The following is a 57,006-nucleotide window of genomic DNA, read 5'->3' on the forward strand; positions in this document are numbered from 1 at the left end:
GCCTCGAAGGTATTCAACTGATCTCAGCCCAGGGCCATCATGTCATCGAGCTCGTTCCGCCATTCATTGCGTCGCCTGTGGGGCCAAGACAAGTTCAGCTACGCCATCCGCGTGACCATCGCCCTCACCGGCAGCATGGCCTGGTGCTGGTATCAGAACGAGATGAGCCTGCTCATCCCGTTGTTCCTTGGCATCATCGCCAGCGCCCTGGCCGAGACCGACGATGGCTGGCAGGGCCGACTCAGCGCCCTGCTGGTGACCCTGGGCTGCTTCGCCATCGCCGCGCTGTCGGTCGAGCTGCTGTTCCCCTACCCCTGGATCTTCGCCGTCGCCCTGGCCCTGGCGGCGTTTTCCCTGACCATGCTCGGGGCCCTGGGCGAACGCTACGGGGCAATCGCCTCGGCCACGCTGATCCTGTCGGTCTACACCATGATCGGCGTCGACCAGCGCGGCGGTGAAGTCAGCGACTTCTGGCACGAGCCGTTGCTGCTGGTGGCGGGGGCAGCCTGGTACGGGCTGCTGTCGGTGCTGTGGCAGGCGCTGTTCTCCAACCAACCGGTGCAGCAGAGCCTGGCCAAGCTGTTCTTCGAGCTGGGCACCTACCTCAAGCTCAAGGCCAGCCTGTTCGAGCCGGTGCGCACCCTCGACGTCGAGGCCACGCGCCTGGAGCTGGCCAAGCAGAATGGCAAGGTTGTGGCGGCGCTCAACGCGGCCAAGGAAATCATCCTGCACCGGGTCGGCAACAGCCAACCCAACTCCAAGGTCAGCCGCTACCTCAAGCTGTACTTCCTGGCCCAGGACATCCATGAGCGGGTCAGCGCCTCGCACTACCCCTACAACGCGCTGACCGACGCCTTCTTCCACAGCGACGTGATGTTCCGCTGCCAGCGCCTGCTGCGCAAACAAGGCTCATCCTGCCAGGAACTGGCCCGCTCGATCCGCCTGCGCCAGCCCTTCGTGCTCGCCAGCGGCTACCCCGAGGCCCTGGAAGACCTCAATGCCTCGCTCGAGCACCTGCGCATCCAGAGCAACCCGGCCTGGCGCGGCCTGCTGCGCTCGCTGCGGGCACTGGCCGCCAACCTGGCCACACTCGACCGACTGCTCAGCGCCGCAAGCAACCCGGACAGCCTGGCCGATGCCAGCGACAGCAGCCTGCTCGACCGCTCGCCACGCAACCTCAAGGACGTGTGGAAACGCCTGCGCACCCAGCTGACGCCGACCTCGCTGCTGTTCCGTCATGCCCTGCGCCTGTCGCTGGCGCTGTCGGTGGGCTATGGCATGGTGCACCTGATCCACCCGACCCAGGGCTACTGGATCATCCTCACCACGCTGTTCGTCTGCCAGCCCAACTATGGCGCGACCCGGCGCAAGCTGGTGCAACGGATCTTCGGCACCGCCATCGGCCTGACCGTGGGCTGGGCGCTGTTCGACCTGTTCCCCAACCCGATCATCCAGTCGCTGTTCGCGGTGGTCGCCGGGGTGGTGTTCTTCGTCAACCGCACCACCCGCTACACCCTGGCCACGGCGGCGATCACCCTGATGGTGCTGTTCTGCTTCAACCAGATCGGCGATGGCTACGGCCTGTTCCTGCCACGCCTGTTCGATACCCTGGTGGGCAGCCTGATCGCCATTCTCGCGGTGTTCCTGTTCCTGCCCGACTGGCAGGGCCGGCGACTGAACAAGGTGCTGGCCAACACCCTGGCCTGCGCCAGCGAGTACCTGCGCCAGATCATGCAGCAGTACGCCCACGGCAAGCGCGACGACCTGGCCTATCGCCTGGCCCGGCGCAACGCGCACAACGCCGACGCGGCATTGTCCACCACCTTGGCCAACATGCTGATGGAGCCGGGGCACTTCCGTAAGGAAGCCGATGTCGGCTTCCGCTTCCTGGTGCTGTCACACACCTTGCTCAGCTATCTCTCGGGGCTCGGGGCGCACCGCGACACCGCGCTGCCGGCCGAGGTCCACGAGCAACTGATCGATGGCGCCGGACGGAGCCTGGCCAGCAGCCTAGATGAAATCGCCAATGGTTTGGCGGCGCGCTTGCCGGTGGCGATCCACAGCGATGCCGAAGAAGCCCTGGCCAATGCGCTGGAGCAGATGCCGGATGAGTTGGACGAGCATCAGCGGTTGGTGCAGACGCAACTGGCGCTGATCTGCCGGCAACTGGGACCGTTGCGGACATTAGCGGGGCATCTGATCAAGGAAGGCGAACCCGCCTGATCGCTTCACGATCAGAACCCATGCTGGCGCAGCAGCCGATCATAGCTGCCGTCGGCCTTCATCGTGGCGATGGCCTTCTCGAAACGGGCGACGATCTTCTGGTGCTCAGGGTGCTTGAGGCTGACCAGGATATGCAGGCTGTTCTCGCTCAGCGGCGGGTCGACAAACGCCACCCCCTCCCGTACCGGCTGCGGCTCGCGCTGCAGGTTGTAGCGCGCCACGTACTCATCCTCCACCGCCAGGTTGACCCTGCCGGCCGCCAGCATGCGCACGGCGGACGAGAAGTTGCGTACCAGCACCTTGTTCAGGCGCTCGTCGCTGTCGAATTCAGGGGAATAGGCGTAATCGCGCACCACGGCGATGGTGTAGGGATAGAGGTCGGACTGGCGCGCATAGGCGAACGCCTCGCCTTCACGCTTGAGCAGGCGGATACGGTTGACCAGGTAGGCGTCCGAGAACTGGCCGATCAGGGTACGCTCGTCGTTGTACCAGGCGTTGATCAGTACGTCGTAGCGCCCCTCGCCCACGCCCATCAGCGCCCTGGCCCAGGGTACCTCCTCGAACTCGGTGGCGTAGCCGGCGCGGGTCAGCGCCGTGGTAACGATGCTGGTGGCCAGGCCGCCACCGGGCATGCTGGTGTCGGTAAAAGGCGGCCAGCTGTCGGCCACCAGCCGCAACTTGCCCTGGGCCAGGGCAGGCCCCGCGCACAACAGTCCCAGTAACCCAAGAACGCAAAGCAGTGGCCGCATGCTCAAGTCCTTTCGCAATTGGTAACCCACGCGGTAACGGCGATCTTAACTACTACTGCTCTGGCAGCCTACACAAGGCTGATCATTGTGGCACGCGACGATACTGTCAAATTGCCTCTATTTTGGCCGGGCTGTGGATAATTTCATCGTTCAGCCGCGCAGGCGTTCGAAGACCCACTGGGCAATCTGCGCATCCTGCACCGCGACACCGGTCAAGTCGGCCAGGGTGACCTCGTGCTGATCCTGACGCCCCGCGCCCTGGCCAACCAGCACCGCACCCAGTTCCAGCAAGCGGGAAGGTTCGAGCAACCCCGCCTTGAGCGCGTGGGAAACCTCGCCATAGGCACCGCACTGGGCCTGCGAGTCGACGATGATTCGCGACATCGAAGCGACCAGCGCCGCATCCAGTTCCTGCTTGCCGATGCAGTCCGCGCCTACCGCCGTGATATGGGTGCCGGGACGAATCCACTCGCGCCTGAGCAACGGCTCCCGTGACGGGGTGGTGGTAACGATCAAGTTGGCCGCCTGCGCGACAGCCTGTGGCTGCCCGACCGTCCGCACGCTGAAGCCCAGCGCCCGGGCATGCTCACAGTAGTCCGACAGGCCTTGCTCGCTGCGCCCCCAGACCACCACCTGGCGGCAGTTCGTCAACGGCATCAGGTACTCCAGTTGCAGGCGGGCCTGCAGGCCGGTGCCAAGCACCCCGACGGCCTCGACCTCGCGAGGCGCCAGCAGGCGGGCAACAATGCGCCCGGCCAAGGCTGTGCGCACGGCAGTCAGCCAGCCCTGGTCGGCCAGCCATGCAAGCGGTTCACCGGTGCGGGCCGACAGCACCAGCATCAAGCCGTCATTGCTGGGCAGGCCCTTGCCCGGATTGTCGTAGAAACCACTGGAGACCTTGACCACGAAGGTTTCGCCGCCTTCGAGATAGGCCGACTTGATGCAGCAATCGCCATTGGCCTGGCGGAACTGGAAGGTCTGCACCGGCGGGGCCTGTACCTGTCCCGCGCTGTAAGCCTTGAAACCCTCCACCAGCCGCCGTTCGATCGCGTCAAGGTCGAGGCAGGTCTTGATCGAATGCAGATCGTGGATCTTCATGCGAGGGCCTCCAGGTATTTCTCCAGCTGGATGTTGCGCCCGCACAACACCACCGCCACCTTCTTGCCCTGGTATTGCCCGGCCAGTTGCATCATGCCGGCCAGCGCGACGGCGGCGGCGCCTTCGATGATCCAGCGCTCGCACGCCGCGGCATCACGCATGGCCTGCCTGATCTCGTCCTCGCTGACCAGAACGGTGCGCGTCAGCAGGCGCTGACAGATAGGCAAGGTGACCGCATCCGCCTCCACGCCACCGGCAGTGCCATCGGACAGGGTCGGCAGTTCATCCATCTCGATGATCCGGCCTTGTTCGATGGAGCGTTGCAGGGTCGGCGCGTTGGCCGGCCAGCAACCGATGATCTCCACCGACGGCGCCAGCTTGTGCAGTGCGGTGGCGATGCCGGAGACCATTCCGCCGCCGCCCACCGCGACGAACACCGCGTCCAGGTCCGGCGCCTGCTCGAACAGCTCCATGCCGATGGTCCCCTGCCCGGCGATGACCTCCAGATCGTTGTAAGGTGAGACGAACGGCTTGTTCTGACGCCCAGCCTCTTCGCGAGCCAGTTGCTCCGCTCCCAGCGAATCGACCTCCAGGACCTGCACCTGCGCGCCCAGCAGACGCATCGCCTCGATCTTGGCCGGCGAGGCTTCATCACTGACATACACCGTCACCGGCACGTCCAGCAGTTGACCGGCCAGGGCAAGCCCTTGCCCATGATTGCCCGAGGAAGCAGCGACAACCCCCCTGCTGCGTTGCGCCTCGCCCAGCAGCCGCAGCTTGTTGCTGGCGCCGCGGAACTTGAACGAACCGGTCAGCTGGAGGTGTTCGCACTTGAGATGGACCTCGCAGCCGGTCTTGGCCGAGAGCGCCAGGCTGCGTGCCAGCGGGGTCATCGGCACCTGCGGGCGCAGCGCCTGATGCGCCTGGAGAATGGACTGATACAGCTGCTCGAGCGCCAGATCGTCGATAGGCATGGGGGCGGAATCTCCTCGGAAAGCGACAGGCAGGCGCTGACGCGAAATGGAATAAAAATCCACCGTAGAATATTTTTCCACCAAGCACAAGCCTGGAAACTATGCCTCCCGAGCGAGCTTCACATACTTGTAGACCGTCGCCCTGCCCATGCCGAGGATATTGGCCACATAGTCGTACGTACCACCGCCACGGAAGGCGCCTTCCCCGTGCAGGGCCTCGACCAGCTCGCGCTTGTGCTCCCGGCTGAGCCCCTCGAGGCTCAAGCCATGCTGCCTGAGCCAGGCATGCAGGAAGGTGTTGATGCGCTCCTGCCAGTCATCACGGAACAGCACGTCTGGCTGCGGCAGCAAGCGGCTGGCCTGGAAGAACAGGTCCAGTGCCTGCTTGGCCTGCTCCAGCACCGAGACGTTGAAGTTGATGCACAGCAGCGCCTCGGGAGCCCCGGCTTCATCGACCATCACACTGCTGATCGAACGCACTTTCTGACCGTTCCAGTTGAGTTTCTCGTAGGGCCCCAGCGGCGTCGTGGCGCTGAGCTCGCCCGGCAGATCCTCCAGCGCCGAGTCGTCGCCCAACTGCCGCCTGGAAATATTGTTGGCGATATGCACGACCGTCTGGCTGCGCAGATCGTGAACCACCACTTCGGCATGGGGGAACAACAGGGTCGCGACACCATCGGCCATGGCGGCGTAGTTGCTGAAGCGAGCGTCGATGGCCTTGGCAGACATCCGGAACATCCTGAAAGAGAGGTGTGACGTACAGGTGGTAGTGAAACTCAGGGATAACCCAGCACTTCGCGCAGCTGACGCAGGTGCTGGATGATCCACTGCTTGTCGATCGCCCCCCAGTCGCGGATGCGGTAGTGCCCGGCATGGTTGCGCGCGCCGGCCTGCTGCTCGAACTCGCAGACGATATCCAGGTCGGCCAGGGCGGCGATGGTGTCCTGGGCGGTTCGTCGCGGCATGCCGGTGGCCTCCATCAGCGCCGGCACGCTGGTGGCGGTCTGGCTGTCGATCAGCCAGGCCACGTAGAGGCGGCGGTAGAAGCTGCTGCGGGTCTTGCTCACTTCCGTGGTCATGGGGTGCTTGTCCCTCAGGTGTTGCCCGGCAGCTCCCGATAGGTCAGGTAGACGCGCAGGTCGAATTCCAGTTGATGGTAGTCCGGCTCCATGTGCTGGCAGAGCTGGTAGAAGGCCTTGTTGTGGTCGCGCTCCCTCAGGTGCGCCAGCTCATGCACGACGATCATGCGCAGGAACTGCGGCGCCGCCTCGCGAAACAGCGAGGCGACGCGGATTTCCTTCTTGGCCTTGAGCTTGCCGCCCTGCACCCGCGACACCGCCGTGTTCAGGCCCAACGCCCGGTGGGTGAGGTCCAGGCGGTTGTCGAACAGCACCTTGTCCAGCGGCGGCGCACTGCGCAGGTACTGCTGCTTGATTTCCTGGGCATAGCCGTACAGCGCCTTGTCGCTCTGCACGTCATGACGCTCGGGGTAGCGCTGGCGCAGGTAGTCACCCAGGCGATCGCTGGCGATCATCTGGCGCACCTGTTCCTGCAGGTGCGGCGGGTAGGCTTGCAGGTAGCGTAAGGCGGTCATGGCAGGCGTTCGGAACGGGAAGACGCGAGTTTAGCCAATCACGACGCCCATGGGAAAACCACCGGGAAGTTGCCAGCATCGCTGGCGGTCAGCGGACGGGCGACCAGGAACCCCTGCACGTAGGCGCAGCCGGCGTCCTTGAGCCATTCGGCCTGGGCCCGGGTCTCCACACCCTCGGCAATCACAGTGATGTCGTAGGCCGCGCACAGGCCAATGACGCTGCGCACCAGGGCGATGTCCGCCGCCGAGTCTGGCAGTCGCGCGACCAGATGGCGATCGAGCTTGAGGGTGTCGATAGGCAGGTCGCGCAACATGCGCAACGAGCAGTCGCCGGCACCGAAGTCGTCCAGCGCCACGCGAATGCCCAGCTCGCGCAGGCGATGCACCTGCTTCACCGCCGCGTCGATGTTGTACATCAGCGACGTCTCTGCCACCTCCACCTCCAGCTGGGCGGGCAGCAACTGATGCTTGTCGATCACCTGGGCCAGCTCATCGACCAACCCGGGCATGGTGAACTGGGCGCGACTCAGACTGATGCCCAGCACCAGTTGTGAGCCGAAGCGATCGCTCCAGGCATTGCGTTGGGCAGCGCCCTTGCGATAGATCCAGCTGGCCAGGCGGTTGATCAGGCGCGCCTCTTCCAGCAAGGGAATGAACAGCCCGGGCGGCACATCACCAACGCTCGGATGCTTCCAGCGCAACAGCGCCTCGAAGCCGCGCAACCGGCCATCGGCGAACGCCACCTGGGGCTGATAGACCAGGCTGAAGTCGTTCTGCTCGATGGCGGTGCGCACGCTGTCCTCGAGCATCAATCGCGAGCGGGCACGGCCATTGAGTTCCTGGTCGTAGAAGCGGTACTGCTGGCGGCCGGCCTGCTTGGCCGCATACATCGCGGCATCGGCCGCCCGCAACAGGCCTTCCACGTTGGCGCCGCAGTCGGGGTAGGTGGCGATGCCGATGCTCACCCCCAGGTTGACCTCAAGGCCGTCCACCTGCTGGAAGCTCGACATCCGCTCCAGCAGCTTCTCGGCATAGCGCCCGGCCTGCTCGGGGTACGGCAGGCCATCGAACAGCGCGGTGAACTCGTCGCCGCCCATCCTGGCCAGCAGCGCCTCGCTGCCCAGGCACTCCTTGAGCTGGTCGGCCACCCAGCGCAGGACCTTGTCGCCGGCCTCGTGGCCGAGCAGGTCGTTGATCCGCTTGAAGCCATCCAGGTCCATGTACATCAAGGCCTTGGCCTTGTCCGAGCGCTCGTTGCGCAACAGCGCGCTCTCGGCGGCCTGGTAGAAGCCACGGCGATTGAGCAGCCCGGTCAGCGGGTCGGTCACCGCCTGGTACTCGAGCTGCTGGTGCAGGCTGCGCACCACCGACATGTCCAGCACCGTCACCACCATGGCCTTCTGCTCGGCGGGCAGCGGCGCGCAGGACAGCGCCACCGGTACCGGCTGGCCACCGAGGGTGCGCAGCTGGGCGTCGTGCACGCGGAAGATCTGCCGGCCCAGGTAGGCCTGGTAGAAATCCGACTCGGGCCACAGGTTGGCGCAGGGCAGCTGGATCAGGTCCAGCATGTGCGCGCCCTGCAGCTTGTCCACCGGGGCATCGAGCAGGCGCGAGATGGCCGGGTTGGCAAAGCCGATGCAGCCCGACTCGTCCACCACCAGGATACCCTCGGCGGCGTTCTCCAGGATCGAGGCATTGAAGGCCCGCGCCGACTCCAGCTCGCGGGTCAGGCGTTGCAACATGCGCCGGTTGCGCTGCTGCTCCAGCTGGGCCTGGACCTTGGGCTTTAGAATCTGCGGATCGAAAGGTTTGAACAGGTAGTCCACCGCCCCGCTGGCATAGCCTTTGAGCACTGCGGCATCGGACTGTTCGTTGGCGGTGAGGAAAATGATCGGAGTCAACCGCGTGCGTTGGCTGCCGCGCATCAGGCGGGCCACCTCGAAGCCGTCCATCTCGGGCATCTGCACATCGAGCAGGACCAGATCGACTTCGTGTTCGAGCAGGGTGCTCAGGGCTTCCATCCCTGAACTGGCGGTCAATACCTGCCAATCCTGGCGGGACAGCAAGGCCCGCATGCTGATGAGGTTTTCCGGGTAGTCGTCTACGACCAGCAGCACCGAGCTGCTTTCCGGTGATTGTGAATAAGCGCCATCCATGCTGCTTCTCTTGGTAAGTCCAACTTCGACTTGTGATTGGATCCGATTGTTACTCTAGACTCGGCACCCGAAGACGCAATGCAGGCAGATGGCCATAAGCCATCTGAACCGATGTTAGCCGACTAACGGTATAAGCGGTGGGCAGGCGACGTACGGCCACAAAAAAGCCCGCATCGCTGCGGGCTCCTTTGTTGAACGGTGCCTGATCAGTTGATCTTGGCCGCCAGTTCACCCTTGGCGTAACGCTGGAACATGCCTTCCAGGGAGATCGGCTTGATCTTCGAGGCATTGCCGGCGGTGCCGAAGGCTTCGTAGCGGGCGATGCACACGTCGCGCATGGCCTTGACGGTTTCACCGAAGAACTTGCGTGGGTCGAACTCGCTCGGGTTCTGCGCCATCAGGCGACGCATGGCACCGGTGGAGGCCAGGCGCAGGTCGGTGTCGATGTTGACCTTGCGCACGCCGTACTTGATGCCTTCGACGATCTCTTCGACCGGCACGCCGTAGGTCTCTTTGATGTCGCCACCGTACTGGTTGATGATCGCCAGCCACTCTTGCGGCACCGAGGACGAACCGTGCATCACCAGGTGGGTGTTGGGGATGCGCTTGTGGATTTCCTTGATACGGTCGATCGCCAACACGTCACCGGTAGGCGGCTTGGTGAACTTGTAGGCGCCGTGGCTGGTGCCGATGGCGATGGCCAGGGCGTCCACCTGGGTCTTCTTGACGAAGTCGGCGGCTTCTTCCGGGTCGGTCAGCATCTGGCTGTGGTCCAGCACGCCTTCGGCGCCGATGCCGTCTTCTTCACCAGCCATGCCGGTTTCCAGCGAACCCAGGCAACCCAGCTCGCCTTCCACCGAAACGCCGCAGGCGTGCGCCATGGCAACGGTCTGCTGGGTGACGCGGACATTGTACTCGTATTCGGTCGGGGTCTTGCCGTCTTCACCCAGCGAGCCGTCCATCATCACCGAGCTGAAGCCCAGCTGGATCGAGCGCTGGCACACGTCAGGGCTGGTGCCGTGGTCCTGGTGCATGCACACCGGGATGTGCGGGAACTCTTCGATGGCCGCCAGGATCAGGTGGCGCAGGAAGGGAGCACCGGCGTATTTGCGGGCACCGGCGGAGGCCTGGACGATGACCGGAGAGTCGGTCTTGTCGGCCGCTTCCATGATGGCGCGCATCTGCTCGAGGTTGTTGACGTTGAAAGCTGGTACGCCGTAACCGAACTCGGCGGCGTGGTCCAGCATCTGGCGCATGCTAATGAGTGCCATTGTGTATCTCTCTCCCGACAAGCGTCGTTTGTTTCATGCAAGCCTGCCGCAGGGGCGGTTGCTGTTCAAGTAGTGTGGGCCATCTACGCGGCCCGGCCAGTCACGGTGCCTTGCAGCCCCGCCCAATCAGATCGTTGGTCGCTACCCAGTACACCAGGCCTTCTTCACCTTTGGTGTGGAAGGCCAGCATGCCATCGCTGTACAGCGCGCCGGAGGCACCCGGCTCGGCCTTGAGCCGATGGACCTGGTCGCCGCCGCCGAGGCGGACATCGACCGCGTCCTGCTGCGCGTCGGCGAAGCGCCACAGTACTTCGGCCTGGCTGTCGCAGACCCAGCGGGTCCAGTTGTCCGCCGGAGCGGGTTGGACCGGCTGCAGCAGCGAGCAGCCTGCCAGGGTCGCCAGGGCCAGTACGGCCAGAAGCGCTTTCATCCTAAAACCTCGTCATGGGTCCGCTGCGCGGCCCTCTTCCAAGACCACAAAACCCAGGCTTGGTTGCCCGGTACCCGATCAAGGGCAGCCCGGGGCCTTGCGCTGGTGTTCGTCGTCGTACTTTTCCAGGCCGTCCGGGCCCAGGCGCTTGTTGATCACCGGTGCCGTCTCGGCCTGCCACTGGGACTGGTAGCAACCGCCCTTGGGCGGCTGCGCCGGATCGGCCTCGCTGCCCTTGTTGCTGGAGCAGGCGCCCAGCAACAAGGCCACGATCATCACAGGCAATTGCTTGACCATCAGGTCGCTCCCTTTGCCAGGCGCCTTCACGCTCAGGCCTTGGCCCGCTCTTCCAGGATTGCCACGGCAGGCAGGACCTTGCCCTCGACGAACTCGAGGAACGCGCCGCCACCGGTAGAAATGTAGGAGATATCGGCACCCACGCCATACTTGTCGATGGCCGCCAGGGTGTCGCCGCCACCGGCGATGGAGAACGCGGCGCTGTCGGCGATGGCCTTGGCCAGGACCTTGGTGCCGTTGCCGAACTGGTCGAACTCGAACACACCGACCGGACCGTTCCACAGGATAGTCTTCGAGGTCTTCAGCAACTCGGCGAACTGCTCGGCGGTCTTCGGACCGATGTCCAGGATCATGTCGTCGACGGCCACGTCGGCGATCGCCTTGACGGTGGCTTCGGCGCTTTCGGCGAATTCCTTGGCGACCACCACGTCCACCGGCAGCGGCACGCTGACCTTGGCGGCGATGACCTTGGCGGTCTCGACCAGGTCAGGTTCGTACAGCGACTTGCCGACCGGGTGACCGGCGGCGGCGAGGAAGGTGTTGGCGATGCCGCCACCGACGATCAGCTGGTCGCAGACTGCGCTCAGGCTGTTCAGAACGTCCAGCTTGGTCGACACCTTGGAACCGGCGACGATGGCGGCCATCGGCTTGGCCGGGGCTTTCAGGGCCTTGCCCAGTGCATCCAGCTCGGCGGCCAGCAATGGGCCAGCAGCAGCGACCTTGGCGAACTTGGCGACGCCATGGGTGGAGCCTTCAGCGCGGTGGGCGGTACCGAAGGCGTCCATCACGAACACGTCGCACAGGGCGGCGTATTTCTGCGCCAGCTCGTCGGCGTTCTTCTTCTCGCCCTTGTTGAAGCGCACGTTCTCGAACAGCACCAAGTCACCGGCCTGCACCTGAACGCCGTCGAGGTAATCGGCGACCAGCGGCACGTCGCGGCCCAGGGCCTTGCTCAGGTAGTCGGCAACCGGCTTGAGGCTGTTCTCGGCGGAGAACTCGCCTTCGGTCGGGCGGCCCAGGTGCGAGCAGACCATCACCGCCGCGCCCTTTTCCAGGGCCAGCTTGATGGTCGGCAGCGCTGCCAGGATACGCGCGTCGCTGGCCACCACACCGTCCTTCACAGGGACGTTGAGGTCTTCGCGGATCAGTACGCGCTTACCTTGCAGGTCGAGGTCGGTCATCTTCAACACGGTCATGAATGCAGTCCTTCAGGGCTGTTTGCTGCGGGTTGGGTGTACGACGTGCAGATAGTGTTCGGCAACGTCGAGCATACGGTTGGCGAACCCCCATTCGTTGTCGAACCAGGCCAGCAGGTTCACCAGGCGGGGGCCTGAGACGCGGGTCTGGCTGGCATCGACGATGGCCGAATGCGGGTCATGGTTGAAATCACAGCTGGCGTGGGGCAGCTCGGTGTAGGCCAGCAAGCCTTTCAGCGGGCCGTCCAGGGCAGCCTCGCGCAGCACCCGGTTGACTTCCTCGGCGCTGGTATCGCGGGAAGTCTGCAGGGTGATGTCCAGGCACGAGACGTTGACGGTCGGCACGCGTACCGCTTTGGCCTGGATTCGCCCGGCAAGTTCCGGCAGCAGGCGTTCGATACCCCGGGCCAGGCCCGTGGACACCGGAATCACCGACTGGAACGCCGAACGGGTACGGCGCAGGTCTTCGTGATGGTAGGCGTCGATCACCGGCTGGTCGTTCATCGCCGAGTGGATGGTGGTGATCTGCACGTATTCGATGCCGAAGGCCTGGTCCAGTACCCGCAACAGCGGCACGCCGCAGTTGGTGGTGCAGGAGGCATTGGACACCAGCAGTTCGCTGCCGGTCAGGCAATCCTGGTTCACGCCGTAGACCACCGTGGCGTCGATGTCCGCCTCGCTGGCCATGGGTTGCGAGAACAGCACCCGGGGCGCGCCGGCGTCGATGAAGCGCTGGCCGTCGGCCCGGGTGTGGTAGGCACCGGAGCACTCCAGCACCAGGTCGATGTCCAGGGCAGCCCAGTCGATGCCTTCCGGGGTGGCGCTGCGCAGCACTTTCACGCAGTCGCCGTTGATGTGCAGACAGTCGCCGTCAACCTTCACCTCGCCGGGGAAACGCCCGTGGGTGGAGTCAAAGCGGGTCAGGTATTCCAGACTGGCCTGGTCGGCCAGGTCGTTCAGCGCGACGATCTCGAAACCGGCCTTAGCCCCCCGCTCGAACAGTGCGCGCAGGACACAGCGGCCGATGCGGCCGTAACCGTTGAGTGCAACTTTGTAGGGACGCGGGTGGGGCATAGGTAGCTCTTGAACTCCGGCGGTTGAACGGGGCCGCTGCGCGGCCCACTCGCGGCACAAGGCCGCTCCTACAGGAAACGGCGTGCGCAATGCCCTGTAGGAGCGGCCTTGTGCCGCGAACGAGGGCCAAAGGCCCTCGCCTTACCTGTATCAGTCTTCCAGCAGCTCTTCGGCGGTGCCCAGGATGTTGTCCAGGGTGAAGCCGAACTCCTCGAACAGCGCGCTGGCCGGGGCCGACTCGCCGTAGGTGGTCATGCCGATCACGCGGCCTTCGAGACCGACGTACTTGTACCAGAAGTCGGCGTGAGCAGCCTCGATGGCGATACGCGCACCGACTTCCAGCGGCAGGACCGACTGCTTGTAGGCTGCGTCCTGGGCGTCGAACACGCTGGTGCTCGGCATCGACACGACGCGGACCTTGCGGCCTTCGGCGGTCAGCTTGTCGAAGGCCTGAACGGCCAGGCCCACTTCGGAGCCAGTGGCGATCAGGATCAGCTCAGGCTCGCCGGCGCAGTCCTTGAGCACGTAACCGCCACGAGCGATATCGGCGATCTGCTGGGCGTCGCGGGTCTGGTGCTGCAGGTTCTGGCGCGAGAAGATCAGCGCCGACGGGCCGTCCTTGCGCTCCAGGGCGTGCTTCCAGGACACGGCGGATTCCACCGCGTCGGCCGGGCGCCAGGTGTCCAGGTTCGGCGTGCTGCGCAGACTGGTCAGCTGCTCGATCGGCTGGTGGGTCGGGCCGTCTTCGCCCAGGCCGATGGAGTCGTGGGTGTAGACGTGGATCACGCGCTGCTTCATCAGCGCCGACATGCGCACGGCGTTGCGGGCGTATTCCATGAACATCAGGAAGGTGGCGCCATAGGGCACCAGGCCGCCGTGCAGGGCGACGCCGTTCATGATGGCGGTCATGCCGAACTCGCGCACGCCGTAGAACACGTAGTTGCCGCTGGCGTCATTGGCTTCGACGCCCTTGCAGCCTTTCCACAGGGTCAGGTTGGAGCCGGCCAGGTCGGCGGAGCCGCCGAGGAACTCTGGCAGCAGCGGGCCGAAGGCGTTCAGGGTGTTCTGGCTGGCCTTGCGGCTGGCGATGGTCTCGCCCTTTGCAGCGACTTCGTTGATGTAGGCCTGGGCCTTCTCGGAGAAGTCGGCTGGCAGGTCGCCGGCGGCACGGCGCTTGAACTCGGCAGCCAGCTCAGGGTAAGCCTTGGCGTAGGCGTCGAAGCGCTGGTTCCACTCGGCCTCGACCTTGGCGCCGGCTTGCTTGGCGTCCCACTCGGCGTAGATGTCGGCCGGGATTTCGAACGGGCCGTGGTTCCAGTTCAGTTCCTTGCGGGCCAGGGCGATTTCGTCGTTGCCCAGCGGTGCACCGTGGCAGTCTTCCTTGCCCTGCTTGTTCGGCGAGCCGAAGCCGATGATGGTCTTGCAGCAGATCAGGGTCGGACGGTCGCTCTTGCGCGCGGTCTCGATGGCGGTCTTGATCTCGTCGGCGTCGTGGCCGTTGACGTTGCGGATCACCAGCCAGTTGTAGGCCTCGAAGCGCGCCGGGGTGTTGTCGGTGAACCAGCCGTGGACTTCGCCGTCGATGGAGATGCCGTTGTCGTCGTAGAAGGCGATCAGCTTGTTCAGACCCAGGGTGCCGGCCAGCGAGGCGACTTCATGGGAGATGCCTTCCATCATGCAGCCGTCGCCGAGGAACACGTAGGTGTTGTGGTCGACGATGTTGTGGCCTTCACGGTTGAACTGGGCGGCCAGCACTTTTTCCGCCAGGGCGAAGCCCACGGCGTTGGCGATGCCCTGGCCCAGCGGGCCGGTGGTGGTCTCGACGCCTGGGGTGTAGCCGTATTCCGGGTGGCCCGGGGTGCGGCTGTGCAGCTGGCGGAAGGCCTTGAGGTCGTCGATGTTGACGTCGTAGCCGGTCAGGTGCAGCAGCGAGTAGATCAGCATCGAGCCGTGGCCGTTGGACAGCACGAAGCGGTCGCGGTCGGCGAAGCTTGGGTTGCTCGGGTTGTGCTTCAGGTAGTCGCGCCAAAGCACTTCGGCGATATCCGCCATACCCATGGGGGCACCTGGGTGGCCGCTGTTGGCCTTTTGCACGGCATCCATGCTGAGGGCACGAATGGCGTTGGCACGTTCACGACGGCTGGGCATCGCTGAGTCTCCTGGGGCTTGAAATAGGTGGTGAAGCGAAAAAAGGCGGCCATTTTCGCCCACAGGGGGGGCCGGGGGCAATGACGTATGGTCGCAGTCGGGCTTTTTTCCTGTGATTGGTTGGGAAAAGAGCAGAAAAGCCCGCTCCCACGAGAGATCCCTGGAAGCCATTGATCAGGCAATATCAAAACTTTTTGATATTGCTATTGCGGCGGTAGCATCCCCTGTCTAGACTCCCGCCCCATGAACCTCAATGCGCCCATCACTCCACAACGCAGCGACGAGCTGGCCGCCCTGTGCAAGGCCGGCGGCGACCCTCTGCGCCTGAACGTGTTGCGCGCATTGGCCAACGATTCGTTCGGCGTGCTGGAACTGGCACAGATCTTCGACATCGGCCAATCGGGCATGAGCCATCACTTGAAGGTGCTGGCCCAGGCCGAGCTGGTGGCGACCCGCCGCGAAGGCAACGCGATCTTCTACCGCCGCGCCCTGCCCGACAGCCAGCGTCTGGGCGGCCGCCTGCATTCAGCGCTGCTCGATGAAGTCGACGACCTCGCCCTGCCTCAAGCGGTGCAGGCCCGCATCGCCCAGGTCCAGCAGCGTCGCGCCGCCACCAGCCAGGACTTCTTCCTGCGCGTGGAAGAGAAGTTCCGCGCCCAGCAGGACCTGATCGCCGGCCTGCCGCAGTACCGCGAGAGCCTGTTGGCACTGCTCGACAAGTTGAGCTTCGAGGCCGGCGCCAGCGCCCTGGAGGTCGGCCCCGGCGACGGCGGTTTCCTGCCCGACCTGGCCAGGCGCTTCGAGCAGGTCACGGCCATGGACAACAGCCCGACCATGCTCGAGCTGGCCCGCCAGGTCTGCGAGCGCCACGCACTGAACAACGTCAACCTGCAGTTGGCCGATGCACTGGGTGCAACGGATGTGGAAGCCGACTGCGTTGTGCTGAACATGGTCCTGCACCATTTCAGCGACCCGGCCCAGGCCCTGCGCCTGCTGGCCAGACGGGTGAAAGCAGGCGGCAGCCTGCTGGTCACCGAGCTGTGCAGCCATGACCAGGGGTGGGCCCGCGAAGCCTGCGGCGACCTGTGGCTTGGCTTCGAGCAGGACGACCTGGCCCGTTGGGCCAACGCGGCAGGGCTGGCCCCAGGCGACAGCCTCTACGTGGGCTTGCGTAACGGTTTTCAGATCCAGGTCCGGCATTTCCAGCGGGCCACTGGCGACATACAACATCGGTAAATTTCAGGAACCCATCGAGATGAGCGAATACTCCCTTTTCACCTCCGAGTCCGTGTCCGAAGGGCATCCGGACAAGATTGCCGACCAGATCTCCGACGCGGTGCTGGACGCCATCATCGCCCAGGACAAGTACGCCCGCGTGGCCTGCGAGACCCTGGTCAAGACCGGTGTCGCCATCATCGCCGGTGAAGTCACCACCTCGGCCTGGGTCGACCTGGAAGAGCTGGTGCGTAAAGTGATCATCGACATCGGCTACAACAGCTCCGATGTCGGCTTCGACGGCGCCACCTGCGCCGTGATGAACATCATCGGCAAGCAGTCGGTGGATATCGCCCAGGGCGTCGATCGCTCGCGCCCGGAAGACCAGGGTGCCGGCGACCAGGGCCTGATGTTCGGCTACGCCAGCAACGAAACCGACGTGCTGATGCCGGCGCCGATCTGCTTCTCGCACCGCCTGGTCGAGCGCCAGGCCGAAGCACGCAAGTCCAAGCTGCTGCCATGGCTGCGCCCGGACGCCAAGTCCCAGGTCACCTGCCGCTATGAAAACGGCAAGGTCGTGGGCATCGACGCCGTCGTCCTGTCGACCCAGCACAACCCTGAAGTGTCGCAGAAAGACCTGCAGGAAGCGGTGATGGAGCTGATCGTCAAGCACACCCTGCCGGCCGAACTGCTGCACAAGGGCACCCAGTACCACATCAACCCGACCGGCAACTTCATCATCGGTGGCCCGGTGGGCGACTGCGGCCTGACCGGTCGCAAGATCATCGTCGACAGCTACGGCGGCATGGCCCGCCACGGCGGTGGCGCGTTCTCCGGCAAGGACCCGTCCAAGGTCGACCGTTCGGCCGCCTACGCCGGCCGCTACGTGGCCAAGAACATCGTTGCCGCGGGCCTCGCCGAGCGCTGCGAGATCCAGGTGTCCTATGCCATCGGCGTGGCCCAGCCGACCTCCATCTCGATCAACACCTTCGGTACCGGCAAGGTCTCCGACGAAAAGATCGTGCAGCTGGTGCGCGAGTGCTTCGACCTGCGTCCTTACGCCATTACCACCATGCTCGACCTGCTGCACCCGATGTACCAGGAAACCGCCGCCTATGGCCACTTCGGCCGTACGCCGCAGCAGAAGACCGTCGGCGACGACACCTTCACCACCTTCACCTGGGAGCGCACCGACCGCGCCGCCGCCCTGCGCGACGCCGCTGGCCTGTAAGCCTCCTACAGCAGTACCGGAAAGCCCCTGCCGAGTGATCGGCAGGGGCTTTTTCGTGACATATCGGCTGACAAATCACCGCCGCTGCCAACGCCGCCGCCCGCCTAGGCTGAGGACTCCCTCTCGCCTTGCAAGGATGCCGGCCATGCCGTTGCTGCTGATAGTCATAGCGCTACTGTTGCACCACTCCATCGCCCAGGCGAGCGCGTGCCCGGCCTGGGGCACCGTGCAGGCAGAAGCCGAGATCGCACAACTGCGCGCCACCCTCGCTCACTGGGATGACCAGTACCATCGCCAGGGTATAGCCCTGGTGGCCGACGAACTCTATGACCAAAGTCGCCAACACCTTCTGGACCTTCAAGCCTGCTTTGGCCTTTCCCACGACGAAGCTTCGCTGGCGAGCGCCCGCGGCACTATCCCCCACCCGATCCCCCACACCGGTGTCGACAAGCTTGCCGACGAGCAGGCCGTAGCCCGATGGTTGCAGGACAAACGCGACGTCTGGATGCAGCCCAAGGTCGACGGCGTCGCGGTGTCGCTGATCTACCGCCAGGGCCAACTGGCAGGCCTGCTCAGCCGTGGCGATGGCACGCTGGGGCACGACTGGAGCCGGCACATCCCCATGTTGAGCGGCATCGTGCGACAGCTTTCCCAACCACTGGACGCTGTGTTCCAGGGCGAGTTGTACTGGCGCCTGGACAACCACGTGCAGGCCGAGGCAGGCAGCGCCAATGCCCGAGGTACCGTCGCCGGGCTGCTGGCACGCAAGCGGATGACCGAGGAACAGGGCGCGGGCATCGGCCTGTTCGTCTGGGACTGGCCACACGGCCCGGACAACCAGGCCGAGCGTCTCGCACGCCTGGCAGCACTGGGTTTCACCGACAGCCAGCACCTCAGCGTGGCCATCGAAGGCCTTGCCGAAGCAGCGCGCTGGCGCCAGCACTGGTACCGCTCGCCCCTGCCCTTCGCCAGCGACGGCGTGATCCTGCGCCAGGACAGCCGCCCGGCGGCACCGCGCTGGCGCGCCCAGGCGCCCTACTGGATCGCGGCCTGGAAATACCCGTTCACCCAGGCGCTGGCGCAGGTCAGGGATGTGCAGTTCCGAATCGGCCGTACCGGCCGCATCACGCCCTTGCTGCTGTTGCAGCCGGTGGCCCTGGACGACCGCCAGATCCGCCAGCTCAGCCTCGGCTCACTGGCGCGCTGGAAGCATCTGGATATCCGCCCGGGTGACCAGATAGCGATCAGCCTGGCCGGCCTGACCATCCCCCGCCTGGAAAGCGTGGTGCATCGTGCCGCTCTACGCACCATCGTGCAGACTCCAGATCCGGCGAACTACCACGCCTTCAGCTGCTGGCAGGCCAACGAGGAATGCCAGCAGCAGTTCCTTGCCCGCCTGACCTGGCTGGGCGGCAAGCAAGGCCTCGACCTGCCAGGCCTGGGAGCCGAAACCTGGAAGCGCCTCGTCGAAAGTGGCCATATCGTGCAATTGACTGATTGGCTGAGCCTCGAACAGGACCAACTGCTCAAGGTACCTGGGATCGCCCAGGCTCGAGCCAGGCAATTGCAGACTGCTTTCGCCCAGGCCCGCCGCCAGCCGTTCCAGCGTTGGCTGCGGGGCCTCGGCGTACCCGCGCCGTCCAGCCTGCCACTGGGCCCCGACTGGCACACACTGGCCTCCAGAAACATCGAGCAATGGCTTGCCGAGCCTGGCGTCGGGCCGGGTCGGGCCGAGCAACTGCAGGCCTTTTTCGCCCACGAGCAAGTCCTGGATCTGGCGCGAAACCTGCGCGGCCATGCAATCGAGGGTTTCTAATTTGCGCGGATCAGGGCAGCATTTCGCCTTCTGTTGCCCAGCCCCGAATGGAGCCCCCGATGAAACTGCTTTCGTCCCTCGCCTTGTCCACCCTGCTCGGCTTCGCCGCCAGCCCGCTGCTGGCCGCCGAAGAGCAGCCGGGCCTGACCGGCTGCGCGGCCAAGCGCCAGGCCATCAGCGAACAGATTGAACAAGCCCGCGCCCATGGCAACAGCGATCAGCAGGCGGGCCTGGAAAAAGCCTTGAGCGAAGTCACTGAACACTGCACCGATGCCGGCCTGCGCAAGGAGCGCGAGCAGAAGGTGCTCGACGCCCGCCACGAAGTGAACCAGCGCACCAAGGACCTGGACAAGGCCATGAAGAAGGGCGACGCGGAGAAGATCAACAAGCGCAAGGACAAGCTGGCCGAGGCGAAGAAGGAGCTGCAGGAGGCCGTGGACGAGCTCGAGCGCTAGCCGACCGGTCTTGTGTGTACGCCCGCTCCCACGAGTCTGCGCCCACAACAGCCCACTCGCTCAGTGATTGCGAAACTCGCTATGACAGGCCTTGCACGCCGCCTCGACCTTGTCCATCGGCGCCTTCACCTGCGCCGCGTCCAGTGGCTGGGTACGGGTCACCGCGACCAGCTCGCCAGTGACGCCCTCCAGTTGCCGGGCCAGGTCCTGGAAACGCGCCTGGCGCTCCCAGACCTCGGCCCGCGCGCTGCTATCACCCTCGTCGCGCGCCTGCGGGAAGTGCTGCCACGGCGCGCGGGCCAGGCTGTCCAGCTTCGCCGCGCCATCGGCGAACTTCACGCCGTCGAAGGGCAAGCGCCCGCGCAGCATGCCGCCCATGTCTTCGCTGGTCTTGAGCATCTGCTTGAAGATCGCCTTGCGCTGGCCCAACGGCGAGTTCGGATCGACGCCGTCACAGGCACTCAAGGCAAGGGCGGCGAGCAGTACTACGGTCAATCGCTTGAACATCACGGTCTCTTCGGCCAGGAAAACGGGCGGCCAGTATCGCCGCCTCGCGGGCAAAGACCAATAGCCACACAGAAACCAGGGGTGAATTTTCATGCTTCGCCTCACACAGGATCGACAACATGAAATCTGCATTGCGCCATCTCGCCTGGGCACTGCCCGCCCTGGCGCTCCTGGCCGGCTGCAACGGCGGCGAAAGCGCCAAGCCCGAACCCCACGCCATCGCCACCTACGTGCCAGCCACCTTCAAGGATCTGCCCCAGGTCAGCGATGACGACCTGCTGGCCGGCTTCTACGCCTGGCGCAGCGGCTGCGAAAAGCTCAGGCGCGACCCGGTATGGGCCGCCACCTGCGAGGCGGCGGGCTCGGCCACGGCCAGCGCCGGACAAGTGCGCACCTTCCTCGAACAGAACCTCCAGGTCTACGGCCTGCGTTCGGCGCAGAACAGCGCCAACGGCCTGATCACCGGCTACTACGAGCCGGTCTACCCCGGCAGCCTGGCCCGCACCGACAGCGCGCACGTCCCGGTGTATGGCGTGCCCGAGGACATGATCGTGGTCGACCTGGCCAGCGTGTACCCCGAGCTCAAGGGCAAGCGCCTGCGCGGGCGCCTCGACGGTCGAGTGCTCAAGCCCTATGACACCGCCGAGGTGATCAACCGCGACGGCGCCAAGGCACCGGTGCTGGCCTGGCTGACCGACCCGATGGACCTGCAGTTCCTGCAGATACAAGGCTCGGGCCGAATCCAGCTGGAGAACGGTCGTCAATTGCGCCTGGGCTACGCTGACCAGAATGGCCATCCATACCGCCCAATCGGCCGCTGGCTGGTGGAGCAGGGACAGCTACCGAAGGAAGAGGTAACCATGGGCAGCATCCACGCCTGGGCCCAGGCCAACCCGCAGCGTGTGCCCGAGCTGCTGGCCAGCAACCCGAGCTACGTGTTCTTCAGCACCCGCCCGGACAGCAACGAGGGACCGCGCGGTTCGCTCAACGTGCCGCTGACCGCGGGCTACAGTGTGGCGATCGACCGCAAGGTGATCCCCCTGGGCAGCCTGCTCTGGCTGTCCACCACCCGCCCGGACGGCAGCCCGGTGGTACGCCCGGTCGGCGCCCAGGACACCGGCGGCGCCATCACCGGCGAAGTGCGCGCGGACCTGTTCTGGGGCACCGGGCCCGAGGCCGGCGAGCTGGCGGGGAACATGAAGCAGCAGGGACAGATCTGGATGCTGTGGCCCAAGGGGCAGCCCTTGCCTGAGGTACCCAAGGTTCCTTGATGGCTGCATGCGCCCTGTAGGAGCGGCCTTGTGCCGCGAAAGGGCCGCGCAGCGGCCCCACATTTTCAGCCTTGCCACAGACATCGCAGGGCCCGCTTCGCGGGCCTTTCCGGCCAGTCCGACGCCTCGGCAAGGCCGCCCCTACAACAATCAGCGCAGACCGGCAGATTGTCTCAAGTCAGATGGACACCACGAAGAACGACACAATCAGCGCCATCCCGACGAACCACACCAGCGAACGCAGCACCGCCCAGTCCGCCAGGTAGCAGATGATGTAGAGCAGCCGGCTGGTGATATACATCACCCCCAGCACATCCTGCGTCACCTGCTCGGCATTGCCGACGATATCCGCCACCAGCACCGCTGCAGCAAACGCCGGAAACGCCTCGTAGCCATTCTGCTGCGCAGCATGTGCACGCCGTGGCAAGCCCGACAAAGTATCAAGAAAAGCTCGCGGATCATGATTGTCCCTGAGGCCGAAGCGGCCGCTGGCCACCTTGGCGACCAAGGCACACAGCGGGTTCAACAGCAGCGCGATCAAAATGCACCACAGGGCAACGGTCATGCTCAGGACTCCTTGTTCGAAAATGGGTTAGAGCTTCATCACCAGCATGCCAGCCAGCACCAGCCCGCAAGCTAGGAGTCTCGGCCCGCCAAAAGGTTCTTTGAGGTAACGCATGCCCAGCAGCACCACGAGGATCACGCTCAGCTCGCGCAGCGCCGCCGCCTCGGCCACCGAACCCAGGTGCATGGCCCACAGCACCAGAGCGTAGCTCAGCAGCACGCACAGCCCCACGGCTAGCCCGAGGCGCCACTGGGTGCGCCAGAACAGCGCGAACTGCGGGCGGCGGGCGACGCCGGCCAGCAGCGGGAACGGCCAGGCACTGAGCAGGGTCAGCCACACCAGGTAATCCCAGGGCTTACCCCACAGGCGCACGGCCTGGCCATCGAACCAGGTGTAGCAGCCGATGCACAGGCCGATCAGCGCCACCACCGGCAGCATCGACCAGGGTAGGCGATCACCCCCACCGCCCTGCCACAGCAGGCAAGCCATGCCGCAAGGGATCAGCAGGATGCCGATGATCTGCTGCTGGCTGAGCGACTCGCCGGCAAAAGCCAGGGTCAGGCCCAGGACCACCAACGGCGACAGGCCGCGCATAAGCGGATAGACCAGCCCCAGGTCACCGACGCGATAGGCCTTGATCAGCAGGTAACGGTAGAGCTGCTCGGCCAGCGCCGATGCCAGCAGCCAGGGCCAGATGCCGGCAGGGGGAAACTCGACGAACGCCACCGCCAGAACGGCGAAGACCAGGGCCACCAGGTCCATGCTGGCGATCACCAGGAGGCGTTCGCCGCTGAATTTGATGAGGGTGTTCCAGGTCGCGTGGAGCAGGGCTGCGACCAGTACCAGGGAGGTTGCCAGCACGCGGGGCTCCTTGCGCAATGACCAGGCGGCTGCACGCACTATAACGCTTGCTCCCCTAAAGAATCTGCAATCAGTTTTGAGGAACGAATTCGGTATTTCCGGTCATAAGGTGTGTCCCGAACCCCGTGCCAGATCATCCAAGAACTGCCCGAGTCACTCGGGAAACGACTTGGAAGCCACTGTTACAGGATTCGGGATGCTTGAATTAGTTGCCGCGTTTATCTGCCTCACCACCCTCCTCACCTATGTGAACTACCGCTTCATCGGCCTGCCGCCGGCCATCGGCGTGATGGTCACCGCACTGCTGTTCTCCCTGATGCTGCAGGGCCTGAGCCTGATCGGCTTCCCTGGCCTGGAAGAGCGCGTCGAAGGCCTGATGAACCAGATCGACTTCAACGACCTGCTGATGCACTGGATGCTGTCGTTCCTGCTGTTCGCCGGCGCCCTGCACGTCAACCTTGCCGACCTGCGCAGCTACCGCTGGCCGATCGGCCTCTTGGCCACCATCGGGGTGCTGATCGCCACCGTGGTGATCGGCTACCTGGCGCACTGGGTGTTCGCCCTGTTCGGCTGGAACGTGCCGCTGATCTACTGCCTGCTGTTCGGCGCGCTGATCTCACCGACCGACCCGATCGCCGTGCTCGGCGCGCTGCGTACCGCCAACGCCTCGAAACCGCTGAAGACCACCATCGTCGGCGAGTCGCTGTTCAACGACGGCACCGCGGTGGTGGTGTTCACCGTGCTGCTGGGCATCATCCAGCTGGGCGAGACGCCGAGCGTGTCCGACACCGCCCTGCTGTTCGCCCGCGAAGCCGTCGGCGGTGTGGTGTTCGGCGGGCTGATCGGCTACGCCACCTATCGCATGATCAAGAGCGTCGAGCAGTACCAGGTCGAGGTCATGCTGACCCTGGCGCTGGTGATCGGCGGCTCGGCCATGTGCTACGAGTTGCATGTGTCGGCGCCGATCGCCATGGTGGTGGCCGGCCTGATCATCGGCAACCTGGGGCGCAACCTGGCGATGAACGACATGACCCGTCGCTACATGGACGGTTTCTGGGAACTGATCGACGACATGCTCAACGCCCTGCTGTTCGCCCTGATCGGCCTGGAGCTGTTGCTGCTGCCGTTCAACTGGCTGCACCTGGCGGCCGGTGGCGTGCTGGCGGTCGCGGTGCTGGCCTCGCGCCTGCTGACCGTGGCGCCGGCCATCGTGTTGCTGCGCCGCTGGCGGACCGTGCCGCAGGGCACCATCCGCGTGCTGACCTGGGGTGGCCTGCGCGGTGGCGTGTCGGTGGCCCTGGCGCTGTCGCTGCCACAGGGCGATGAGCGTGACCTGCTGCTGTCGATCACCTACATCGTGGTGCTGTCGTCGATCCTTGTGCAGGGTCTGACGGTCGGCAAGGTGGTGCGCAAGGTCAGCACACAACCCGAGTAGTCGTGTGGGAGCGGCGGTGCGCCGCTCCCACGAACGCTCCAGCGCTTATTCGACCGCGCTGTCCGGGAACTGGTCCTGGATGTACTTGATCTCGGTCCGTCCGTGCGGCGCCGGCTGGCCATCCTCGCCCAGGTTGACGAAGACCATCTTGTCGACGGTCAGGATCGCCTTGCGGGTGATCTTGTTGCGCACTTCGCACTTGAGGGTGATCGAGGTTCGGCCGAACTCGGTGGCGGTGATGCCCAGCTCGATGATGTCACCCTGGCGCGAGGCGCTGACGAAGTTGATCTCGGAAATGTACTTGGTCACCACGCGCTGGTTGCCCAGCTGGACGATGGCGTAGATCGCCGCTTCCTCGTCGATCCAGCGCAGCAGGCTGCCGCCGAACAGGGTGCCGTTGGGGTTGAGGTCTTCGGGTTTTACCCATTTGCGGGTGTGAAAGTTCATCTGTACTCCTGACCTGCCTGGTTCACATGGGCTAATCATGGCAGACCACTGGGTCACCCTCCATTGACCATCGACTATCGTCTCGATTAATCGACAGAAAGTCTTGGGTGTGTCACACGCCCGCGGCTATAATCCCTGCCGTTTCACATGGTCCCCCGCAGTGGTGGCCATCCCGCCACCCATCCGAGGGGCGCTGCAGCAGGCTCGGCCTGTCAGGCTCGGTTGGGGCGTTGTTCGCGCAAGCGAACGCTCAACGCACAACGGCGCCCATTCGCACACTACGAATGGAGGCTCTCAATGAGCGCTGTAAACACGCCTGCTGGTTTTTCCGACTTCAAGGTCGCCGATATCTCCCTGGCCGACTGGGGCCGCAAGGAAGTCATCATCGCCGAATCGGAAATGCCGGCACTGATGGGCCTGCGCCGCAAGTACCAAGCCGAGCAACCGCTCAAGGGCGCGAAGATCATCGGCTGCATCCACATGACCATCCAGACCGCCGTGCTGATCGAGACTCTGGTCGCCCTGGGCGCCGAAGTGCGCTGGTCGTCGTGCAACATCTTCTCCACCCAGGACCAGGCCGCCGCCGCCATCGCCGCCGCCGGCATCCCGGTGTTCGCCTGGAAAGGTGAAACCGAGCAGGAGTACGAGTGGTGCATCGAGCAGACCATCCTGAAAGACGGCCAGCCATGGGACGCCAACATGGTCCTGGACGACGGCGGTGACCTGACCGAAATCCTGCACAAGAAATATCCGGCCATGCTGGACAAGATCCACGGCGTGACCGAAGAGACCACCACCGGCGTGCACCGCCTGCTGGACATGCTGGCCAAGGGCGAGCTGAAAGTCCCGGCGATCAACGTCAACGACTCGGTCACCAAGAGCAAGAACGACAACAAGTACGGCTGCCGTCACAGCCTGAACGACGCCATCAAGCGCGGTACCGACCACCTGCTGTCGGGCAAGCAGGCCCTGGTGATCGGCTACGGCGACGTGGGCAAGGGCTCGGCCCAGTCCCTGCGTCAGGAAGGCATGATCGTCAAGGTCACCGAAGTCGACCCGATCTGCGCCATGCAGGCCTGCATGGACGGCTTCGAAGTGGTCTCGCCGTTCAAGGACGGCATCAACACCGGTACCGAAGCTGGCATCAACAAGGACCTGCTGGGCCGCATCGACCTGATCGTCACCACCACCGGTAACGTCAACGTCTGCGACGCCAACATGCTCAAGGCCCTGAAGAAGCGCGCCGTGGTCTGCAACATCGGCCACTTCGACAACGAGATCGACACCGCCTTCATGCGCAAGAACTGGGCATGGGAAGAGGTCAAGCCACAGGTGCACAAGATCCACCGCACCGGTGCTGGTGTGTTCGACCCGCAGAACGACGACTACCTGATCCTGCTGGCCGAAGGCCGCCTGGTGAACCTGGGCAACGCCACCGGTCACCCAAGCCGCATCATGGACGGCTCGTTCGCCAACCAGGTCCTGGCACAGATCTTCCTGTTCGAGCAGAAGTTCGCCGAACTGCCAGCCGCCAAGAAGGCCGAGCGCCTGACCGTGGAAGTGCTGCCGAAGAAGCTGGACGAAGAAGTGGCCCTGGAGATGGTCCGCGGCTTCGGCGGCGTGGTCACCCAGCTGACCCCGCAGCAGGCCGAGTACATCGGTGTGACCGTCGAAGGTCCGTTCAAGCCGGACGCCTACCGCTACTAAGCAGCGGCGCCAGCGCCGGGCAATCGCCCTGGCGCTGGCTGGCAACGCGTCGAACCGATGTCCGAGCCAGGCCGGCCCCAACCGTCCTGGCTTTTATTTGCAGGTAGCCGCCCCGGGCGCGCCACCGAAGGAACGAGAGATGTCACAAGAACGCCGCTACAGTTTCGAGTTCTTCCCCACCAAGACCGACGCAGGCCACGAGAAGCTGATGGGCGTCGCCCGCCAGCTGGCCAGCTACAACCCGGACTTCTTCTCCTGCACCTACGGTGCCGGAGGCTCGACCCGCGACCGCACGCTGAACACCGTGCTGCAGCTGGAAAGCGAAGTGAAGGTCCCTGCTGCTCCGCACCTGTCCTGCGTGGGCGACAGCAAGGACGACCTGCGTGCCCTGCTCGCCGAGTACCAGGCCGCCGGCATCAAGCGCATCGTCGCCCTGCGTGGCGACCTGCCGTCGGGTATGGGCATGGCCAGCGGCGAGCTGCGCTACGCCAGCGACCTGGTCGAGTTCATCCGCCAGGAAACCGGCGACCACTTCCACCTGGAAGTGGCCGCCTACCCGGAGATGCACCCACAGGCGCGCAACTTCGAGGCGGATCTCGCCAACTTCGTGCACAAGGTCAAGGCCGGTGCCGACAGCGCCATCACCCAGTACTTCTTCAACGCCGACAGCTACTTCTACTTCGTCGAGCGCGCGCAGCAACTGGGCGTGGACATCCCGGTGGTGCCCGGCATCATGCCGATCACCAACTACAGCAAGCTGGCACGCTTCTCCGACGCCTGCGGCGCCGAGATCCCGCGCTGGATCCGCAAGCAGCTGGAAGCCTATGCCGACGATACCGCCAGCATCCAGGCCTTCGGCGAGGAAGTGATCACCCGCATGTGCGAACAACTGCTGCAAGGCGGCGCACCGGGCCTGCACTTCTACACGCTCAACCAGGCCGAGCCGAGCCTGGCGATCTGGAACAACCTGAAGCTGCCACGCTGATGGTTGTGAACAGGGCTTTGGCGCAGGTCAAAGCCTTGTTCATTCGCGCTTGTGCCGCCGGGCCCCGCGCCCAGGGTTCACTGGCCTTGCCCGGGCTTGCAGCGTACTCTCCCGCCATGCGCATGCTCATCTTCTCTCTCCTGCTGTTGCTGCTCGCCGGCCTGAGCCCGTTGGCCCATGCCGAACGCCTGCGCATCGTCAGCGACGACTGGGCGCCCTACCTCTACCAGGAAAACGGCCAGCCCAAGGGCATCGACTACGAGGTCACCAACGAGGTGTTCAAGCGCCTGGGCGTTGAGGTGCAATGGCAGTTCCTGCCATGGCGGCGTTGCCTGGCCATGGTCGAGCAGGGCCTGGCGGACGCGGTGATGGACATTTTCCGGGTCGACTCGCGCCAGGGTTACCTGGTCTACCCGGACGAGCCCATGTCAGAGGTCGAGTTCATCCTCTACCAGGCCCGCTCGCGACCGCACCCGGTCGAGCGCCTCGAAGACCTTGCCGGGCTGACCGTGGGCACTTCGCCGGGTTATGTCTATGACGGCAGCTTCGCCGAATCGCCGCTGTTCCGCCGGGAGCCTGCGCCCAGCCACGAAGCCAACTTCGGCAAGCTGGCGCTCGGGCGCATCGACCTGCTGGTGACCGACCGCCGGGTTGGCCGCTATGTCAGCCGCCAGCTGGGCCTGGAGCAGACCGTCGAGGCGCTGCCCCTGGTGATCAGCCGTCGCCAGCAGTACCTGGGGCTGGCCCGCAAGCCAGGGCGCGAGCAGCTGGCACAGGCGTTCAGCGATGAGCTGCGACGTTTCAAGCAGGAGCCGGCCTATGCGGCGATCAACGCCCGCTACCTGGGCAATCGGGATTTTCCTTTCGCCGTTGAGCAGCAGGAACGCAGCACACCCTGATTGCTCTGTTATACTCGGGCCTTCCCGCCAGGCTCACGCCCGGACGCTCGGCCTCGCAACAGGCATCTCGACCCGCAGCAGCGCACCTTGCGCGCCGCCCGCAGGCTCCAGGATGCGCCGTGAACGCCCAGCTGGACCGGACGCGATCGCATCCTTCCGATGCCCGTCGCGCCAGGCAGAACACCCCATCGGGCCCAGCCCCCACGAGAACAGGATTGCCCATGTCCTTTGCTTCCCTCGGTCTCTCCGAGGCTCTTGTCCGCGCTATCGAGGCAGCGGGCTATACCCAGCCCACTCCGGTGCAACAGCGGGCCATTCCCGCCGTGTTGCAAGGTCGCGACCTGATGGTCGCCGCCCAGACAGGTACAGGTAAAACCGGCGGCTTCGCGCTCCCCATCCTCGAGCGCCTGTTCCCGGGTGGCCACCCCGACAAATCGCAACGCCACGGCCCGCGCCAGCCGCGCGTGCTGGTGCTGACCCCGACCCGCGAGCTGGCCGCCCAGGTGCATGACAGCTTCAAGGTCTATGCCCGCGACCTGAATTTCATCAGCGCCTGCATCTTCGGCGGCGTCGGCATGAACCCGCAGGTCCAGGCCATGGCCAAGGGCGTCGACGTCCTGGTCGCCTGCCCGGGTCGTTTGCTCGACCTGGCCGGCCAGGGCAGCGTCGACCTCTCGCGGGTCGAGATCCTGGTGCTGGACGAAGCCGACCGCATGCTCGACATGGGCTTCATCCACGACGTCAAGAAAGTGCTGGCACGTCTGCCGGCCAAGCGCCAGAACCTGCTGTTCTCGGCGACTTTCTCCAAAGACATCACCGACCTCGCCGACAAGCTGCTGCACAACCCCGAGCGCATCGAGGTCACGCCGCCGAACACCACCGTCGAGCGCATCGAGCAACGCGTCTACCGCCTGCCGGCCAGCCACAAGCGCGCCCTGCTGGCGCACCTGATCACCCTGGGTGCCTGGGAACAGGTACTGGTGTTCACCCGCACCAAGCACGGCGCCAACCGACTGGCCGAGTACCTCGAGAAGCACGGCCTGACCGCCGCGGCGATCCACGGCAACAAGAGCCAGAACGCCCGCACCAAGGCCCTGGCCGACTTCAAGGCGAACACCGTGCGCGTGCTGGTCGCCACCGACATCGCCGCCCGCGGCCTGGACATCGACCAGTTGCCCCACGTAGTCAACTTCGAGCTGCCCAACGTCGAGGAAGACTACGTTCACCGCATCGGCCGCACCGGCCGTGCCGGTCGCTCGGGCGAGGCCATCTCGATGGTCGCCCCGGACGAAGAGAAGCTGCTCAAGAGCATCGAGCGCGTCACCAAGCAAAAGATCCCGGATGGCGACCTGATGGGCTTCGACGCCTCCCAGGTCGAGGCCGAGAAGCCGGAAGTCCGCGAGCGCCAGCAGAACACTGGCCGCGGTGGCCGCAACCAGCAACCTCGCGGCGAAGGCGGCAAGGAAGGCAGTGGCGGACGCAAGGACAAGGGCAAGGACAAAGGCCGCAACAAGCCTGCGGGCGAGAAGCAAGCCGACAAGGAAAAGACCGGCGACAAGCAGCAGCAAGGCCAGCAGCAGCGCAAGCCGCGTGACAAGAAACCACGTCAGCAGCAGGCTGCACAGGGCCAGAAGGCCATCCCTTCGGCCCCCGCCGATCGTGATCCGGAAGAGTTCCTGGACGACGATGTGGATAACTTCGGCAACCGCGCTGACTACGTCAGCCCTTACCAGAACGCCAAGAACCAGGGCCGCAACCGTCGCCCGGGCGGCAATGGCGGGCAAGGTCAAGGGCAAGGCCAACGCAGCGGCGGTGGTCAGGCGCAAGGTCAAGGCCGTGGCAATGGCCAGCAGCGCCAAGGCCAGGGCTCGGGTGAAAAACGCCCGCGCAACGCTGGTGGCAGCAATGGCGGAGCTCGTCGTGACAACAACGGTGGCCGTAACCGCCGTGACGAATCGGCTCGCCAGGAACCAGCCGTGCGCAACCCGCGTGAATCGCAGAACGCACCGGTGATCATTCGCAAGGAATCCAAGCTCGACCGTTACCCGACGCCCGAGCAACTGGACGACCTGCCGAGCCGCCCACGCGGTGAGCGTCCGGCGCTGCTGACCCGCAAGGGCTGATCGAAACACCGAGGGGCTGCTATGCAGCCCTTTCCGGCCGGTCCGACGCCTCGGCAAGGCCGCTCCTACAGGTACTGCGCTAAGCCAAAGGGCTGCACTGAACCTGTAGGAGCGGCCTTGCCGAGGCGTCGGACCGGCCGGAAAGGGCCGCGTAGCGGCCCCTCGGTCTTTCAGCTAACGCGAATTACTTCTGCTTCACACCTTCGACGCTGATATCCAGGTCCAGGGTCTGGGAGGTCGGGCCTGGGCCTTTGATCCCGAAGTCGTTCAGGTTCAGCGTGGTCTTGGCGTTGAAGCCGGCACGCTCGCCACCCCACGGGTCCTTGCCTTCACCGTTGAACACGGCCTTGAAGGTGACCGGCTTGGTCACGCCGTGCAGGGTCAGGTCGCCAGTGACGTCTGCGGTCTTCTCACCGGTCGACTTGACGCTGGTGGAGACGAACTTGGCATCCGGGTACTTCTTCACATCGAGGAAGTCTTTGCTGGCGATGTGCTTGTCACGCTCGGCGTGGTTCGACCACAGGCTGGCGGTCTTCAGGTCGACGCTGATCTTGCTGGCCTCGGGCTTGGCGCTGTCCCAGGTGAAGTTGCCGTCGAAGTCCTTGAAGGTGCCGTGGATGAAGCTGTAGCCCAAGTGGCTGATCTTCCAGTCAACGAACGCGTGCTGGCCTTCCTTGTCGATCTTGTATTCGGCGGCCATGGCCTGACCGGCGGAGATCAGGGCGGTACCGAGCGCCAGAGCGGCAAAAGTCTTTTTCAACATCCTTACTTCCTTCCTTTGCAATTGAGGTTGAGAGTCAAGCTTTGCGGCCCAGCATGCGGGTCAGGGTCGCGTCACGGTCGATGAAATGGTGCTTGAGTGCCGCCAGGGCATGCAGTACCGCGAAAATCACCAGGCCCCAGGCCAGCCAGAGGTGGATCACCCCGGCGGTATCGGCCTGGTCAGGCAGGTCGCTGATCAGCGCCGGCACCTCGAACAGACCGAACACCGGAATACCGACACCGTCGGCGGTGGAAATCAGGTAACCGGCGACCATCACCGCGAACAGGCCCAGGTACAGCGCCAGGTGGCCCAGCTTGGCGGCCAAACGGGTGACCTTGCCATGGTTGGCCGGGGCCGGCGGTGGCGGACTGATGAAACGCCAGAGCACGCGTAGCAGCATGGCGGCCAGCAGTACCAGGCCGATGCTCTTGTGCAGGTCAGGCCCGGACTTGCGCCATGGGCTGTAGTAGTCGAGGCCGACCATCCACAGGCCCAGGCCGAACAGGCCGAAGACCGCCAGCGCCACACCCCAGTGCAGGACAATGCTGACCAGGCCATAGCGGGAAGATGAGTTGCGCAGTTGCATGTTGGCGTATTCCCCGTGAAAGCTGCGCACAAGACTAGCGCGTAACGCATCGAATAAAAGCGTAAAAAATTGCTTCGGATTATCTAAAAATCCGATATTTAGTCTGCAAGCTTCCTATTAAGGAAACATTAACGATAGTCGTTTGGATGTGCCGACGCCATCGCGGGGGCCCGCGATGGCGGCTATAGCGGGATCAGCCGGCCTTGGCCTGGCTGTTGACCACCGGTTTCTTGACCGGTTCCGACTTGGCGGTGGCCTTCTTTACCGGCGCCGGTTTGGCTGCGGGTTTGTGTGCCTGCTTGGCCGCTGGCTTGGCTGGCGCTGGCTTGGTGGCGGCCGGCTTCACCGCTTCTTCCTTGGCCACAGGTGCCGGGGCGACTGGCGCGGGGGCCGGTGCAGGCGCCGGGGCGTCTTCCTCGGCCTTGGCGATCGGCGCGACCTTGACCTCTGGCTTGTCAGCACCACCGAACAGGCGCGAGAAGAAGCCTGGCTTGTCCTGCTTGGCCTCCTCGACTTTCACAGGCTCCGCCTTGGCCGGCGCCTTGTCGGAGCCGCCACCGAACAGGTTGGAGAAGAACCCGCCCTTGTCCTTCGCCGCCACGGCGCCCGCTGCTCCGGCGGCGGCTGCGGCGGCAACCGGTGCGGCCTTGGCCGGCTCGAAGGATTTGCCCGCAGCCAGGTCCTGGACCTGGCCTGCGGCGCGCTGGCCGCTGCGCAGGGCGCCTTCGAGGGTGCCCGGATAGAGCGCGTCGGTATGCTCGCCAGCAAAGGCGATGCGCTGGACCGGACGCTCCCACAGACGCCAGTACTTGCTGATCTGGCCCGGTCCATAGGCCAGGTAGGCGCCCCCCATGCCCGCATCGGTGCTGTAACGGCGCACTTCGTAGCCGGTGAAGGCGCCACGAGCCTGCGGGTAGAAGGCGTGCAGGCGGATCAGCACCTGGTCGACCATCTGCTTGTCACCGAAGGCCTGCAGCAGGCGAGCGTTGTCGCCGGACAGGTTGATCACCACGTTGGCGCCGCCCTTGAGCGCCGGTTCGATCCACAGCATGCCCAGGCCGGTGTTGGAGAAGATCTCGCCGGACATGCGCGCACGGCTTTCCCACACCGGGTTCTTGAACTTGAGCATCAGCTGGTCGCGCCAGCCGTAGTTGGTGCCCTTCAGCGCAGCCAGGTGCTGGTTGTCCAGCCCCGGGGTCATCTGGATCTTGGCCAGGGCGCGCAGCGGGACGGCCATGACCAGGTAATCGGCCTGGTAGCCCACGGCGCCGACCTTGACCGTCACCCCGTCCTTGTCCTGGACGATGGCGGTGACCGGCGAGCTGGTCTTGATGGTCTTGAGTTGCTTGACGAAGGCCTGGGCCAGCACCGGACTACCACCCGGCAGGCGCGCGGCGCGCAGGTCGCGGTCACTGACGTTGCGGTAGACACGGCTCTGCTGGGCGAAATACAGCAGCGACAGGCGCGATGGTTCGTCATAGCGGGTGCGGATCTGCTGGTTGACCAGCTGACGGGCGGTCGCCGGCAGTTGCAGTTTGTCGAGCCAGGTGGACACGTTCATCTGGTCGAGGGCGAACAGGGTGCTGTTGGCCGCCGGATTCAGCGGGTCCTCGATGGAGCGGGCCAGGTCGTCGAGGGTCTTCTCATAGCGCTTGAGGGCCTCAGCGGTGGCCGGTTGCTTGGCAACCAGATCGGTCGCGCTGAAGTACTCGCCGTCAATCAGATAGCCCGGGGTGCGCACGAATTCCGGCGCTGCCAGGGTACCGACCTTGAACCGCTCCAGGTACTGGTTGAGCACCGGCTGGGTCTTGCTGTTGCCGATCCACTCGCTGGTGGCCAGCCCCGAACGCCCACCCATGCCCGACTTGGCTTCCAGTAGGGTGACCTGCCAGCCCTTGGCCTGCAGCTCATAGGCCGCGGTCAGGCCTGCCAGGCCCCCACCGACGACGATCGCCGTCTTGTCCTTGGCCAGCGCGGCACCGCTGGACACCCCGATCAATACCAACGCGCACAGGCGCACCCAAGCAGCAGCCATGATGGCGAACTCCGGTTAGAGAAGCGATAGAAGAGACGGGGAAGAATGCCCCGGGAGAGATGCGTTAAGAATACGTCACCTCTGCCCACCCTGCCACCGCAGTGACATCAAGTGCTTTTGGCAACTGGTATTTTTGTCAGTAGCCGTATGTCGCAAAGGCAGGCAGGCTTGGCTCGCACACCAGAATCAGGCCGGAGAAACAGCGGTGATCTACACGGAAGACTTTGCCAGGTGGCAGCCGTCGGCGCCGATGCCAGAAATCACCTGGCGCACTCCCACGGGCCTGAGCATCATCTCCAATGGCATCGCCTACAGCTCACGCTACCAGACCGACGAAGGGCGTAGCGGCACGGAACTGATCGTCCTGGGCCAATCCGATATCGAGATCGTCTTCGGCCAGACGGTCGATTGCCTACTACTCGAGGTAGAGATCAATGCGCTGGGCAGCGCAACCTCGACCGCCTACTGGCTGACCCTGCGCGACAATGACTACACCGAGTTCATGCCCGGCCCCGCCGCGCTCGGCACCTTCTGGCACGAGGTCCCCGGCCCCCTCGAGCGCCTGGTCCTCTCCACCCTGCCGCTGTGCACAGTGCATATACGCCAGCTGGAATGGCGTCCCGCCTGGCGTCACTGAGCGGTTGTCCTGCCCTGCGGCATTGCTTAGGCTTACGCGGTCAAACCGAGCCGTAACGCCAGGAGAAGTGCCCATGGGCCTCAACGATCAGTGGATGCAACGCGACCTCAAGGTCCTGTGGCACCCCTGCACCCAGATGAAAGACCACGAGCAGCTGCCGCTGATCCCGATCCGCCGCGGCGAGGGCGTATGGCTCGAGGACTTCGAGGGCAAGCGCTACCTGGACGCGGTCAGCTCCTGGTGGGTCAATGTGTTCGGCCATGCCAACCCGCGCATCAACCAGCGCATCAAGGACCAGGTCGACCAGCTCGAGCACGTGATCCTGGCAGGCTTCAGCCACCAGCCGGCGATCGAGCTGTCCGAGCGCCTGGTGGCGATGACGCCGGCGGGTCTCGACCGGGTGTTCTACGCCGACAATGGCTCGTCGTGCATCGAAGTAGCACTGAAGATGAGCTTCCACTACTGGCAGAACATCGGCAAACCACAGAAAAAGCGCTTCGTCACCCTGACCAACAGCTACCACGGCGAGACCATCGCGGCGATGTCGGTGGGCGACGTGCCGCTGTTCACCGAGACCTACAAGGCGCTGCTGCTGGACACCATCAAGGTGCCCAGCCCGGACTGTTACCTGCGCCCCGAAGGCATGGGCTGGGAGGAGCACTCACGGAACATGTTCGCGGCCATGGAGCAAACCTTGGCCGAACATCACGCCAGCATCGCCGCGGTGATCGTCGAGCCGCTGATCCAGGGCGCCGGCGGCATGCGCATGTACCACCCGGTGTACCTCAAGCTGCTGCGCGAGGCCTGCGACCGCTACGACGTGCACCTGATCCACGACGAAATCGCCGTGGGCTTCGGCCGCACCGGCACGATGTTCGCCTGCGAGCAGGCCGGCATCCGCCCGGACTTCCTGTGCCTGTCCAAAGCCCTGACCGGTGGCTACCTGCCCCTGGCCGCCTGCCTGACCACCGACAAGGTGTACCAGGCCTTCTATGACGACTACCCGACCCTGCGCGCGTTCCTCCACTCGCACAGCTACACCGGCAACCCGCTGGCCTGCGCCGCGGCCCTGGCGACCCTGGACATCTTCGAACAGGACAACGTCATCGAGGCCAACAAGGCCCTGTCGGCGCGCATGGCCAGCGCCACCGCGCACCTGGCCGATCACGCCCATGTCGCCGAGATCCGCCAGACCGGCATGGCCCTGGCCATCGAGATGGTCAAGGACAAGGCCAGCAAGACCGCCTACCCCTGGCAGGAGCGCCGTGGTCTGAAAGTCTTCGAACATGCCCTGACGCGTGGCGCGCTGTTGCGCCCGCTGGGCAGCGTGGTGTACTTCCTGCCGCCCTACGTGATCACCCCGGAGCAGATCGACTTCCTGGCCGAGGTGGCCAGCGAAGGGATCGACATCGCCACCCGCGACAGCGTCAGCGTGGCGGTGCCGGCCGACTTCCACCCCGATTTCCGCGATCCGGGCTAGGCCCATGCCTTCACACGGCCCCCTGTAGGAGCGGCCTTGTGCCGCGAAAGGGCCGCAAAGCGGCCCCGGCAATTTCTGCTGCGAAGCTGAAGACCTGGGGCTGCTCTGCAGCCCTTTCGCGGCACAAGGCCGCTCCTACAGGAGCGATGCCCCTATTTAGATTCCGAGTAGAACCATGAGACTCTCCCGCTTCTTCATCGACGCCCCGCTTGGCCTTGGCGAGCACGAGCTCCCCGAAGCCCAGGCCCACTATATCGGCCGCGTCCTGCGCATGGCCGCCGGCGACGCCGTACAGCTGTTCGACGGCAGTGGCCAGGAATACCTCGGCCAACTGCTCGAGGTGGGCAAGAAAAGCGTGCGCGTCAGCCTCGACCAGGCCCTCCCCGGCCAGGCCGACTCGCCGCTGCACATTCACCTCGGCCAGGGCCTGTCCCGCGGCGAGCGCATGGACTGGGCGATCCAGAAGGCCACCGAACTGGGCGTCAACGAAATCACCCCGATCGTCAGCGAGCGCTGCGAAGTGCGCCTGAAGGACGAGCGCGCCGACAAGCGCCTGGCCCACTGGCGCCAGGTGGCGATCAGTGCCTGCGAACAGTGCGGTCGCTCGACCCTGCCAGTGATCCACCCGCCGGTCACCCTGGCCGAATGGCTCAAGGGCACCGAGGCCGACCTCAAGCTGGTGCTGCACCCGGTGGCCGAGCCGCTGACCAGCCATGAAAAACCAGCGAAGCTGGCCTTCCTGATCGGCCCGGAAGGTGGCCTGAGCGAGACCGAAGTCGAGCAGGCCAAGGCCAGCGGCTACCACGCCGCCCGCCTCGGTCCACGGGTGCTGCGCACCGAGACCGCGCCGGTGGTGGCGTTGTCGGTGGCCCAGCAGCTGTGGGGCGATTTCTAACGCACGTAGAAGAACACCGCGACGAAGTGCATCAGGCTGCCGGCGATGACGAACAGGTGCCAGATGCCATGCCAGTGGCGGAACCGGCTGTCGAAGGCGAAGAAAATGATGCCGACGGTGTAGAACACGCCGCCGGCCGCCAGCCAGGCGAAACCGGCGCCGCCCAGGCTGTGCAGCAGCGGCTTGACCGCCACCAGCACGATCCAACCCATCAGCGCGTAGATGACGATTGACAGGACCCGCGCCTCCGAGCGCGGCTTGATCTCCTGCAACATGCCGACCAGCGCCAGCCCCCAGACCACGCCGAACAGGCTCCAGCCCCACGGCCCGCGCAGGCTGACCAGGCAGAACGGGGTGTAGCTGCCAGCGATCAGCAGGTAGATCGACAGGTGGTCGAGCTTGCGCATGATCCGCTTCGCCCGCCCGCGAGTGCTGTGGTAGAGGGTGGAGATGCTGTAGAGCAACAGCAGGGTGAAGCCGTAGATGGAAAAACTGACGATCTTCCAGGGATCGCCCTGCAGGCCGGCCACGACGATCAGCCAGACCGCGCCAATGCAGGCCAGGACCGCACCGACCAGGTGGGTCCAGGCGTTGAAACGTTCACCGTAGTACATGCAAGCACAGACCTCGCTACGCCGGTCGGGTTCCTGAAAGCCCTATCGCGGGGCAAGCCCAGACACCATCCTAGTCGGCTACAGGTTGCAGTTGCGCGTCACGCACCAATCTTTCCAATCCCGCCAGGTCAGGCACTCGCGCCACCTGTTCGCCCACCTGCACCGCCGCCAGCTCCAGCCCCGCCAACGGCACATCGACATAGTTCAGCTGGCTGTCGAGCTTGCACGAGCGCGGAATACCCTGCAGCAGCAGCGCCAGGTAACGCAGCCCGGTATCTCCCAGGGCGTTGAGCACCACCACCCGCGCCCGCTCGCCGCAGGGCGTCTGCCCGCCGCAGGCTGCCTCGAAGCCGATCAGCGGCAGCCGTTGCTGACGCCAGTCGACCCAGCCCAGGTGCCAGGCCGCCTCCCCCGGTTCACAGGCGATGACACGGTGGCCGATCAGTTCGGCCACCGCCACGTTGGGCAACACCAGGGTGCGGTCGCCCAGGGGCAGCAGCAACCCGGTCAGGCTGCTGCGCTGGCCGGCGATATGTTCAAGCACGAGGTCGGCTCCAGTGGGTGATGCTCTGCAGCAGCACCGATTCCTGGTACGGCTTGCCGAGATATTCATTGACGCCGATGGCCATGGCCCGGTCGCGGTGTTTCTGGCCGGTACGCGAGGTGATCATGATGATCGGCAGCTGGCTCAAGCGCTCATCGCGGCGGATCCGCGTGGCCACTTCGAAGCCGTCCATGCGCGGCATCTCGATATCCAGCAACAGCACATCCGGACGGTGCTCTTCGAGCAGCGCCATGGCATCGACGCCGTCCTTGGCCGTCAGCACGCTCATGCCGTGACGCTCGAGCAGGCGGCTGGTGACCTTGCGCACGGTCACCGAATCGTCCACCACCATCACCAGCAATGGCCGCCGGGGCACCGGGCCAGTCAGCGCATGCGCCCCCTCGGCCACGCCCGGCAGGCGCGCCAGGCGCCGTTGCTGCCCGCGCAACTGGCCGAGCAGGTCGAGAATCAGCACCACCCGCCCGTCCCCCAGCAGGGTGGCACCGGACAGCCCCGGCACCGCGGCGAACTGCGGACCGAGGCTCTTGACCACGATCTCGCGGCTGGGCGACAGGCTGTCGACCTGGATGGCGAACGACTGCTCATGGGAATGGGTGAGCAGCACCGGCAGCGGCACGCTCTGGCCCAGCAGGCCAGGCTGGCCGCCGCCCTGCAGCAGGTCGCCGAGGTAACGCAGCGCGTAGTCGTGGCCGGCATAGCTGTAGCGCGGCGGGTCGAGTCGATAGCAAGCCTCCAGCTCCGCCGGCGGCACGCGCACGATGCCCTCGATGGTGTTCAGCGGGATGGCGTACTGCTCGTCTTCCACGTGCACCATCAGCGCCCGGTTCACCGACACGGTGAACGGCAGGCGGATCAGGAAACGCGCGCCCTTGCCGGGGCTGGACTCGATGCTCATAGAGCCGCCCAGTTGCTTGACCTCCTCGTGGACCACGTCCATGCCCAGGCCGCGCCCGGAGATCTGGGTGATCTTCTCGGCCGTGGAGAAACCGGGGCGCAGGATGAACTGCAGGATCTCGTGGTCGCTCAGGCGCGCCTGCGGATCGAGCAGGCCGCGCTTGATCGCCTTGTTGCGTACCGCTTCCAGCGGCACCCCGGCGCCGTCGTCGCTCATCTCGATGACGATGTCGGCGCCTTCGTGCAGCAGATTCAGGTGAATGGTGCCCTGCTCCGGCTTGCCGGCCGCCAGGCGCGCCTCGCGGGCCTCAAGGCCATGGTCGACGGCATTGCGCAGCATGTGCTCCAGGGGCGCGACCATACGTTCGAGCACGCTGCGGTCGAGCTCGCCCTCGGCGTTGCCAACCACCAGTTCGACCTGCTTGCCCAGCTCGCTGGCCACCTGCCGTACCACCCGCTGCAAACGGGGTACCAGGCGCTCGAAGGGCACCATCAGGGTGGCGGTCAGGCCCTCCTGTAGCTGGCTGTTGACCCGCGCCTGCTGCTGCAGGAGGCTGTAGGCTTCCTGGGCCCTCTGCAGCAGGGTTTCCTTGAGGTCGAGCAGGTCCGAGGTGGATTCGAACAGCGCCCGTGACAATTGCTGCAGCTGGGAATGGCGGTCCATCTCCAGCGGGTCGAAATCGTCATAGGCGTCACCCTCGAACTGGTGACGACTGGAAATCCGCCCCTGGGTCTCGATGTCCAGGCGCAGCAGCTGGTCGCGCATGCGCTCCAGCGTGGTTTCCATCTCGTTCAGCGCAAACTGGGCGTCATTCACCTGCTGCTCGATGCGCCCGCGGATGACCGAGTGCTCACCGGCCAGGTTGCCCAGGTCGTCGAGCAGTTCGGCATCGACCTTGATCATGTCGCCCGCCCGCTCGGGGACGGCGGCCGGGGCCTCGGCGGGGGCCGGCTCGGCCTGGGGCTGGCCGGCCACGCTGTCGGTCAGGGCGGCGCTGGAGAAGTTGCGGATGTAGTCGATCAGCGCCGTGGCCGCATGCAGCGGCTCGCCCAGGCGCGCCGCGTCGAGCATGTGCGCCAGGCGGTCATGGCAGTTCTGCAGCAGGCTGAACAGGGCCGGCGTCGATGGCAGGCGCCCGGCGGCCAGCAGTTCGTAGAGGAATTCCAGTTCGTGGGCAAGGTCGCCGATAGCGGTGATCTCGACCATGCGCGCGCCGCCCTTGAGCGTGTGCAGGTCACGCAGCAGGTTCTCCACTTCGACCGTGTTGCGCGGGTCGGCCTGCCAGCGCGCCAGGGACTCAGCGGCACTCTCGAGGATATCGGAGCTCTCTTCGAGGAAGACCTCCAGCAGTTCCTTGTCGCCCTCGGTTTCTTCGTTGTCGTCCTGCGGCTCGGAGGCGACGGGAGGCGGGGCGCTGTGGCGGAACTCGCGCAATTCGCCCAGCAACGCCACCGCCGACAGCGGTGGCTGGCCCTCGCGCAGGCTGTGCAGCATTTCGGCCAGGGCATCATGGCTGCGCCGGAGCAGCTCGAACAGGGCCTGACTGGCACCCAGCCGACGGTCCACCAGGCCTTCGTAGAGCAGCGCCAGCTCCTGGGCCAGCACCTCGACAGCGCCGATCGCCGCCATCTGCGCCCCACCCTTGAGGGTCAGCACATCATGCTGCAACGCCGACAGTGGCGACAGGCTGTCCGGCTCGGCCTTCCATTGCCGCAAGGCCTGGTCGGCACCGTCGAGGATATCCCCGGCTTCTTCGAGGAACAGCTCGACCACCGCCGGGTCCGGCAACTCGCCTTGCGCCGTCAGCACCGTCACGCCGTTCGCCCCGACCAGCCCCAGGGCGGCAGGGTCGAGGGCATCGTCGAGCAGGCCATGCAGGGCCGCCAGGCATTCGGGCCGGGGGCTCGGGTCCTGGCCGGCGGCAATCTCGTCGAACAGGTCGAGCAGCGCCTCGTGGGCTTGCCGGGCGACGGCGAAGAAGCGCGGCGTGACCGCCAGGCTGCCCTCCTCCACCGCGCCATACAGGTCCAGCAGCCCTTCGCAGACCTCATCGACCTGCCACAGCTCGGCTTGGTGCGCGCCGTGGCCCAGGGTGGTCATTTCCTCGAGCAGCAGGTGCAGTTCGTGGTGCTGCGCGGGATCGCCCTGCCAATTGGCGAGCCGCGCCTCGGCATCGAGCAGGATGTCCATGCCCATGGTCAGGAAGGTGGCCGTCAGTTGCGGGTCGCGTCGGGTCCGCCGCGGCGGGTGCGGTTCGGCCTGGAGCTGGGCCAGCCGGGCGTCGACTGCCTGCCCGACCTGCTCGATCAGCCCGGCGGCCCCGGGGATGGGCGCCAATGGCGTGCTGCCCAGCTGGGCCAGGCCCAGGTGGAACAGCGCACGCGCCGCCTCCAGCAGTTCGATCTCGGCCACTTGCAGGGGCAGCTGGTGCCCCTTGTATTCGCGCACCAGGCGGTCGAGGGCGGTGGCCAGCTCCGCCACCGGCATCACGCCGGCCATGGCGGCGCTGCCCTTGAGGGTGTGCAGGGCACGTTGCAGACTGTCGCTGACCGCGCCGCCCCGGCCGTCGACCGTCTGCAGGAACCCATCGAGCCCGGCCAAATGACCCTGGGCCTCGTTGCGGAAGATCTCCAGCAATTGCGGATCGAGGCCATCGATGCTGGCGCTGGCCGGCGTGTCGTTGAGCGCCTGTGCATGCAGGTGCCCGGCCAGTTGCTCGATCTCGGCCGTGGGCGGCAGCTGGCTGGCGGCGAAGTCAGCCAGCAGGTCGGGCAGGCGCACGAACACCTGCTGCAGGGCCACCAGGCCTTCGGCGCTGAGCACGATGCGCCCTTCCAGCACCCGGTTGAGCAGGTGCTCGGCGCCCCAAGCCAGCTCGGCCACGGCTTCGGCATGGACCATCCGCCCACTGCCCTTGAGGGTGTGCAGTGCCCGGCGCACCTCGATCAATGCCTCGCGCAGGCCGTTGTCGGCGCGCCAGCGCAGCCATTGACGCTCGATTTCCGGCAGCAGCTCGCCAGCCTCCTCGAGGAACACCTCGCGCAACTCATCGTCGATACCATCCAGCGCCTGCTCGCCGCCGGCGGCTGCCGAGTCGCGCGCGCACTGCACGCCCAGCGCGGCCAGGCTGGCGTGGGCCATGTCGATGAAGCGCTGGGCGTCTGCCAGCGGATCGGCCACCCGCCATTGCAGCCAGGCCTCGCCGGCACTCAGGGCATCGGCCAGGTGCGCCAGTTCGTCCGCTTGCGGCTCATCCTCCAGGTGCACCAGCCAGCCTTGCACATAGCCCGCGCAACCGGCGAACACCTCGGCGGCGGCCGGCAGCATCAGCATCGCCAGCGCCCCGCGCACCTGTTGCAGCAACCCGGGCAGGGCTTGCAGACGCTGGCGCGACCAGTCGGACTCCAGGCAATCGCCGATCAGGTCCTTGGCCTGCTGCAGCACATTGAGCGATTCGTTGAGCACCAGCTGGCGGATTTCGGCCAGGTCCGAGCCGGGCAGGCTGCCGGGGGTGGTTTCCTCCAGCGGGCCGACCATGCCGTTGAGGGTCGCCTCGACATACAGCAGTGCCCCGGCGACATCCATCAGCAGCGCTTCGTCCACGGCGCCGTCCTTCTCGACCAGTGCCTGCAGCGCCAGCACCTGGTCGATGATCACCCGCCGCGGTTGCTGGAAACCCAGCACCGCCAGGGTATCGGCCACATGCCGCAAGGGTGGCAGCAGCGACTCCAGTGGCTCGCTGGGCGAGCGCTCGCCGCCGACGAAAGGGTCGAGGCGGTCCTTGATGCGCATCAGGTCGTCGCACAGGGCCATCACCACCGAGCGCAGCGCGTCACGCCCGGGGCCGGCCTGCATGTGCTCGCGCCAACTGCCCAGGGACAGGTCGAGGTTGGCCAGGTCCGCCGCGCCGGCCAGCCGTTGCCCCAGGTCGCCCAGCAGGCTGCCCTGGGCCAAGGGTTCGGCGCCACGGCAAACTCGCAGCTGGTTGAGCAGCGGCATGACCACCAGTGGCAAGTCGTGACGCGCGCCACGCAGGCGATCCAGATACGGCGGCAATTGCTCGAGCCCGCGGAACAGCACGCCCAGGCAATCGCCACGCGGGCTCACCTGGCCGTCGGCCATGGCCCGTCCGAGCAGTTCCAGCTCCTCGGCCAGACGCATCGCGCCCGGTAGCGCGAGCATGTGCAGGCAGCCGTGGACCTGGTGCAGGTTGTCGACGAAGAACGCCAGCATCGACAGGTCGCCCGGCTCCGCCGAGAAGCGCTCCAGGGCCTGGCGCGCCTGGCCCAGGCAATCGAGGATCGGCGCCTTGGTCCAAGCCAGGGCCACCGTGTCGTGGCGTTCGCCGGGCGGGTTCAGGTTCGCCTCGTTCACGAGCGCTCCACCGGCTTGGGTAGCGTGAAGCCGGACACCGAACGGCGCATCTCGCTGGCCATGCGCGCCAAGTGACGGATGCTGTCGGCGGTGGCGCCGGAACCGGCGGAGGTCTGCGCGGTGATCTGCTGAATCACCGCCATGGTGTGGGAAATCTGCCCGGCCGAGGAAGTCTGCAACTGGGCGGCGTCGGAGATGCTGTGGATAAGTTCGGCCATCGTCTGCGACACACCCTCGATTTCCGCCAGGGCCACCCCGGCGTCCTGGGCCAGGCGCGCGCCGCGCACCACTTCGGCGGTGGTCTGTTCCATGGAGATCACCGCTTCATTGGTGTCGACCTGGATGGTGCGCACCAGCGCCTCGATCTGCCGGGTCGCCGAAGAGGAACGCTCGGCCAGGCGCTGCACCTCGTCGGCGACCACGGCGAAGCCACGACCAGCCTCGCCGGCCAGCGAGGCCTGGATCGCCGCGTTGAGGGCAAGGATGTTGGTCTGGTCGGCAATGTCGTCAATCAGGCTGACGATGTCGCCAATTTCCTGGGAGGACTCGCCCAGGCGCTTGATCCGCTTGGCGGTGTCCTGGATCTGCTCGCGGATGTTGTCCATGCCGTGGATGGTGTTGTGCACCACCTCGTTGCCCTTGTTGGCGATGGCCACCGAGCGCTCGGCCACCTTGGCCGACTCGTAGGCATGGGCCGAGACCCGGTCGATCGACTCGACCATGTCGCCCACCGCCTCGGAGGCCTCGCTGATCTGCTCGGCCTGGTGCTCGGAGGCCTTGGCCAGCTGGCGGGCGGTGTTCTGGGTGTCCTGCACGGCGGCGGCGACCTGCTCGGCGCTGTGGTTGATGGTGGCCACCAGGTCGCGCAGCTGGTCGACCGAATAGTTGATCGAGTCGGCGATGGCGCCGGTGAAGTCTTCGGTGACCGACACCGTGACGGTCAGGTCGCCGTCGGCCAGCTCCTCGATCTCGTCGAGCAGTCGCATGATCGCCTGCTGGTTGCGTTCGTTCTTCTCGGCGGTCTCGCGCAGCTGGCGGTGAGTGGCGCGCACCATCACCAGGCCGATGAGGATGATCGAGGCCAGCGCCAGCAGGCCGAGCACGTAGCCACCGACGGTGTCCAGGGTGCGCCCGCCGGCGAGGTTCTCGAAGCCGTTGGCCAGATGCGAGGCCTCGTCGAGCAAAGTCTGCGACAAGCTGAAGATATTGCCCGCGGCCTCGCGTACACGGAACAGCTCGGGCGAGGTCTCGAGGATCTCGTCCACCGAGCCCGAGACAAACTGGAACAGCTCGGCGATCTCGGCCAGTCGCGCCCGGGCGTCGGCGTCCTCGACCCGGGTGACCTGTATCGCCGGGTTGCCGGCGAGCATGCCCTCGAGCACCTGGCCGAAGCGGCTGGCGTCGCGGCCGAAGGCGTCGGCGGCCTGCACCGAGGTCTCATCGCCGGCGAGCACGGTGTTGACCGAGCCGAGAATGCGTTCGGCCAGCAGCAACTGGCGCTGGGCCACCGCCACCTGGTTGGCCGGCGCGCCGCTCTGCAGCAGGATCTCCACCACCTTCTCGTACTCGACCTGCAGCTGCGGCACGGTTTCGGCCAGGGTGGCCGCGACCTGGTGCAGCGACAGCACGGTCTGTTCGCTGGCGAGGATGGTGTCGGTGTTCTTGCGCAGGTTCTCCCAGTCCTGGCGCACCGCGTCCATCTCGTCGCGCACCGTCACCGGCGCGGCGGGCAGGCCGGTGGCCTTGTCGCCCTCGCGCAGGTAGCTCCAGCGCCGCTCGAAGTCGTTGCGCGCGTCGCTGAGCAGCTTGAACGCCAGCGCCTTGCCCGCCGCCGCCTCGGTGGCGTTCTTGGCGATGCGCTGGGACAGCACGCGCAGCTCGCCGGCATGGCCGATGTACTGCTTGTCGTGGTTGGCCTGGGTGTTGAGGTAGGCGAAGTTGGCGAACAGCAGGACGATCGACAGGATCAGCACCACGAACAACACGGTGATCTGCGCGGTGCTGCGCGGGCGCTGGGCCACGGCGGCCGGCGAAACGCCGGCGGTGGCAACGGAAGGTCCTGGCTTGTTCACGTCGAAAATCCTCTACAACGCCACATCGAGAAAACCCGGGGCCTGGGCCAGGGCGAACGGGCTGAAGATCGCCCAGTTGCGTTCACGGGGAAAATGGCCCTGCACGAAAGGCGCGGCCGCGCGGATCAATGGCTGCGGCGGCGACAGCTCGAGGCTGCTCAGGGCGAAGTGCTGCAAGCCGACCACTTCATCCACCAGCAGCCCGGCGAACAGCTCCTCGTGGTCCAGCACCAGCACCCGTCGTTGCTTGCCCGCCGCCGCCTGGCCGAGGCCGAAGAACGCGCACAGGTCCATCACCGGCAACAGCCGCCCGCGCAGGTTGGCCACCCCGCGAACCCACGGCTGCACGCCCGGCACCCGACTGCTGCGGGGCTCGCGCAGCACCTCGGCGACCTCGCCCATGGGCGCGACGAACCACTGCCCGGCGATGCGAAAGCCGATGCCGCTCCACTGCTGCAGGCGGGTGTCCTGCGGTGGCTGGTCGGCCACCAGCAGGCGGCAGCGCCGGTCGATGTCCAGCAACAGCTCGAAGGCGGTCAGCGACGCGCCCTGGGGGCGGGTGGTCAAGCGCCGAGCACTTCTTTCAACTTGGCGATCAGCGCCTCTTCCTCCACCGGCTTGGTCAGGAAATCGCGGGCGCCCTGGCGCTGGGCCCAGATACGGTCGGTTTCCTGGTCCTTGGTGGTCACCACGATCACCGGAATGGCGCTGGTTTCCGGGTCCTTGCTCAGTTGCCGGGTGGCCTGGAAGCCGTTCATGCCGGGCATGACGATGTCCATCAGCACGGCATCGGGCTTCTCCTGGCGGGCCAGGGCCACGCCGTCGGCGCCATTGTCGGCCTTGAGCACCCCATAGCCGCTTTTCTCCAGCCATTCGGTCAATCTGTACATCTCTGTCGGCGAGTCGTCGACAATCAGAATTCGGGCCATGCTGTTTCCCCATCAGGAAATAGAGACGCCGTCCGGCGAGGGCGGCGTCAGGGTGCGTGTGGGTCCTGCGCGACGAAGCCGGGCACACTGGCGCGGATCGCGTCGAGCAGTTCTTCCTTGCTGAACGGTTTGGTCAGGAACTGGTCGGAGCCGACCACCCGGCCGCGGGCCTTGTCGAACAGGCCATCCCGGGAAGAGAGCAGGATCACCGGGGTGTCCTTGAAGGCGCTGTTGTGCTTGATGATGGCGCAGGTCTGATAACCGTCCAGGCGCGGCATCAGCACATCGACGAAGATGATCCGGGGCTTGTGGTCGACGATCTTGGCCAGGGCGTCGAAGCCGTCACTGGCGGTGATCACCTCGCAGCCGGCCTCGCCGAGCAACATCTGCGCGGTGCGGCGAATCGTGCGGGAGTCGTCGATCACCATCACCTTCAGGGGTTGTTCCATCACTTGGGCTACCGTCGCTGATAATGCCGAAAGACTGGGGCCGCTGCCCCAAAGGCCTGCTGTACAGCGCTATGACTGGCATTTTTAGCATACTCCGGGTAGCCATTCCATCTGCCCCGCCCCTTGACCAGCAGCCTTCACGGCGCCACCCTGAGCCACTTTTCTTTCGTGCCATCGCGGCCACCCGCCGCCAAGAGGAACTAACCCATGAGCGTTCGCCTCGGGATTGTCATGGACCCCATCGCGTCCATCTCCTACAAAAAGGACAGCTCGCTGGCCATGCTGCTGGCCGCCCAGGCCCGTGGCTGGAGCCTGTTCTACATGGAACAGCGCGACCTGTACCAGGCCCAGGGCAAGGCCCGCGCGCGGATGCGCCCGCTCAAGGTGTTCGCCGACCCGGCCCGCTGGTTCGAGCTGGACGAGGAGCAGGACAGCCCGCTGGCCGAGCTGGACGTGATCCTGATGCGCAAGGACCCGCCCTTCGACATGGAGTTCGTCTACAGCACCTACCTGCTGGAGCAGGCCGAGGCCGAAGGCGTGCTGGTGGTCAACCGCCCGCAGAGCCTGCGCGACTGCAACGAGAAGCTGTTCGCCACGCTGTTCCCGCAGTGCACGCCGCCGACCCTGGTCAGCCGCCGGCCGGACATCATCCGCGCCTTCGCCGCCGAGCATGGCGACGTGATCCTCAAGCCGCTGGACGGCATGGGCGGCACCTCGATCTTCCGTCACCGGGCCGGTGATCCCAACCTGTCGGTGATCCTCGAGACCCTGACCGCGCTCGGCGCCCAGCAGATCATGGCCCAGGCCTACCTGCCGGCGATCAAGGACGGCGACAAGCGCATCCTGATGATCGACGGCGAGCCGGTGGACTACTGCCTGGCGCGCATCCCGGCCAGCGGCGAGACCCGCGGCAACCTGGCCGCCGGCGGACGCGGCGAAGCCCGGCCGTTGAGCGAGCGCGACCGCTGGATCGCCGCCCAGGTCGGCCCGACCCTGCGCGAGAAGGGCCTGCTGTTCGTCGGCCTGGACGTGATCGGCGACTACCTCACCGAGATCAACGTCACCAGCCCGACCTGCATCCGCGAGATCGACGCGGCCTACAACACCGACATTGGCGGCCGTTTGATGGACGCCATTGATCGCCAGTTGCAGGCCCGCTGACCGCCGACACGTGGCAAACCCGCGGAGTGGGGTATGATGCCGGTCCTTTTTCGCTGACCTGCGCCCTGTTTCGCGGTTGCTGGATACCTGATGACGCTGCCTGCCGACATCCCCGCCGACCTGCTGCCACCCCGCGTTCGCCCGGTGGACCGGCTCGGCTTCACCCTGTTCCTGGCCGCCCTGGTGCACCTGGCGCTGATCCTGGGCGTGGGCTTCACCGTGGTCAAGCCGGCCGACATCCGCCACACCATGGACATCACCCTGGCCACCTTCAAGAGTGAGAAGGCGCCCGAGAAGGCCGACTTCCAGGCCCAGGACAACCAGCAGGGCAGCGGTACCCTGGATAAGAAGGCGGTGCCCAAGACCACCGAGGTCGCGCCGTTCCAGGACAGCAAGATCAACAAGATCACTCCGCCGCCGGCGGCGAAACCGGAGACCCCGCCCGCACCAGCGAAGTCCGTGGTCGCCACCCAGGCACCGAAAACCCAGAAGGTCGAGCCCAGGCCGAAGGAAAGCAAACCGCAACCCAAGCCCGAGGCCAAGGTGCCGGACTTCGACAGCTCGCAGCTGTCCAGCCAGATCGCCAGCCTCGAGGCCGAGCTGTCCCATGAGCAGCAGCTGTATGCCAAGCGCCCGCGCATCCATCGCCTGAACGCCGCCTCGACCCTGCGCGACAAGGGCGCCTGGTACAAGGAAGAGTGGCGCAAGAAGGTCGAGCGCATCGGCAACCTCAACTACCCCGAAGAGGCCCGGCGCCAGCAGATGTATGGCAGCTTGCGGATGATGGTGTCGATCAACCGCGACGGCTCGTTGTACGAAGTGCTGGTACTGGAATCGTCGGGCCAGCCGGTGCTGGACCAGGCGGCCCAGCGCATCGTGCGCCTGGCGGCGCCGTTCGCGCCATTCACCGGCGACCTGGCGGAGTTCGACCGCCTGGAAATCATCCGCACCTGGCGCTTTGCCCGGGGTGACCGGCTGCAGAGCAACTGACATCAGGGCTTACCTGATGGCAAAACAATAGCCATTCTGTAATCATGCGCGCCTTTGGATCCAACAGAGAAAGGACTCTTCCATGGCGCGCTCCCTCTTCGCCCGCAATACCGCTGCCTTTGTCTTTGCCCTTGGCACCTTCGCTCTGCCAGCCGTGGCGTGCGCCGATGCCGCCGCCCTGCAACAGAAACTGGTCGACGAAGTGGGCGAATACCACTACGACGAAACCCCGCAGCGCCTGGCCGCCATAAAGGCCCTGCTCGACCAGGGCGCCGATCCTGATGGCCAACCGGTATTCCTGGCCGCCTCCTACAAGGCAACCGCACCTTTCGAGCTGTTCCTGCCGAAGGTCAACGTCAATGCCCCGATTCAGGAAAGCGGCGAAACCCTGCTGCTGCTCACCCTCAACCAGGCTGAACAGCCGGCCTCCAAGGCCGACCTGGGCATGGTCAAGGCCCTGATCGCAGCAAAAGCCAATGTGAACGTGCAAGCCCAGGAAGACACGGCCTCGCCCCTCAACACCGCGGCGGAAAAGGGCTCGCCAGAGCTGGTCAAACTGCTGCTGGCCGCCGGCGCCGATGCCAAGGCCACCCTGGCCAACGACTTCACGCCCTTGACCGGCAAAGGTGCCTCGAACCTGGAAGTGGTCAAGCTGCTGGTCGAGGCCGGCGCCAACCCGTACCAGGTGACCGGCGCGGGATCCACCCCGCTGCACTTCGTCTGCCAACGCCCCTATGAACTCAATGGCCAGCCGGACCCACAGGCGACCCAGCGCATCGCGCTGCTGCTGAAGAAGGGCAGTTCCATCGATGCCATTCAAGAGCAGCAAGGCACCTTCCCGGTCGGCACGCCGCTCAAGGAAGCGCTGATGAGCAACAACCCCGACTGCATCGCCGCCCTGATCAAGGCCGGCGCCAGCCCCCAGGCCCCTGTGTACCCAGCGAGCTACCTGGCGCAGAACCCAACCGCCAAGCAGCAGACGATCAAGGCCTATGTGTTGTCCCAGGCCGATGCCGAGCCGGACCTGTATCCCACCGAGATCGTCAAGCTGTTCAAGTGATTTCCCCGGGCACGGTGTCTACGCAGATGCCGTGCCCCGCTCAAAGTAAGGACGCTTCGCATGTCACGCCAACGCTTCACCTCGCCCCTGCTCGCCTTCGCCCTGACGGCGCTCTGCGTGTCAGCCTCTGCAACGCAGCAGGAAGCGCCCAACCTGCCAAAGGCGCTGTACAACGCCGTGGGCAACTATGGGTTCTACAAGACGCCTGAGTACATGGCGGAGATTAAACAGCTGCTGGCCCAGGGCGCCCAGCCTGCCGCCGTGACAATGATGGCTGCCGTCTCCAGCCGCCAACCTGAAGTGCTGGACCTGCTGATCGCCAAGGTAGACGACATCAATGCTCCAGTCTCCAGCAACGGTGAGACGCTGCTGACCTATACCCTGAGCCACATCAGCCCGGACGGCGATCCGCAAACCGATGTGCGCATGGTCAAGAGCCTGATCAAGGCCGGTGCCGACGTCAACGCCATCGTTCGCGCACGGACTGCCTCTCCCCTGCAGATCGCCGCCGCGGGCGATGGCAGCAGAACCCCGCCGCAACCGCAGATGGTCAAGCTGCTGCTAGACGCCGGGGCCGATGCCAAGGCGACATTGGGCAACGACTTCAATCCGCTGACCGGCAGAGCCGCTACCAGCCTGGAGGTCATCAAACTGCTGGTCGACGCGGGTACCAACCCGTACCAGGTCACCAAGCCGGGCTCGACCCCTCTGCACTTCGTCTGCGAACGCAACTTCGCACTGCAGGATCAGCCAGACCCGCAAGCCGCGCAGCGCATCGCGATACTGTTGAAGAAAGGCAGCTCCCCCGATGAGATCCACCCACAGAGTGGTGCTGTTCCCGTAGGTACACCGCTACTGGAGGCTGCTCGCTCGCACAACCCGGACTGCGTCGCAGCACTGATTGCCGCCGGCGCCGATCCCGATGCGCCAGCCCACTCGCCCACTTATCTGAAGAACTTCCCGGATACCGAGCAGAAAACGGTTCGCCAGCAGGTGCTGGCCTTCTCCGAGAAATTCGATGGCCTGTACTCGCCCGAAGTGGTGAAGCTGTTCCAGTAACCCGCCGCACTGCTGACAAGGTGACCATGGCACCTTGTCAGCCTCGCCACCTGGCGCCACACTAGCGGACATGAAGACCCTCGCCCCCAGCTACCTCAAGCACCAGTTCCTGATCGCCATGCCGCACATGGCCGATCCGAACTTTGCCCAGACCCTCACCTACATCGTCGAGCACAATGCCCACGGCGCCATGGGCCTGGTGGTCAACCGCCCGCAGGAGCTGAACCTGGCCGACATCCTCGAGCAGTTGCGCCCGAACGACGAGCCGCCCGCCAGCACCCTGCACATCCCGATCTACCAGGGCGGTCCGGTGCAGACCGACCGTGGTTTCGTGCTGCACAGCAATGACCGCACCTATCAGGCCACGGTCGAGCTGGAGGGCCTGTCGCTGTCCACCTCCCAGGACGTGCTGTTCGCCATAGCCGCCGGCGACGGCCCGCGCAAGAGCCTGATCACCCTGGGCTACGCGGGCTGGGAAGCCGGCCAGCTGGAGGCGGAGCTGGCCGACAACGCCTGGCTCAACTGCCCGTTCGACCCCGAGATCATCTTCGGCCTGGCCAGCGACCAGCGCCTGGGCGCCGCCGCCGCGAGCCTGGGCATCAACCTCAGCCTGCTGACCAGCCAGGCGGGCCACGCCTGATGGCCGAACTGCGTCTACTGCTGGGCTTCGACTATGGCACCCGACAGATCGGCGTGGCCGTCGGCCAGGTAATCACCGGCCAGGCCCGCGAACTGTGCACGCTCAAGGCCCAGAACGGCGTGCCGGACTGGAACCAGGTCGAGAAGCTGATCAAGGAATGGAAACCCGACGCCATCGTCGTCGGCCTGCCGCTGAACATGGACGGCACGCCCAGCGAGATGAGCGAGCGCGCCGAGAAATTCGCACGGCGCCTGCACGGCCGCTACAACCTGCCGGTGCACACCCACGACGAACGCCTGACCACCTTCGAGGCCAAGGGCGAGCAGATGGCCCGGGGCGGGCGCCACGGCAGCTACCGCGACAACCCGGTCGACGCCATCGCCGCCGCCCTGCTGCTGCAAGGCTGGCTGGAGGCCAACACTTAAATCCGCTTTGCCGCCGGGCCGATCCGGCGCCCGCCTTCCGAGGAGCACGCAATGAGCCTACCCAATCCCGCCGACCTGATCCGGCAGATGGCCGTCGACCTTCGCGCCCACCTGGCCCGCCGCGGCATCACCGAGCCGCGTTTCATCGGCATCCGCACCGGCGGCGTGTGGGTGGCCCAGGCCCTGCAGGCCGAGCTGGGCGACCAGGGCCCGCTGGGCACCCTGGATGTGTCCTTCTACCGCGACGACTTCAGCCAGAACGGCCTGCACCCGCAGGTACGACCTTCGGAACTGCCGTTCGAGATCGAAGGCCAGCACCTGGTGCTGGTGGATGACGTGCTGATGAGCGGGCGCACCATCCGCGCCGCCCTCAACGAACTGTTCGACTATGGCCGCCCGGCCAGCGTGACCCTGGCCTGCCTGCTCGACCTGGATGCCGGCGAATTGCCGATCCGTCCGAATGTACTCGGCGCCACCCTGTCCCTGGCCGCCCATGAACGGGTAAAATTGACCGGACCCACGCCGCTCGCCCTCGAGCGCCAGGACCTCGCACCCGCTTCCGCCCTTTAAGAGTCCCCCGCGATGACGCCATTCGACGCCAAGCGCCCGCTGCAGCTCAATGACCAGGGCCAGCTGCGCCACTTCCTCTCGCTCGACGGTTTGCCCCGCGAACTGCTCACCGAGATCCTCGACACCGCCGACTCGTTCCTCGAAGTCGGCGCCCGGGCCGTGAAGAAAGTCCCGTTGCTGCGCGGCAAGACCGTGTGCAACGTGTTCTTCGAGAACTCCACCCGTACCCGCACCACCTTCGAACTGGCCGCCCAGCGTCTGTCGGCCGACGTGATCAGCCTGAACGTGTCGACTTCCTCGACCAGCAAGGGCGAGACCCTGTTCGACACCCTGCGCAACCTGGAAGCCATGGCCGCCGACATGTTCGTCGTGCGCCACTCCGATTCCGGCGCCGCCCACTTCATCGCCGAGCATGTGTGCCCGGACGTGGCGGTGATCAACGGCGGTGACGGCCGCCACGCCCACCCGACCCAGGGCATGCTCGACATGCTCACCATTCGTCGGCACAAGGGCGGCTTCGAAAACCTCTCCGTGGCGATCGTCGGCGATATCCTGCACTCGCGGGTGGCCCGCTCGGACATGCTCGCGCTCAAGGCGCTGGGCTGCCCGGACATCCGCGTGATCGGTCCGAAGACGCTGATCCCGATCGGTATCGAGCAATATGGCGTGAAGGTCTACACCGACCTCGCCGAAGGCCTCAAGGACGTCGACGTGGTGATCATGCTGCGCCTGCAGCGCGAGCGCATGGCCGGTGGCCTGCTGCCCAGCGAGGGCGAGTTCTACCGCCTGTTCGGCCTGACCACCGCGCGCCTGGCCGGGGCCAAGCCGGATGCCATCGTCATGCACCCGGGCCCAATCAACCGCGGCGTGGAAATCGAATCGGCGGTGGCCGACGGCCAGCACTCGGTGATCCTCAACCAGGTCACCTACGGCATCGCCGTGCGCATGGCCGTGCTGTCCATGGCCATGAGCGGGCAGAACGCGCAACGTCAATTCGACCAGGAGAACGCCCAGTGACCATCAGCATTATCGGCGCCCGGGTCATCGATCCTGCCAGCGGCCTGGACCGCATCACCGACCTGCACCTGGACGGCGGGCGCATTGCCGCCATCGGCGCGGCGCCGGCCGGCTTCAACGCCAGCCGCACGATCCAGGCCGACGGCCTGGTGGCCGCCCCGGGCCTGGTCGACCTCGGTGTTTCCCTTCGCGAGCCGGGCTACAGCCGCAAGGGCAACATCGCCAGCGAAACCCGTGCCGCCGTGGCCGGCGGTGTCACCAGCCTGTGCTGCCCACCGCAGACCAAGCCGGTGCTGGACACCTCGGCGGTCGCCGAACTGATCCTCGACCGCGCCCGCGAGGCGGCCAACAGCAAGGTTTACCCGATCGGCGCCCTGACCAAGGGCCTGGAAGGCGAGCAACTGGCCGAACTGGTAGCCCTGCGCGACACCGGTTGCGTGGCCTTCGGCAACGGCCTCAAGGAAATCCCCAACAACCGCACCCTGGCCCGTGCCCTGGAATACGCGGCGACCTTCGACCTGACCGTGGTGTTCCACTCCCAGGACCGCGACCTGTCGCAAGGCGGCCTGGCCCACGAAGGCCCTATGGCCAGCTTCCTCGGCCTGCCGGGCATCCCGGAGACCGCCGAGACCGTGGCCCTGGCCCGTAACCTGCTGCTGGTCGAGCAGACCGGCGTGCGCGCCCACTTCACCCAGATCACCAGCGCCCGCGGCGCCCGGCTGATCGCCCAGGCCCAGGCGCTGGGGCTGCCGGTCACCGCCGACGTGGCGCTGTACCAGCTGATCCTCACCGACGAAGCGCTGCGCGACTTCTCCAGCCTGTACCACGTGCAGCCGCCGCTGCGCACCGCAGCCGACCGCGACGGCCTGCGCGAGGCGGTGAAGTCCGGGGTAATCCAGGCGATCTCCAGCCATCACCAGCCCCACGAGCGTGATGCCAAGCTGGCGCCGTTCGGTGCCACCGAGCCGGGGATCAGCAGCGTCGAACTGCTGCTGCCGCTGGCCATGACCCTGGTCGAGGACGGCCTGCTCGACCTGCCGACCCTGCTGGCACGCCTGAGCAGCGGCCCGGCCGCGGCCATGCGCCTGCCCGCTGGCGAGCTGAAGGTAGGCGGCGCGGCGGACCTGGTGCTGTTCGACCCGAAAGCGTCCACTGTTGCCGGCGAGCAGTGGTTCTCCCGCGGCGCGAACTGCCCGTTCATCGGCCACTGCCTGCCGGGCGCGGTGCGTTATACCTTGGTCGACGGGCACGTCTGCCACGAGGCCTGACCACGGTTTACTCGCCCTCCTGTAGGAGCGGCCCTTGCGCCGCGAAAGGGTCGCGCAGCGACCCCGGGATTTCGGGCCACACAGAAATTGCCGGGGCCGCTCTGCGGCCCTTTCGCGGCGCAAGGCCGCTCCTACACCGACCGCGCTCGACCTGAAGCCAGCAGCAACCATTCATCCAATGTGGTTGAAATCCTTCCCCCCTCCCCCCATATGAGTCTGCATCAGGCATTTTCGCCCCGCTGCGTGGAGACTCTCCCTTGACTACCATCGTTTCTGTCCGCCGTAACGGCAAAGTCGTCATGGGCGGCGACGGCCAGGTTTCCCTCGGCAACACCGTGATGAAAGGCAACGCCAAGAAAGTCCGTCGCCTGTACAACGGCCAGGTCATCGCCGGCTTCGCCGGTGCCACCGCCGATGCCTTCACCCTGTTCGAGCGCTTCGAAGCCCAGCTGCAGAAACACTCCGGCCACCTGGTGCGTGCTGCCGTCGAGCTGGCCAAGGAATGGCGCACCGACCGCTCCCTGAGCCGCCTGGAAGCCATGCTGGCCGTGGCCAACAAGGACGCCTCCCTGATCATCACCGGCAACGGCGACGTGGTCGAACCCGAGGACGGCCTGATCGCCATGGGTTCCGGTGGCGGCTACGCCCAGGCCGCTGCCCGCGCCCTGCTGAACAAGACCGACCTCTCGGCCCGTGAAATCACCGAGGCCGCCCTGAATATCGCCGGCGACATCTGCGTGTTCACCAACCACAACCTGACCATCGAGGAGCAGGACCTGGCCGAGTGATCAGTTGTTTTGGCGTCCCGCCCACAGCGGGACTTTTCCACACTGATGACTGCGCCCCAGGACCCTATTGATCATGTCCATGACCCCCCGCGAAATCGTTCACGAACTGAACCGCCACATCATCGGCCAGGACGACGCCAAGCGCGCCGTCGCCATTGCCCTGCGCAACCGCTGGCGGCGCATGCAGCTCCCCGCCGAGCTGCGTGCCGAAGTGACTCCCAAGAACATCCTGATGATCGGCCCCACCGGCGTCGGCAAGACCGAGATCGCCCGCCGCCTGGCCAAGCTGGCCAACGCGCCGTTCATCAAGGTCGAAGCGACCAAGTTCACCGAAGTCGGCTACGTTGGCCGTGACGTCGAGTCGATCATCCGCGACCTGGCCGACGCCGCGCTGAAGATGCTGCGCGAGCAGGAAATCGTCCGCGTGCGCCACCGCGCCGAGGACGCCGCCGAAGACCGCATTCTCGACGCCCTGCTGCCGCAGGCGCGGGTCAGCAGCTTCAGCGAGGAAGCCCAGCAGTCCAGCACCGACTCCAACACCCGCCAGCTGTTCCGCAAGCGCCTGCGCGAAGGCCAGCTGGACGACAAGGAAATCGAGATCGAAGTCGCCGAGAACATGGGCGTCGAGATCGCCGCGCCGCCCGGTATGGAAGAGATGACCAACCAGCTGCAGAGCCTGTTCGCCAACATGGGCAAGGGCAAGCGCAAGACCCGCAAGCTGAAGGTCAAGGAAGCGCTGAAGATGGTCCGCGACGAAGAAGCGGGCCGCCTGGTCAACGAGGAAGAGCTCAAGGCCAAGGCCCTGGAAGCGGTCGAACAGCACGGCATCGTGTTCATCGACGAGATCGACAAGGTGGCCAAGCGTGGCAATGTCGGCGGCGCTGATGTCTCCCGTGAAGGCGTGCAGCGCGACCTGCTGCCGCTGATCGAGGGCTGCACCGTCAACACCAAGCTGGGCATGGTCAAGACCGACCACATCCTGTTCATCGCCTCCGGCGCCTTCCACC

At 65.7% G+C, this 57,006-nt stretch carries 51 protein-coding genes, 2 pseudogenes and 1 riboswitch (1 of these 54 only partly in view); of the genes and pseudogenes, 25 read left to right on the top strand and 28 right to left on the bottom strand.

Going from position 1 to position 57,006, the window contains the following annotated elements:
- The first annotated feature begins 39 nt into the window (after positions 1-39).
- On the top strand, positions 40-2,223 hold the full coding sequence (yccS, locus tag V0R62_RS20060) for a YccS family putative transporter (protein ID WP_330104942.1): 2,184 nt from the start codon (positions 40-42) through the stop codon (positions 2,221-2,223).
- Between the two features lie 11 nt (positions 2,224-2,234).
- On the opposite strand, the gene V0R62_RS20065 is transcribed toward yccS, so the two are convergent.
- From V0R62_RS20065 to tkt, 13 genes are all read right to left on the bottom strand, one after another.
- Positions 2,235-2,972, bottom strand: coding sequence for a substrate-binding periplasmic protein (locus V0R62_RS20065; protein WP_330104943.1), 738 nt, complete (start codon positions 2,970-2,972; stop codon positions 2,235-2,237).
- Positions 2,973-3,122: 150 nt separating this feature from the next.
- Positions 3,123-4,070, bottom strand: a complete 948-nt coding sequence (locus tag V0R62_RS20070) for an ornithine cyclodeaminase family protein (RefSeq protein ID WP_330104944.1) — start codon at positions 4,068-4,070, stop codon at positions 3,123-3,125.
- Positions 4,067-5,044 carry a threonine/serine dehydratase gene (locus V0R62_RS20075; RefSeq protein WP_330104945.1) on the bottom strand — a complete coding sequence of 326 codons (978 nt, stop codon included), beginning with the start codon at positions 5,042-5,044 and terminating at the stop codon, positions 4,067-4,069. Before V0R62_RS20075 ends, V0R62_RS20070 begins: the two co-directional genes overlap by 4 nt.
- 99 nt (positions 5,045-5,143) lie before the next feature.
- A complete protein-coding gene (locus V0R62_RS20080; protein WP_062572634.1) occupies positions 5,144-5,773 on the bottom strand; it encodes a helix-turn-helix transcriptional regulator in 630 nt (209 codons plus the stop codon).
- 47 nt (positions 5,774-5,820) lie between these two features.
- A complete protein-coding gene (locus tag V0R62_RS20085; protein ID WP_028688318.1) occupies positions 5,821-6,123 on the bottom strand; it encodes a winged helix-turn-helix domain-containing protein in 303 nt (100 codons plus the stop codon).
- Positions 6,124-6,137: 14 nt separating this feature from the next.
- Positions 6,138-6,638 carry a M48 metallopeptidase family protein gene (locus tag V0R62_RS20090; RefSeq protein WP_023631708.1) on the bottom strand — a complete coding sequence of 167 codons (501 nt, stop codon included), beginning with the start codon at positions 6,636-6,638 and terminating at the stop codon, positions 6,138-6,140.
- Between the two features lie 38 nt (positions 6,639-6,676).
- Positions 6,677-8,794: a putative bifunctional diguanylate cyclase/phosphodiesterase gene (locus tag V0R62_RS20095; protein ID WP_330104946.1), complete on the bottom strand. Its 2,118-nt coding sequence runs from the start codon at positions 8,792-8,794 to the stop codon at positions 6,677-6,679.
- 206 nt (positions 8,795-9,000) lie between these two features.
- On the bottom strand, positions 9,001-10,065 hold the full coding sequence (fba, locus tag V0R62_RS20100) for a class II fructose-bisphosphate aldolase (RefSeq protein WP_011536013.1): 1,065 nt from the start codon (positions 10,063-10,065) through the stop codon (positions 9,001-9,003).
- A gap of 100 nt (positions 10,066-10,165) precedes the next feature.
- Complete coding sequence (locus V0R62_RS20105) at positions 10,166-10,495, bottom strand: MliC family protein (RefSeq protein ID WP_330104947.1); 330 nt, start codon at positions 10,493-10,495, stop codon at positions 10,166-10,168.
- 78 nt (positions 10,496-10,573) lie between these two features.
- Positions 10,574-10,792 carry a hypothetical protein gene (locus V0R62_RS20110; protein ID WP_050707230.1) on the bottom strand — a complete coding sequence of 73 codons (219 nt, stop codon included), beginning with the start codon at positions 10,790-10,792 and terminating at the stop codon, positions 10,574-10,576.
- Between the two features lie 32 nt (positions 10,793-10,824).
- Positions 10,825-11,988, bottom strand: a complete 1,164-nt coding sequence (locus V0R62_RS20115; protein ID WP_330104948.1) for a phosphoglycerate kinase — start codon at positions 11,986-11,988, stop codon at positions 10,825-10,827.
- A gap of 12 nt (positions 11,989-12,000) precedes the next feature.
- Positions 12,001-13,062, bottom strand: coding sequence for an erythrose-4-phosphate dehydrogenase (gene epd / locus V0R62_RS20120; protein WP_330104949.1), 1,062 nt, complete (start codon positions 13,060-13,062; stop codon positions 12,001-12,003).
- A gap of 150 nt (positions 13,063-13,212) precedes the next feature.
- The gene (gene tkt, locus V0R62_RS20125; RefSeq protein WP_330104950.1) at positions 13,213-15,210 is read right to left on the bottom strand and encodes a transketolase; all 1,998 of its coding nucleotides are present in this window, start codon (positions 15,208-15,210) and stop codon (positions 13,213-13,215) included.
- Between the two features lie 243 nt (positions 15,211-15,453).
- Here tkt and V0R62_RS20130 point away from each other — a divergent pair, with 243 nt between their 5' ends.
- From V0R62_RS20130 to V0R62_RS20145, 4 genes are all read left to right on the top strand, one after another.
- Positions 15,454-16,446 (top strand): ArsR/SmtB family transcription factor, encoded by a 993-nt coding sequence (locus V0R62_RS20130; RefSeq protein ID WP_330104951.1) that lies wholly within the window; start codon positions 15,454-15,456, stop codon positions 16,444-16,446.
- A gap of 19 nt (positions 16,447-16,465) precedes the next feature.
- The gene (metK, locus tag V0R62_RS20135; RefSeq protein ID WP_330104952.1) at positions 16,466-17,656 is read left to right on the top strand and encodes a methionine adenosyltransferase; all 1,191 of its coding nucleotides are present in this window, start codon (positions 16,466-16,468) and stop codon (positions 17,654-17,656) included.
- 145 nt (positions 17,657-17,801) lie between these two features.
- Entirely contained in the window at positions 17,802-19,472 is a 1,671-nt protein-coding gene (gene ligB / locus V0R62_RS20140; protein WP_330104953.1) for an NAD-dependent DNA ligase LigB, read from the top strand.
- A gap of 59 nt (positions 19,473-19,531) precedes the next feature.
- Positions 19,532-19,927: a DUF1090 domain-containing protein gene (locus V0R62_RS20145; protein ID WP_186733341.1), complete on the top strand. Its 396-nt coding sequence runs from the start codon at positions 19,532-19,534 to the stop codon at positions 19,925-19,927.
- A 60-nt stretch (positions 19,928-19,987) separates the two neighbouring features.
- Here the strand turns inward: V0R62_RS20145 and V0R62_RS20150 are convergent, their stop codons facing one another.
- On the bottom strand, positions 19,988-20,434 hold the full coding sequence (locus tag V0R62_RS20150; protein WP_330104954.1) for a c-type cytochrome: 447 nt from the start codon (positions 20,432-20,434) through the stop codon (positions 19,988-19,990).
- A 119-nt stretch (positions 20,435-20,553) separates the two neighbouring features.
- Between V0R62_RS20150 and mltA the strand changes: the two genes are divergently transcribed.
- Positions 20,554-21,705 (top strand): murein transglycosylase A, encoded by a 1,152-nt coding sequence (gene mltA, locus V0R62_RS20155; protein ID WP_330104955.1) that lies wholly within the window; start codon positions 20,554-20,556, stop codon positions 21,703-21,705.
- A 178-nt stretch (positions 21,706-21,883) separates the two neighbouring features.
- Here mltA and V0R62_RS20160 read toward each other — a convergent pair whose 3' ends face one another.
- The gene (locus V0R62_RS20160; protein WP_330104956.1) at positions 21,884-22,270 is read right to left on the bottom strand and encodes an MAPEG family protein; all 387 of its coding nucleotides are present in this window, start codon (positions 22,268-22,270) and stop codon (positions 21,884-21,886) included.
- A gap of 27 nt (positions 22,271-22,297) precedes the next feature.
- Complete coding sequence (locus V0R62_RS20165; RefSeq protein ID WP_330104957.1) at positions 22,298-23,131, bottom strand: DMT family transporter; 834 nt, start codon at positions 23,129-23,131, stop codon at positions 22,298-22,300.
- A gap of 196 nt (positions 23,132-23,327) precedes the next feature.
- Between V0R62_RS20165 and V0R62_RS20170 the strand changes: the two genes are divergently transcribed.
- Positions 23,328-24,566 carry a cation:proton antiporter gene (locus V0R62_RS20170; RefSeq protein ID WP_330104958.1) on the top strand — a complete coding sequence of 413 codons (1,239 nt, stop codon included), beginning with the start codon at positions 23,328-23,330 and terminating at the stop codon, positions 24,564-24,566.
- A 45-nt stretch (positions 24,567-24,611) separates the two neighbouring features.
- Here the strand turns inward: V0R62_RS20170 and V0R62_RS20175 are convergent, their stop codons facing one another.
- The gene (locus tag V0R62_RS20175; protein WP_050707228.1) at positions 24,612-25,013 is read right to left on the bottom strand and encodes an acyl-CoA thioesterase; all 402 of its coding nucleotides are present in this window, start codon (positions 25,011-25,013) and stop codon (positions 24,612-24,614) included.
- Between the two features lie 179 nt (positions 25,014-25,192).
- Positions 25,193-25,289: riboswitch (S-adenosyl-L-homocysteine riboswitch) on the top strand.
- 21 nt (positions 25,290-25,310) lie between these two features.
- Between V0R62_RS20175 and ahcY the strand changes: the two genes are divergently transcribed.
- The 4 genes from ahcY (at position 25,311) to V0R62_RS20195 (ending at position 30,727) form a co-directional block, all read left to right on the top strand.
- The gene (gene ahcY / locus V0R62_RS20180) at positions 25,311-26,720 is read left to right on the top strand and encodes an adenosylhomocysteinase (RefSeq protein WP_028688336.1); all 1,410 of its coding nucleotides are present in this window, start codon (positions 25,311-25,313) and stop codon (positions 26,718-26,720) included.
- 139 nt (positions 26,721-26,859) lie between these two features.
- Positions 26,860-27,705: a methylenetetrahydrofolate reductase [NAD(P)H] gene (metF, locus tag V0R62_RS20185; protein ID WP_330104959.1), complete on the top strand. Its 846-nt coding sequence runs from the start codon at positions 26,860-26,862 to the stop codon at positions 27,703-27,705.
- Positions 27,706-27,821: 116 nt separating this feature from the next.
- Positions 27,822-28,604, top strand: a complete 783-nt coding sequence (locus V0R62_RS20190; RefSeq protein WP_330104960.1) for a substrate-binding periplasmic protein — start codon at positions 27,822-27,824, stop codon at positions 28,602-28,604.
- A gap of 221 nt (positions 28,605-28,825) precedes the next feature.
- On the top strand, positions 28,826-30,727 hold the full coding sequence (locus V0R62_RS20195) for a DEAD/DEAH box helicase (protein ID WP_330104961.1): 1,902 nt from the start codon (positions 28,826-28,828) through the stop codon (positions 30,725-30,727).
- Between the two features lie 184 nt (positions 30,728-30,911).
- Here the strand turns inward: V0R62_RS20195 and V0R62_RS20200 are convergent, their stop codons facing one another.
- From V0R62_RS20200 to V0R62_RS20210, 4 genes and pseudogenes are all read right to left on the bottom strand, one after another.
- Positions 30,912-31,490, bottom strand: coding sequence for a YceI family protein (locus tag V0R62_RS20200; RefSeq protein ID WP_203648287.1), 579 nt, complete (start codon positions 31,488-31,490; stop codon positions 30,912-30,914).
- Between the two features lie 34 nt (positions 31,491-31,524).
- A complete protein-coding gene (locus V0R62_RS20205; protein WP_050707234.1) occupies positions 31,525-32,076 on the bottom strand; it encodes a cytochrome b in 552 nt (183 codons plus the stop codon).
- A gap of 400 nt (positions 32,077-32,476) precedes the next feature.
- Positions 32,477-32,575, bottom strand: a pseudogene (locus tag V0R62_RS26910) (hypothetical protein); the annotation flags it as partial.
- A 198-nt stretch (positions 32,576-32,773) separates the two neighbouring features.
- Positions 32,774-34,111, bottom strand: a pseudogene (locus tag V0R62_RS20210) (flavin monoamine oxidase family protein); the annotation flags it as partial.
- A gap of 205 nt (positions 34,112-34,316) precedes the next feature.
- Between V0R62_RS20210 and V0R62_RS20215 the strand changes: the two are divergent.
- From V0R62_RS20215 to V0R62_RS20225, 3 genes are all read left to right on the top strand, one after another.
- A complete protein-coding gene (locus V0R62_RS20215; RefSeq protein WP_330104963.1) occupies positions 34,317-34,748 on the top strand; it encodes a hypothetical protein in 432 nt (143 codons plus the stop codon).
- A 73-nt stretch (positions 34,749-34,821) separates the two neighbouring features.
- Entirely contained in the window at positions 34,822-36,228 is a 1,407-nt protein-coding gene (locus V0R62_RS20220) for an adenosylmethionine--8-amino-7-oxononanoate transaminase (RefSeq protein WP_330104964.1), read from the top strand.
- 175 nt (positions 36,229-36,403) lie between these two features.
- Positions 36,404-37,123 carry a 16S rRNA (uracil(1498)-N(3))-methyltransferase gene (locus V0R62_RS20225; protein ID WP_330104965.1) on the top strand — a complete coding sequence of 240 codons (720 nt, stop codon included), beginning with the start codon at positions 36,404-36,406 and terminating at the stop codon, positions 37,121-37,123.
- Here V0R62_RS20225 and trhA read toward each other — a convergent pair.
- From trhA to pilG, 7 genes are all read right to left on the bottom strand, one after another.
- The gene (trhA, locus tag V0R62_RS20230; protein ID WP_330104966.1) at positions 37,120-37,737 is read right to left on the bottom strand and encodes a PAQR family membrane homeostasis protein TrhA; all 618 of its coding nucleotides are present in this window, start codon (positions 37,735-37,737) and stop codon (positions 37,120-37,122) included. The genes V0R62_RS20225 and trhA overlap by 4 nt on opposite strands.
- A 70-nt stretch (positions 37,738-37,807) precedes the next feature.
- Positions 37,808-38,281: a chemotaxis protein CheW gene (locus V0R62_RS20235; protein ID WP_330104967.1), complete on the bottom strand. Its 474-nt coding sequence runs from the start codon at positions 38,279-38,281 to the stop codon at positions 37,808-37,810.
- The gene (locus V0R62_RS20240) at positions 38,274-43,571 is read right to left on the bottom strand and encodes an Hpt domain-containing protein (protein WP_330104968.1); all 5,298 of its coding nucleotides are present in this window, start codon (positions 43,569-43,571) and stop codon (positions 38,274-38,276) included. The genes V0R62_RS20235 and V0R62_RS20240 overlap by 8 nt, the downstream gene beginning before the upstream one ends.
- Positions 43,568-45,592 carry a methyl-accepting chemotaxis protein gene (locus V0R62_RS20245; protein ID WP_330104987.1) on the bottom strand — a complete coding sequence of 675 codons (2,025 nt, stop codon included), beginning with the start codon at positions 45,590-45,592 and terminating at the stop codon, positions 43,568-43,570. Before V0R62_RS20245 ends, V0R62_RS20240 begins: the two co-directional genes overlap by 4 nt.
- A gap of 63 nt (positions 45,593-45,655) precedes the next feature.
- Positions 45,656-46,210, bottom strand: coding sequence for a chemotaxis protein CheW (locus tag V0R62_RS20250; protein ID WP_330104969.1), 555 nt, complete (start codon positions 46,208-46,210; stop codon positions 45,656-45,658).
- Positions 46,207-46,572 (bottom strand): twitching motility response regulator PilH, encoded by a 366-nt coding sequence (gene pilH, locus V0R62_RS20255; RefSeq protein WP_028688352.1) that lies wholly within the window; start codon positions 46,570-46,572, stop codon positions 46,207-46,209. The genes V0R62_RS20250 and pilH overlap by 4 nt, the downstream gene beginning before the upstream one ends.
- Before the next feature lie 47 nt (positions 46,573-46,619).
- Positions 46,620-47,021: a twitching motility response regulator PilG gene (gene pilG / locus V0R62_RS20260; protein WP_330104970.1), complete on the bottom strand. Its 402-nt coding sequence runs from the start codon at positions 47,019-47,021 to the stop codon at positions 46,620-46,622.
- A 207-nt stretch (positions 47,022-47,228) separates the two neighbouring features.
- Between pilG and gshB the strand changes: the two genes are divergently transcribed.
- From gshB to hslU, 11 genes are all read left to right on the top strand, one after another.
- Positions 47,229-48,182 (top strand): glutathione synthase, encoded by a 954-nt coding sequence (gene gshB, locus V0R62_RS20265; protein ID WP_050707244.1) that lies wholly within the window; start codon positions 47,229-47,231, stop codon positions 48,180-48,182.
- A gap of 90 nt (positions 48,183-48,272) precedes the next feature.
- On the top strand, positions 48,273-49,172 hold the full coding sequence (locus V0R62_RS20270; RefSeq protein ID WP_330104971.1) for an energy transducer TonB: 900 nt from the start codon (positions 48,273-48,275) through the stop codon (positions 49,170-49,172).
- An 82-nt stretch (positions 49,173-49,254) separates the two neighbouring features.
- Entirely contained in the window at positions 49,255-50,232 is a 978-nt protein-coding gene (locus V0R62_RS20275; protein ID WP_330104972.1) for an ankyrin repeat domain-containing protein, read from the top strand.
- Positions 50,233-50,292: 60 nt separating this feature from the next.
- A complete protein-coding gene (locus V0R62_RS20280) occupies positions 50,293-51,291 on the top strand; it encodes an ankyrin repeat domain-containing protein (RefSeq protein ID WP_330104973.1) in 999 nt (332 codons plus the stop codon).
- A 70-nt stretch (positions 51,292-51,361) separates the two neighbouring features.
- A complete protein-coding gene (locus tag V0R62_RS20285) occupies positions 51,362-51,931 on the top strand; it encodes a YqgE/AlgH family protein (RefSeq protein WP_330104974.1) in 570 nt (189 codons plus the stop codon).
- Positions 51,931-52,356 carry a Holliday junction resolvase RuvX gene (ruvX, locus tag V0R62_RS20290; protein WP_028688357.1) on the top strand — a complete coding sequence of 142 codons (426 nt, stop codon included), beginning with the start codon at positions 51,931-51,933 and terminating at the stop codon, positions 52,354-52,356. The genes V0R62_RS20285 and ruvX overlap by 1 nt, the downstream gene beginning before the upstream one ends.
- 51 nt (positions 52,357-52,407) lie before the next feature.
- Positions 52,408-52,926 (top strand): bifunctional pyr operon transcriptional regulator/uracil phosphoribosyltransferase PyrR, encoded by a 519-nt coding sequence (pyrR, locus tag V0R62_RS20295; protein ID WP_186733322.1) that lies wholly within the window; start codon positions 52,408-52,410, stop codon positions 52,924-52,926.
- A gap of 12 nt (positions 52,927-52,938) precedes the next feature.
- Positions 52,939-53,943 carry an aspartate carbamoyltransferase catalytic subunit gene (locus tag V0R62_RS20300; protein WP_050707248.1) on the top strand — a complete coding sequence of 335 codons (1,005 nt, stop codon included), beginning with the start codon at positions 52,939-52,941 and terminating at the stop codon, positions 53,941-53,943.
- Positions 53,940-55,211, top strand: a complete 1,272-nt coding sequence (locus tag V0R62_RS20305) for a dihydroorotase (RefSeq protein ID WP_186733321.1) — start codon at positions 53,940-53,942, stop codon at positions 55,209-55,211. The genes V0R62_RS20300 and V0R62_RS20305 overlap by 4 nt, the downstream gene beginning before the upstream one ends.
- A 257-nt stretch (positions 55,212-55,468) precedes the next feature.
- A complete protein-coding gene (gene hslV, locus V0R62_RS20310) occupies positions 55,469-55,999 on the top strand; it encodes an ATP-dependent protease subunit HslV (RefSeq protein ID WP_011536056.1) in 531 nt (176 codons plus the stop codon).
- Positions 56,000-56,072: 73 nt separating this feature from the next.
- Positions 56,073-57,006 carry the 5' portion of an ATP-dependent protease ATPase subunit HslU gene (gene hslU / locus V0R62_RS20315; RefSeq protein WP_330104975.1) on the top strand. The gene runs 410 nt beyond the window's last position, so the window shows 934 of its 1,344 coding nt (coding positions 1-934); the start codon lies at positions 56,073-56,075; its stop codon lies beyond the right edge, outside the window.

Origin of the sequence: Pseudomonas carassii (genome assembly GCF_036324045.1) — a bacterium.
GTDB classification, from domain to species: domain Bacteria; phylum Pseudomonadota; class Gammaproteobacteria; order Pseudomonadales; family Pseudomonadaceae; genus Aquipseudomonas; species Aquipseudomonas peradeniyensis.

Bases quoted from the DNA above. Each gene is read 5' to 3' on its own strand.
- V0R62_RS20285 (WP_330104974.1), top strand. From the start codon at position 51,362: ATGAAGACCCTCGCCCCCAGCTACCTCAAGCACCAGTTCCTGATCGCC.
- ligB (WP_330104953.1), top strand. From the start codon at position 17,802: ATGCCGTTGCTGCTGATAGTCATAGCGCTACTGTTGCACCACTCCATC.
- V0R62_RS20085 (WP_028688318.1), bottom strand. From the start codon at position 6,123: ATGACCACGGAAGTGAGCAAGACCCGCAGCAGCTTCTACCGCCGCCTC.
- V0R62_RS20130 (WP_330104951.1), top strand. From the start codon at position 15,454: ATGAACCTCAATGCGCCCATCACTCCACAACGCAGCGACGAGCTGGCC.
- yccS (WP_330104942.1), top strand. From the start codon at position 40: ATGTCATCGAGCTCGTTCCGCCATTCATTGCGTCGCCTGTGGGGCCAA.
- V0R62_RS20220 (WP_330104964.1), top strand. From the start codon at position 34,822: ATGGGCCTCAACGATCAGTGGATGCAACGCGACCTCAAGGTCCTGTGG.
- V0R62_RS20115 (WP_330104948.1), bottom strand. From the start codon at position 11,988: ATGACCGTGTTGAAGATGACCGACCTCGACCTGCAAGGTAAGCGCGTA.
- fba (WP_011536013.1), bottom strand. From the start codon at position 10,065: ATGGCACTCATTAGCATGCGCCAGATGCTGGACCACGCCGCCGAGTTC.
- V0R62_RS20080 (WP_062572634.1), bottom strand. From the start codon at position 5,773: ATGTCTGCCAAGGCCATCGACGCTCGCTTCAGCAACTACGCCGCCATG.
- pilH (WP_028688352.1), bottom strand. From the start codon at position 46,572: ATGGCCCGAATTCTGATTGTCGACGACTCGCCGACAGAGATGTACAGA.
- pilG (WP_330104970.1), bottom strand. From the start codon at position 47,021: ATGGAACAACCCCTGAAGGTGATGGTGATCGACGACTCCCGCACGATT.
- gshB (WP_050707244.1), top strand. From the start codon at position 47,229: ATGAGCGTTCGCCTCGGGATTGTCATGGACCCCATCGCGTCCATCTCC.
- trhA (WP_330104966.1), bottom strand. From the start codon at position 37,737: ATGTACTACGGTGAACGTTTCAACGCCTGGACCCACCTGGTCGGTGCG.
- V0R62_RS20110 (WP_050707230.1), bottom strand. From the start codon at position 10,792: ATGGTCAAGCAATTGCCTGTGATGATCGTGGCCTTGTTGCTGGGCGCC.
- V0R62_RS20095 (WP_330104946.1), bottom strand. From the start codon at position 8,794: ATGGATGGCGCTTATTCACAATCACCGGAAAGCAGCTCGGTGCTGCTG.
- V0R62_RS20075 (WP_330104945.1), bottom strand. From the start codon at position 5,044: ATGCCTATCGACGATCTGGCGCTCGAGCAGCTGTATCAGTCCATTCTC.
- V0R62_RS20270 (WP_330104971.1), top strand. From the start codon at position 48,273: ATGACGCTGCCTGCCGACATCCCCGCCGACCTGCTGCCACCCCGCGTT.
- V0R62_RS20160 (WP_330104956.1), bottom strand. From the start codon at position 22,270: ATGACCGTTGCCCTGTGGTGCATTTTGATCGCGCTGCTGTTGAACCCG.
- V0R62_RS20070 (WP_330104944.1), bottom strand. From the start codon at position 4,070: ATGAAGATCCACGATCTGCATTCGATCAAGACCTGCCTCGACCTTGAC.
- V0R62_RS20195 (WP_330104961.1), top strand. From the start codon at position 28,826: ATGTCCTTTGCTTCCCTCGGTCTCTCCGAGGCTCTTGTCCGCGCTATC.
- V0R62_RS20170 (WP_330104958.1), top strand. From the start codon at position 23,328: ATGCTTGAATTAGTTGCCGCGTTTATCTGCCTCACCACCCTCCTCACC.
- V0R62_RS20145 (WP_186733341.1), top strand. From the start codon at position 19,532: ATGAAACTGCTTTCGTCCCTCGCCTTGTCCACCCTGCTCGGCTTCGCC.
- V0R62_RS20300 (WP_050707248.1), top strand. From the start codon at position 52,939: ATGACGCCATTCGACGCCAAGCGCCCGCTGCAGCTCAATGACCAGGGC.
- V0R62_RS20175 (WP_050707228.1), bottom strand. From the start codon at position 25,013: ATGAACTTTCACACCCGCAAATGGGTAAAACCCGAAGACCTCAACCCC.
- pyrR (WP_186733322.1), top strand. From the start codon at position 52,408: ATGAGCCTACCCAATCCCGCCGACCTGATCCGGCAGATGGCCGTCGAC.
- V0R62_RS20280 (WP_330104973.1), top strand. From the start codon at position 50,293: ATGTCACGCCAACGCTTCACCTCGCCCCTGCTCGCCTTCGCCCTGACG.
- V0R62_RS20205 (WP_050707234.1), bottom strand. From the start codon at position 32,076: ATGCAACTGCGCAACTCATCTTCCCGCTATGGCCTGGTCAGCATTGTC.
- ruvX (WP_028688357.1), top strand. From the start codon at position 51,931: ATGGCCGAACTGCGTCTACTGCTGGGCTTCGACTATGGCACCCGACAG.
- metK (WP_330104952.1), top strand. From the start codon at position 16,466: ATGAGCGAATACTCCCTTTTCACCTCCGAGTCCGTGTCCGAAGGGCAT.
- metF (WP_330104959.1), top strand. From the start codon at position 26,860: ATGTCACAAGAACGCCGCTACAGTTTCGAGTTCTTCCCCACCAAGACC.
- tkt (WP_330104950.1), bottom strand. From the start codon at position 15,210: ATGCCCAGCCGTCGTGAACGTGCCAACGCCATTCGTGCCCTCAGCATG.
- epd (WP_330104949.1), bottom strand. From the start codon at position 13,062: ATGCCCCACCCGCGTCCCTACAAAGTTGCACTCAACGGTTACGGCCGC.
- V0R62_RS20275 (WP_330104972.1), top strand. From the start codon at position 49,255: ATGGCGCGCTCCCTCTTCGCCCGCAATACCGCTGCCTTTGTCTTTGCC.
- V0R62_RS20225 (WP_330104965.1), top strand. From the start codon at position 36,404: ATGAGACTCTCCCGCTTCTTCATCGACGCCCCGCTTGGCCTTGGCGAG.
- V0R62_RS20200 (WP_203648287.1), bottom strand. From the start codon at position 31,490: ATGTTGAAAAAGACTTTTGCCGCTCTGGCGCTCGGTACCGCCCTGATC.
- V0R62_RS20105 (WP_330104947.1), bottom strand. From the start codon at position 10,495: ATGAAAGCGCTTCTGGCCGTACTGGCCCTGGCGACCCTGGCAGGCTGC.
- mltA (WP_330104955.1), top strand. From the start codon at position 20,554: ATGAAATCTGCATTGCGCCATCTCGCCTGGGCACTGCCCGCCCTGGCG.
- V0R62_RS20090 (WP_023631708.1), bottom strand. From the start codon at position 6,638: ATGACCGCCTTACGCTACCTGCAAGCCTACCCGCCGCACCTGCAGGAA.
- V0R62_RS20150 (WP_330104954.1), bottom strand. From the start codon at position 20,434: ATGTTCAAGCGATTGACCGTAGTACTGCTCGCCGCCCTTGCCTTGAGT.
- V0R62_RS20190 (WP_330104960.1), top strand. From the start codon at position 27,822: ATGCGCATGCTCATCTTCTCTCTCCTGCTGTTGCTGCTCGCCGGCCTG.
- V0R62_RS20065 (WP_330104943.1), bottom strand. From the start codon at position 2,972: ATGCGGCCACTGCTTTGCGTTCTTGGGTTACTGGGACTGTTGTGCGCG.
- ahcY (WP_028688336.1), top strand. From the start codon at position 25,311: ATGAGCGCTGTAAACACGCCTGCTGGTTTTTCCGACTTCAAGGTCGCC.